Origin of the sequence: Kribbella antibiotica (assembly GCF_004349055.1) — a bacterium.
Lineage (GTDB): Bacteria > Actinomycetota > Actinomycetes > Propionibacteriales > Kribbellaceae > Kribbella > Kribbella antibiotica.
Genome location: NZ_SMKX01000015.1, coordinates 1 through 57671, shown reverse-complemented (window position 1 = coordinate 57671; position 57671 = coordinate 1). Strand labels below are relative to the sequence as shown.

Genomic DNA, 57671 nt, shown 5'->3' with positions numbered 1-57671 from the left:
CTCGGCGAACACATACCCCATTCTCTACTGAAACAAAATCTCGTGGGGCCTTGGCAACCATCCGTGTCTCCGGGGAGTCTTTACGAACACAACGCCCACTCTGCGGCCGATACTCGGGGGCCGCCGGACGAGCGGAGGGCACGGACATGCACGCACCGACCCATGACAACGTTTCGCGACTCGACGGCAACGTCTTACACCTGACCGGCATCCTGGACGTCCGCTCCGTGGGCGACGTCCGGCAGACACTCAACCAGCTGATCGACACCTCTCAGGGCGACGTCCTCGTCGACCTTGAAGCCGTGGATGCGATCGACGCGACCGGTCTGGGTCTCCTGGTGGCGACCCATCGCCGGACCCAGCTCCTGGGCCGTCAACTCGTCCTGTGGCATCCACTTCCAGGGGTGGTGCGGATCCTGGCGGTCACCCGCCTGCACCGCATCCTCCACGTCGAACGCACCCCGCTACCGATGACCGCCTGAGTGTGACGCAGCCCCCTGGTGACACGAGTCACGAGGGGGCGACTCACAAGGTCACACAGTCCTACTCTCGAGTACATGGCGACTGGTGAGCGGGACCGGCCGTGGGTCATGCGGACCTACGCGGGGCATTCCTCCGCGGCGGAGTCGAACGCATTGTTCCGGCGGAATCTGGCCAAAGGGCAGACCGGGCTGTCGGTTGCCTTCGACCTGCCGACACAGACCGGGTACGACGCTGATCACCCGCTCGCCAAGGGCGAGGTGGGCAAGGTCGGCGTACCGGTCGCGCATCTGGGCGATGTGCGGGCGCTGTTCGACCAGATCCCGCTGGCGCAGATGAACACGTCCATGACGATCAACGCGCCGGCCATGTGGTTGCTGGCGCTCTACCAGGTCGCTGCGCAGGAGCAGGGCGCGTTGCCGTCCGAGCTGACCGGCACGACGCAGAACGACATCGTCAAGGAGTACCTGTCCCGCGGCACCTACGCCTTCCCGCCGGACGCCTCGCTGCGGCTCACTACTGACCTGATCGCCTACACGGTCGCGAATGTCCCCAAGTGGAACCCGATCAACATCTGTAGCTACCACCTGCAGGAGGCCGGGGCCACTCCGGTGCAGGAGCTCGCCTTCGCGCTCAGTACGGCGATCGCCGTACTGGACCGGGTTCGAGACGGCGGTCAGGTGGATCCGGAGCGCTTCGGTGACGTGGTGCAGCGCATCTCCTTCTTCGTGAACTCCGGTGTGCGGTTCATCGAGGAGATGTGCAAGATGCGCGCGTTCGTGCGGCTCTGGGACGAGCTGACGCTGGAGCGGTACGGCGTCACTGACCCGAAGGCCAGGCGGTTGCGCTACGGCGTCCAGGTGAACTCATTGGGCCTCACTGAGGCGCAGCCCGAGAACAACGTGCAGCGGATCGTGCTGGAGATGCTCGGAGTGACGCTCTCCAAGAGCGCCCGGGCCCGTGCAGTGCAGCTCCCGGCGTGGAACGAGGCGCTCGGTCTCCCGCGACCATGGGACCAGCAGTGGTCGCTCCGCATGCAGCAGGTGCTTGCCTACGAGTCCGACCTGCTCGAGTACGACGACATCTTCGACGGCTCGCATGTCGTCGCAGCGAAGGTGGACGAGCTGGTCGCCGGGGCGCGTGACGAGATCGACCGCGTGCAGGCGATGGGCGGTGCGGTTGCGGCGGTGGAGAGTGGCTATCTGAAGAGCGCTCTGGTCGGATCGCATGCCGAGCGCTGGCAGCGGATCGAGTCCGGTGAGCAGGTCGTGGTCGGCGTCAACAAGTTCCAGAACACCGAGCCGTCGCCACTGACCGCTGACCTGGACGCTGCGATCCAGACGGTCGATCCGGCTGCCGAAAAGGCCGCTCTGAACTCACTGCGTGAGTGGCGGGCCCAGCGCGACCAGAAGGCGGCGGAGACGGCGCTGGCCAAGCTGCGCGAGACAGCGAAGGGCACTGCGAACCTGATGCCCGCAACGCTGGAGTGCGTCCGGGCCGGCGTGACCACAGGCGAGTGGTCCGGCGTACTGAGGGAGATGTTCGGCGAGTACCGCGCTCCGACTGGAGTGTCCGGCTCGGTGGGTGTGTCTGCTGGCGGCGAGGCGATCGCTGCGGTCCGGGAGAAGGTCACTGAGACGTCCGACGAGCTGGGTGGCCGGCTGCGGTTCCTGGTCGGTAAGCCTGGGCTGGACGGCCACTCCAACGGGGCTGAGCAGGTGGCGGTCCGGGCCCGCGATGTCGGCTTCGAGGTGATCTACCAGGGCATCCGCCTGACACCTGAGCAGATTGTCGCGGCCGCAGTGGCCGAGGACGTGCACTGTGTCGGTCTGTCGATCCTGTCCGGCTCCCACATGGAGCTGGTCCCGGCCGTCGTGGCCGGCCTGCGAGAGGCCGGCCTCGAGGACGTGCCCGTGATTGTCGGCGGCATCGTCCCGGACGCCGACGCCAAGGCGCTGCTGGCGTCCGGCGTGGCTGCCGTCTACACCCCGAAGGACTACGACCTGACCGGAATGATGTCCGACATGGTCGACGTCATCCGGGCCGCGAACAAGCTGTAGCCGACGCGCGAAGGATTCTGTCGGCAATCGTTGTCCAGTGGTAGGTTTCCGACTTCCGCACGTCGACATCGCCCCTCTGTCGGAGGTTCTGCCATGCCTCGATCCGCGCCCACCGTCCTGACCACGATCTTCGCCGCCATCGCAGTCCTCGGAACCAGCCCCGCATCCGCCGACGTCCAGGCCGCGGGCTGCGACGCAGCCGCCGCGGGATACACGACGGCACTGCAGCTCAACCTCCCCACATCGGCGAACTGGCTCAACACCACACCGCCGTACAGCCTGAACAACACCGCAGCGATCGGCTCCAACTTCGATCGGGTCGGCTACTGCCTCGAACTGAACGGACCGAAGGGCGTGCAGTGGGTGTGGACGGCGATGGCGCCGTTTACCAGTGACGCCAGGCGACTGGGTCTGCAGACCGCCACCGGCCAGATCTTCCGGCAGCAGGTCGGTGACCTCGAGGTCGCATCGAACGTCGCCGGGGTCACGACCGGGACAGGTCAGACCGGGTACGTCGAGATGTGGCCGAACCAGTACAGCGGTTCCGCCAGCGGTCAGGTCCCCAACGCCTCGGCGAGCGCGTACGACGCAGACGACAGCCCGACCACGGTTCTCGGCCACGGCTCTTTCCAGATCCATCAGATCGGCGCCACCAAACCCTCCACTGTGCCGGCCAAGCCGGTGCTGTCGATCAACAGGTTCACCGAATCGGCCAGTGACGTCCTGGCGCTCGGCATCGGCACCAATACCACCGGAGCGCCCGACTGGACGCTGACCGACAATGCGGCGACGTACACGCAGCGCAAGCTCACTGTGTACGCCCGCCCGTCGCTGGTGAAGCTGACCGAGATGCCCCAGGACCTGAAGCTGATTCCGCGCGACAGCGAGAACGGCGCGAACCCTGTGGTGGCCGGCGAGGTCACCGCTGCGGGGGTTGATCAGGTCGAGCTGCGCGTCACCGGTCACGGCGAGACGCAGACCTTCACAGCCCCGGCCTCCGCGCCGTTCCGGTTCACCCCACGCATCCTGGCGGGCCTGTGGGACTACACCTTCGAACTGAAGGCTGTCGGTCCAGCCATCGACCGCGTTGTGGCCAAGCGCACGGGCATCGTCTCGGGTGATGTGTACGTCGTCCAAGGACAGTCGAACGCTGAAGCGGCCAAACGCACAGGTGCCGCCAACGTCGAGGAATCGCCTTACCTGCGGAGCTTCGGCAGCTCGAATGCCGAATCGGCCATCTCCGGCGCCGACCGGGTCTGGCACTACGCGACTGGTGACGTGACGCAGCAGTCCGGCTCGGCCGGCCAGTGGGCGATCCGGATGGGCCGCCGGATCGTGGACACCTACGGGGTTCCGGTAGCGCTGTTCAACGGCTCCCACGGCGGGAAGCCGGTCAGCTTCTTCCAGCGCAACGACACCACGCCGAACGACCTCACCACGAACTATGGACGGCTGCGCAGTCGCCTGCAGGCATCAGGTGTGCTCAGCAAGGTCAAGGGCGTGCTCTGGTATCAGGGTGAGGCGGAGAGCGACAACGCATCGGTTCACATCAGCGGCTTCACCTCGCTGCTGGCCGACTGGCGGACAGAGATGAGTGCTGCCAAGTACTTCGTCTACCAGGTCCGTACGTCGCCCTGTAACAACACCACGACCGTCAACCTCCGCGAGGCGCAGCGCAAGCTTGGCGACACCCACAACGTCACTCTGCTGTCGACGACAGGGCTGTCTGGCCACGACGGCTGTCACTACGCCTACGCCGACGGCTATCGCGAGATGGGCGACCACGCGTTCGCCGTACTGGCCAGAGACCTGTACGGCGGCCCGTCGGCCGGTGTGGCTCCGCCGAACCCAGCCAGCGTGACCAAGAGCGGTACGACGCTCACGGTGAAACTGCGGTCGACCGATCCGCTGACAGTGGACTCCGGAGTGGGAGCCGACTTCCGGCTGGTCGGTTCCACTGTCACGGTCACCTCGGTCGTCTACCAAGCCGACGGCTCACTCCGCCTCACCTTGTCCGGTACGCCGACCGGTGCGACCGCACTGGTGTATCAGGGGCACCTGAAAGCGGGCCCCTGGATCACCAACGCCACCGGAGCAGGCCTGCTGGCCTTCAGCCTGCCCATCTAGGCGCCCCCTGTTCTCCTTGATCGGGTCCTCGACATCGATAGGTTGGGGAATTGTGGAATCTTTCGGATTCGGTCGCGGGACGGTCCAGGTCGACGACGACGGCGCGGTCGCGCAGGTACTGCACCCTGACGGCCGGGAGGTGCTCCAGCACGTCTGGGGCAAGGGGTTCGTCATCACAGATGGCGGCAGCCACCGTTTCGACCAGCCGGCCCTCGTGCGCTGGCGAAGCTCCGGACTGGATCTCCTGCACCAGTTGGGAGGCCTGGAGCTTCGCATCGGCCGCCGCTTCGGCGAGCACTGGACGGAGACCTACGAGCTTCGCAATCCGACCGCCGAGCCGGTGGAGGTCGGCTCACTCGCAATCAGTACGCCGTACCGCGACATGTACCGCTCTAGTCGCGAGAGCCTCACCGGTGCGGTCCATGCGCACTTCTGGACCGGTGGTGCGGACGCATGGGCCTGGGCGGTCCCGATGGATGGCAGTGGTCCCGGACTGGGGCTGGAGCTCAAGGAAGGCGCGCTCTGGGCCTACTCCGTCGAGTCCCGCGAGCCAGACAGTGGTAGCAACACCCGTGGCCACCTCTACCTGCATGTGACCGACCACGCCCGCGCGCCACACGCCATGGGCGGTCAGTCGGTCATCACGCTCGCACCCGGGGCGTCGTACCGGTGGACTTGGCAGCTCGGCTGGTACGACGACCTGTCCGCCTTCCACACGGATCGGCAGCCAAGGCTCGCGGCGGACCGTTTGGCCGCCGAGGTGGGGGAGCCGATCGAGGTGCGCGGCTATGGCCCAGTCACTGCAGACAAGCCTGGCCTGAAGTACGTAGAGGCTGACGGCGCGCGCATCGCGCTGCTGTTCCACGAGCCGCTCCGGGTGATCGCAGAGCGCCGCGTGCGCTTCATCCTCGAGCGCCAGCGTCGTCCGGAGCTTTCTGACAGCCGCCAGTTCGCCTTCGTGCCGTACGACAACGAGAGTGGGCTGACTGTCCAGGCCAACGACTGGCGAGACTGGTCCGACGGCCGGGAGCGCGTCGGTATGGCGCTCCTCCTGCAGGAGGTCCGTGACCGCGGCTGGGGTGACCAGTCGGGGCTGGCCGAGGCGCTGGCCGGGTATGAGCGGTTCGTTCGCGACTATCTGGTCGACGAGGACGGAACAGTGCACGAGGACAGCGAGCACCATGGTGAGGTCAGGCTCTACAACTTCCCCTGGTTCGCACGGTTCCTCCTCGGCCAAGGCGACCGCGACGGTGCAACCCGCATCCTCAATCGTTACTACGAGCTGGGCGGTGACCACTTCCTGGCCTTCGACCTCGGCCCACTGCTCACAGAGCTTGGCCTCCACGAGCACCTGGTCCGCCATGCGCGCACCTTCCTCCAGTACGGCGACGAGCTGCCGCCCCACGAGGTCAACTACGAGCAGTCGATGGTGGCGCCGCTCCTGGAGCTCCTGGTCTCGGCGTACCGGATTGCCCCGGACCAGATCGACAGTGCCGAGCTGAGCCGCAGACTGCCGTGGCTGACTGCGTTCGCCGCCGACCAGCCCGACGTACGGCTACGGCACGTGCCGATCCGGCACTGGGACGGCTACTGGTTCGGCCGGCTGCGGCTGTGGGGTGATGTCTTCCCGCATTACTGGTCCGCGCTCAGTGCGGTCGTGTACGCCGCTTGGCCGCGCGAGCTGGTCACCGAGCAGCAGGCGGCCTGGCTGGACACGGCAGCCGACGCCATCCTCCGAGCGAACCTGATCAGCTTCGCAACCGACGGTACGGCGACCTGTGCGTTCGTCTACCCGAGTTGCGTGAACGGCCAGCCGGCGCACGTCGCGGACCCGCTCGCCAACGATCAGGACTGGGCTTTGGTCTATGCCCTGCGTTATAACGATGGAATGTGTTAAAAGCACCACGGAGGGGCGAGAGAACACCGGCAGTTTACGAAAGTTACCTACCAAAGCAGGGGGTTCAAATGGTAACTTCACGACACTGAACGCCACCGCAGAGTGGCCGACCGTGGTGGGGGATGTCGCGTGGTTGCCAATGTCACCGCCGGCTTCAGCCGGCAACCGCAGGATCTGTCCGAACACGAGAAACTCGTCCGCGAGCTGCTGCCCGCAGATGTGGCCGAGGCCTACCTCGAACTGACGCATACCGGGGCCCGCGTCACGCATGGCGCTGACCCGATCGACCAGGAGCTGCTGAACCGGCAACTGGCTTATGTGCAACCCGATCTGGACGGACCGCTGATCCGGGCGGTCGATCCACTCATTGCAGTGACCGGGCTGCTCACCCAGGTGCACCACGAGCTGACCAAGCAGCACGGCCGCCTCCTGCAGGGGTACGTCGCGGCGGCCGAGATGCACCAGCTCCAGCTGCACGACCGCCGTACCGAGCATGTGCCGTCGGTGCTCGCGCAGGTCATCACTGAGCCGGATGAGCTCGCCGCACGCTGGACCACCTCCATCCAGACCGTCCAGTGCACCTATCGCTCGATCGTCACCGGCGAGGGCCCCGCACCGGTGCTACCGGCGCCGATCAACGCCCAGTGCAACACCATGCAGTACCGACAGCTCTGTACGCCGGAGTACCTGGCCGAGCCGGGTGTGCAGACCGCACTAGATGCGGGAGTCGAGGTGCGCACGGTGCGAGAGTTGCCGACCCGGATGGTGATCGTCGACGATCACTTCGCCCTGGTTGGCCTCGCTGCCGGCGGCAGTACGGGCGCACTGCTCGTCCGCTCCTCCGAGCTGGTCGCTGCACTGACGCAGTACTACGACCAGCTCTGGGAGAGCGCCACACCGGTCACTCAGACGCAGACCAAGGGCCTAGGTGGCACTGAGCGCGAAGTGCTGCGATTGCTCGTCCACGGCCTCAAGGACGAGGCGATCGCGCGACATCTGCAGATCAGCGTCCGGACGGTACGGCGCCACATCGCAGCGATCATGGAGTTCGTCGATGCGCCGACCCGGTTCGCCGCAGGCGCTGCCGCACACCGCCTCGGCTTGCTGGGGTGAACCAGAGCTGAACATTTGCTCCGATGAACTGGCCGGTACCGGAAGTTGTCCACTAATGCTCTGTCGAGCCGGTGCCTGAGAACCGCACTCTGAGGGCGTCCCGCCCCTCAAGTTCTCGAGGTACCCCATGTCCGCTTTCCCGAGATCTCGCCTGTTCGCCGGGTTCCCCAGCCGCCACTCGGCGCGCTGGGTGGCCGTCACCGCAGGCTTGGCGCTGATCGCGACCTCCCTGCCCCAGGACGCCGTCGCCGTGCCACCCCCGATCACCCAGACCACCGCCACCGACGACCTCCCGCTCGAGCGGCCTGACGACGCTTCCGCCGCGGTCACCGCGCGGATCACCGGCAAGCCGGTCCTGATCAGCGGCCGCACCACCGAGACCACCGAGTTCCGCGCGCTGCCCGACGGCCGGATCGAGGCCACCGTCGCCGGCGGTCCGGTCCGGATGCGCACCAGCAACAACGGTTACGGCGACGGCGACTGGATCGACGTCGACGCCACCCTGGTCCGGCAGGCCGACGGAACGGTCGCCCCGATCGCGCACCCGTACGGCCTGAGGCTGGCCGGCGCGGCCGGTCCCGGCGACCACCAGCTCGTCTCGATAGGGGCCGAGGGCAAGCGTTCTGCTCTCGGCTGGTCCGGCCAGCTGCCCGCCCCGGAGCTGGATGGCACCATCGCGACCTACCGCGACGTGAAGCCGGGAGTCGACCTCGTCGTCGAGGCAACTCGCACCGGCTACGCCCAGCGGTTGCTGGTGAAGAACCGGTCCGCCGCGGCCCAGCTGGCGCAGATCCGGATGCCGTGGGCGATGACCGGTCTGACCGCCAAGGCTGACGGCAAGGGCGGTCTCGCGGTCCGTTCCGGCAGCACGCAGTACGACGTACCGGCTCCGATGATGTGGGACGCGACGGTGGACCAGGCCTCGGGGGAACACCTGCGGCGAGCGCCGGTCGGTCTCGGACTGGCCAAGAACGCGCTGCTGCTCACACCCGACGCAGCGTTCCTCAAGGACCCCAAGACCGTCTACCCGGTGACCATCGACCCAGCGCAGTCGGCAGGAGCGAGCTTCGACGCGTTCGTCGAGTCCTCCTACACCAATGACCAGTCCGGTGCGACGGAGCTCAAGCTCGGCACCCACGACGGCGGTACGACGAAGGCGCGCTCCTACCTGCGGTTCGACAACCAGGAGTGGTTGTGGGACAAGCAGGTCCAGTCCGCCACGCTCAACCTGTGGGAGCACCACTCCTACTCCTGCACCGCCAAGGAATGGCAGGCCTTCCGCACGCCGGACGTCACCAGTGCGATCCGCTGGACGAACCAGCCGGCCTGGAACGACCGCGTCGGAACATCGAGCCAGACCAAGGGCTTCGGGACCGACTGTGGCGATGGCTGGGTCACGGTTCCGGTGACGGCAGCGTTCCAGTACACGGCAACCAACAAGCTCGCCAAGACGAGCATCGGGATCCGGGCGACGAGCGAGACCGACAGCTACGGCTGGAAGCGGTTCGCGTCGCGTGAGGCGGCAGCCAATCCGCCGTCGGTGACGATCACCTACCAGACCAAGACCTCGGTCGACGCAGTCGCCACCGCGCCCGACACCACCTGTGCCACCGGTGCGACCCGGCCGTACATCTCCAGCCTGACACCGCAGTTGCGAGCACAGGTCAGTGATGGTCTGGCTGCCAACGTCTACGCGAACTTCGAGTACAAGCAGGTCGGCGCGACTGCCACCACCACAGTGACCGAGGGGCCGGGCGCATCCGGTTCGTGGCTCGGCACCTACATCCCCGAAGGCACCTTCGCGGAAGGCGGTAGCTACGCCTGGCGCGTGAGTGGCTCCGACGGTACGTCGCCTGGTGCGTGGTCCAACTGGTGTGAGTTCACTGTGGACACCATGTCTCCGGCCGCGGCACCGACTGTCGCGTCGACGACCTATCCGGTCTCGGAGTGGTCCGGAGCAGCCGGTACCGCAGGCACCTTCTCCTTCGGCGCTTCCGGCGTGAGCGACGTAGCGGCCTACGAGTACGGCGTTGACACCAACCCACCGGACCAGGTCGTGAACGCGGCGAGTCTCGGTGCCAGTACGTCGATCTCGATCACCCCGACCACCGACGGACCGCACACGCTGTGGGTCCGCACGCGGGACCGGGCCGGCAACAGGTCGCCGCTGACGTCGTACCAGTTCGCTGTCGGCGGGGGAGCGGTGCTGAGCCCCAAGCCGGGTGACGTGAGTGCTGCCAAGACTGCGATCACCGGTGTCGGCCGGAGTACGGCGACCGGTGTCACCTACCAGTGGCGACGCGGCGACACGGACACCTGGACCACAGTCCCTGCCGGTCACGTCACGCTGGCCGCCGGTGGTGGCGCAGTGGCCTGGCCGCTGGCAACGTCAGGCGGTGGCCAGTTCCCCAAGCTGAACTGGGATCTGGAAGCCACCCTCGCCTCCGTCGACGCACTGTCGATCCCGCGCGACGGACCCCTGCAGCTCCGCGGCGCGTTCACTGGCGGTACGGCGGCCAACTCGGGCGGCGTGAAGCTCACCTTCGACCGCAATCTCGCCACTGCGGCGTCGAAGCCGGTCGGACCGGGTGAGGTCAACCTCCTCACCGGCAATGTCACGCTGTCCGACACCGATGTGACCGTCGAGGCCTACGGGAGCGACCTGACCGTCAGCCGCACGTACAACAGCCGGCAGGCGGCCAAGACCGACCCGTCCGGCATGTTCGGACCGGGCTGGATCTCGGGTGCGATCGTCGACGAGGCAGAGACGCCGTACACCTCGCTCGAGGTCTTCGGCTCGCTTCGCCAGGTCGGTACGCCCGACGGCGACACCGTCGGTTTCACTGCCCGCGACGGCGTCAACTTCGACCCCGAGGTCGGCCAGGAGACGCTGAAGCTCGTCTACGCCAGTGCCACCGACACCTACAAGCTCACCGACGACCGTGGCACCGCTGTGATGTTCGGCCGGGTGACGGGTTCGGCAGTGGGCAAGTACTTCCCGACGACGACCACGCTGCCGGGCAGCAACCAGACCACGTCGTATGCGTGGGAGAAGGTGACCGTCAACGGGGCTGAGGTGGTCAGGCCGACCAGAGTGGTCGCGCCGGTTCCGGATGGCGTCAACTGCACGACATTGTCGCGCGGGTGTCGCGCACTGAGCTTCAGCTACGCCACTGCCACCACGGCGACCGGTAGCACGCTCGGCGACTACATCGGCCGGGTGAAGCAGGTCTCCTTCACTGCTTGGGATCCTGACCTCGCCACGCCGGCGCTGCGAACTGTTCCGATGCGTCAGTACAGCTATGACTCGACCGGACGGCTTCGGGCGACTTGGGACCCGCGGATCGGCACGAGTGCTCAAGAGACCTACAGCTACCAGGCCGACGGCGTACTGGCGTCGGTGAAGCCAGCCGGGCAGGAGCCTTGGCAGCTCGCCTACGTCACCACCGCCAATGACCCCGGTGCGGGACGCCTGCAGAAGGTAACCCGGGCGGCGGCCACCGAAACCGTGGTCTACAAGGTGCCGCTGACTGCGCCGTACGACCTGTCGCCGACGCAGACCAAGCGCTGGGGACAGCCGGAGGCACCGACCGACGCAACCGCTGTCTTCCCGGCAGACCAGCAGCCCAACGGTTCCGACTACCAGCGGGCCACCGTGAGCTACCTGGATGCCAACGGACGCGCGGTGAACGAGGCCGAGCCGGGTGGCGCGATCTCTGCCAGCTGGTACGACGGCTTCGGTAACGAGGCCCGCAAGCTCACTGCGGCGAACCGGGCCCGGGCGCTCAACCAGTCGCCGAGTGACAACGAGACGGCCGAGCAGTCGCTCGCCCAGAACTACTCGACCATCAACACGTACTCGCTCGACGGAGTACGGCTGGAGACGGCGCTCGCGCCGGAGTCCGACGTACGGCTGGACGATGGCACGCTCACCAAGGGCCGTGCGCTGACGCGCAGCTCCTACGACCAGGGCGCACCGACCAGCGGTGGTCCCTACAACCTGGTCACCACCGAAGACGCCCAGGTCCGAGTCTGGGGCACCGGCGGTACGACGGTCGAGGCCGACAAGCGGTCGACGACCACCGCCTACAACTGGTCCTTGCGCCAGCCGACCGTGGTCACCGTCGACCCCGGTGGCCTCGGGCAGGCGACACGCACCACGCTGGACCCGGTGACAGGCCTGCAGACCGCCACCACGCAGCCGTCCGGCGGGACGAGCACCAACACCCCGGCGACCCGCAAGACGATCAACTACCGCGCCACCTCCGGTTCCGGGTACGCCGAATGTGACCTGCGACCCGAGTGGGCGAACCTGCCGTGCCGGGTGCAGCCGGGCGGACAGCCCGCAACGGGTGCCGAACTGGCGGCCCTTGTCACGACGTACGACATCTACAACCAGGAGCGTGTGCAGACCGAGAAGACCAGCGCTGGTGTGCTCCGGACCAACACCACCACGTACGACGCCGCGGGGCGGGTGCTGGAGACCAGTGTGGTCGCAGCAGCCGGTCTCGGCAGCACGCCGCCGGTCAAGCGCAACGTGTACGACGCTGCAACCGGTGACGTCCTCCGCACGCAGTCGGTGGTCAACGGGACGGTCGTGTCCGAGGTGGTCCGCACCTACGACACGCTCGGCCGGCCCACGTCGTACAAGGATGCCGATGGCAACTTGTCGACAACCACCTACGACCTGCTCGGCCGGAAGGCCACCAGCAGCGACGGCAAGGGCAACCGCACGTACGGCTACGACTTCCGTGGTCTGCTGACGTCCGTCACCGACAACCAGGCCGGTAACTACACCGGCGACTACAACGCCGACGGTCAACTGATCACCGAGACCTGGCCGAACGGCGTCAAGGTCGACACCACCTACGATCCCGGCGGCAAGAAGTCCGGCATCACCTACAGCAAGCCAGGGTGTGCCGCGGTGGACTGCACGCTGTTCCGGGAGGTGCTGACGAGCTCCGGTCAGGGCCAAACCGGCAAGCGGGTCTCGACGTTGTCCAGCGAGGTCTACACGCAGGACAAGGTTGGCCGCGTCACCAAGGTTGAGGAAGTGGTCGGCGAGCAGTGCGTCAGTCGTGTCTACGGCTTCAGCACGGCCACTGACCGCAATGACGTGAAGGAGTACGCACCGGCGGCGGACGGCAGGTGCCAGACCACCACGCCGGCCGGCTCCAAGTCCTGGACGTACGACGCGGCCAGCCGGGTCACCAACGCCGGCTACGTGTACGACGCTCTGGGACGTACGACGACCGTGCCTGCCGTCGACACCGGTACGCCGGCCGCGGGCAACCTCACCGCGACCTACCACGCCGATGACTTGGTCGACACGATCACCCAGGGCGGACGGACCACCGACTACACCATCGACGTGATGGGGGAGCGGATCCGGTCCTGGTTCGACAATGCGACCGGTGCGGCCGTGCAGAACGTCAACCACTACGAGGACGACGAGGACAGTCCGGTCTGGACGCAGGAAGGACCGGACCGCTGGACTCGCGTCGTACAGGGCCTCAGTGGCATGACCGCAGTGGTCGACAGCGACTCCGCGGTGGCTGAGTGGCAGGTGAGCGACCTGTCCGGCGACATCGTGGCCACCATCCACGCCGGCGAGGAAGGACTGTCCACCACCAGCCAGGTCTCCGAGTACGGCCTGCCTGGCGACTCCGAGACAGTCGGCAAGCAGCGGTACGGCTGGCTCGGTGCGCAGCAGCGGGCTGCGGACGCCCCGGCCGGCATCGTGCTGATGGGTGTGCGCCTCTACAACCCGGTCACCGGCCGCTTCCTGCAGGTGGACCCGGTGTACGGCGGCAGCTGCAACGACTACGAGTACACCTGTGCCGACCCGGTCAACGGCACCGACCTGGACGGCAAGCGGGGCAAATGGTGTTGGACGCCCTACTGCCACTACAAGACGACGAAGAAGATCCTCAAGGGCTGGGGGAAGTACTTCAACCGCTTCAAGTACGTCCGCAAGGTGACCCGCAACCGCTACGTCCGCGCCTGCTTCGGCGGAGCGTTCGGCGTCCTGACCGTCGACACCATCAAGAACGGCTGGAAGGGGCTGAAGAAGAAGGGCTGGCGCTGGGGTGTCGGTGGCTGTGTCGGTGGCGTGATCGCCTACCACGGCCGCAAGAAGAAGTGGTGGTGATCTAACAGAACAGGGTGGGCCGCTGCAACGGCCCACCCTGTTTCACTGCAGGCTCGGCAAGAGCTTTTGCAGCGAGTCCATCAGATGCGTGTGCACACTGGTGCCGTAAGAGATGCGGTGGGCGCCGGCTGCGATCAGCTCAGCAGGGGTCGGCCCGCCGGGTGATGCGTGCGCGTTGATCGGACCGCCGATCTCAGCGACCAGCTCAGGCAGTACCTCGATCGGTGCGAAGATCGGATAGATGCAGTCCGCACCGGCCCGCCGATAGACGCGCCCGCGAGCAACAGCATCGGCAGGTGTGCCGTTGAAGAGGAAGGTGTCGACGCGGGCGTTGATCACCAGGTCAGCACCCGCAGTCGCGCGCACCTCAGCCAGGTAGTCAGCAAACTCCGCAGGGTCCACCAGCTTGCTGTCCAGTGAGTCTTCGAGGTTGCAACCGACCGCACCGGTCTCCAGCAGTCGCTCTGCGAACTCCTTGGCCGGCAGACCGTACCCGGCCTCCATGTCCGCAGTCACCGGTACGTCGACCGCTCGGGCGATCCGCGCGACCGCTGTCAGCATCTCCGCAGCCGGAGTCAGCTGACCGTCGTCGTACCCGAGGACGCGAGCCATCGCGCCGCTGCTGGTCGCGATGGCCGGTGCGCCGCCGGCAGCGATGATGCGGGCGCTGACCGGGTCCCAGGCGTTCGGCAGGATCAGCGGGGGCCCGGCGTGGTGCCGGGCCCGGAAGGCTTCAGCAGTCATGGCTTGTAGTGTCCCGGCGCCATCTTGCCGGTGATGCCGACCCGGTTCCACGCGTTGATCATGATGATCAAGGCGATCAACTGGGACAGCTCCTTCTCGTCGAAGTGCTGCGCTGCCAGCTCGTAGACCGCGTCGGGAACATGATCCGTGTTGATCAAGGTGATCGCTTCGGTCAACTCCAGTGCAGCCTGCTCCTGTTCGGTGAACAGATTGCGGGACTCACGCCAGACCGGCAGCAGGTTCAGCTTCTGCTGCGGGCCCTCGCCGTGCAGGTAGTCGAGGCTGTGCATGTCGGTGCAGTAGGCGCAGCCGTTCAGCTGCGAGGCGTGGACCCGGATCAGGTTCGCGAAGTTGTCGTCGAAGCCGACGCCGGCGGTCTCGTCCAGCGCGATCAGGGCCTGGTAGAACTCGGGGGCCACGGAGGCCAGCTTCACTCGTCGGGTGGTCGTTGTGCTCATGTCTTCAATCTAGGCGGGGATCGGCCCAGGTGTATGGTCCACTTCCATGGAAGATCCAGGGGCCAATTCGGCAGCGATCTCGGGTGCTGACCTGCATCTCGACCTTGCGGCCTCACGCGGCCGCAACGACCTCGTGCTGGCGCTGCACGCCTCGATCCGGAGCGGCCGGCTGCCCGCGGGCACCCGCTTGCCGTCGTCCCGCTCACTCGCCAAGGACCTCGGTATCGCCCGCAACACGGTCGCTGACGCCTACGGTCAGCTGGTCGCTGAGGGCTGGCTGACGGCCCGCCAGGGCTCGGGCACAGTCGTCGCCAGCCGCGCCAACACCTCGCCGCCGCCGGGCACGACCATCGCACCGGTCCGCACCTTCCGCTACGACCTGACCCCCGGCTCACCCGATGTCTCCACGTTCCCGCGCGGTGAGTGGCTGGCCGCCGCCCGGAAGGCTTGGCCGGCCGCACCGAACGAGGCGTTCGGCCTCGGCGACCCCCGCGGCCGGATCGAGCTCCGCCGCACCCTCGCCGACTACCTGGCCCGCGCCCGCGGAGTCCGCGCCGACCCCGAACGCATCCTGATCTGCTCCGGCTACGTCCAGGCCCTCAGCCTGCTCTGCGAAGCAATCCGCAACCTCGGTGGGACGACGGTCTCGACGGAGGAGTTCGGCTACCACCTCCACCGCGACGTCATCCGCGCCCGCGGTCTGGAACCAGTCCCGCTCCCACTCGACGAGTACGGCGCTGACGTGTCGCATCTGACCGGCCAAGCCGCACTGCTCACTCCGGCACACCAGATGCCGACAGGTGTCCCTCTCTCCCCAGAGCGCCGTACGGCGGCTGTGGAGTGGGCGGCGAAGTCGGGCGGGGTACTGATCGAGGACGACTACGACGGGGAGTTCCGCTACGACCGCCAGTCCGTTGGAGCGCTCCAGGCGCTGGACCCGGAGCGAGTCGTTTACACCGGCACCGCCAGCAAGAGCCTCGCCCCGGGTGTCCGCCTCGCGTGGATGGTCCTCCCGCAGCACCTGCTCGAGCCGATGATCGAGGTCAAGCGAGTCGCCGACTACCAGACCGCCACTCTCGAACAGCTGGTCCTGGCCGAGTTCATCGCTTCCGGCCACTACGACCGCCACGTACGGCGCTCACGCCTGCACTACCGCCGTCGCCGCGACCGCCTGGTCGAACTGCTCGCCGAACGCGCACCGAACGTCCAGGTGGCCGGTATCGCCGCCGGCATGCACGTCCTACTCGACGTACCGGGTGATGCCGAGGACATCGTCGAACGCGCCGCCCGTCAGGGCTTGGGCCTGGCCAGCATGAGCACCTACCACTTCGCCCCGACCCCAGCCACCCGCCAAGCCGTCATCGTCGGCTACGGCACCCCACCCGACCACGCCTACCCAGGAGCGCTCGATCTGCTCTGCCAAGTCCTAGACGTCTGAGAGCGCGGAGGCCAAGACCCGGATGTCGTCCGGACCGACCCGGCAGCAGCCGCCGATGTAGGCAGCCCCGGCAGCGGCCCAGGCCGGGGCGAGGTTGGTGAGAGTTGCCGATGAGCCGGTCCAACTGCGGGTGCCGGCATCCCAGGTCTCACCGCTGTTCGGGTAGACGACAGCTGGTTTGGTTGCGAGCGCGATGGCCGGAGCCACCTCCTCTGGTGCACAACAGTTGAGGCCCACGGCAACCACCTGGTCGATCGTGGCGAGCGCAAAGGCAGCGGACAGTGGCTGACCAGCACGGGTCTGACCGTCAGCGGCGCTGTACGAGAGCCAGGCCGGGAAGTCGAGCTCCTGCAGCAGTTGGACCAGCACCTCGGCCTCGTCGACATCGGGAATTGTCTCGATGGCGAGCAGGTCGGGTCCGGCGCCGATCAGCAACTCCAGCCGCGGTCCGTGGAAATCGCGCAGTGCGGCGGCGCTGACGCCGTACCGGCCGCGGTACTCGGAGCCGTCGGCAAGGATCGCGCCGTACGGTCCGACCGACGCAGCGACCAGCCGGTCGCCGCCGAACTCGTCCCGGACCTCCCGGGCGATGCGCACGCTGGACGTGATCAGCCGCTCGGCCTCCGCGACCCCTACGCCGGCCTGTGCGAAGCCGGCGACGCTCGCCTGGTAGCTGGCGGTCGTCGCAACCATCGCACCGGCCTTGAAGTACGCCCGGTGGACGGCGGCGATCTCCTCCGGGGCGTCCTTCAGCAACCGGGCCGACCACAAGGCATCGGACAGGTCATGGCCGCGGTCCTCGAGCGCGTTCGACAGTCCGCCGTCGAGGACGATCCCCTTCTCGGAGTGCACTGACTCAGAGGCCATTGGTCAACGCCAGAACCTCGTCGGCGCAGCCCCAGGACAAGGTGACGCCCGAGCCGCCGTGGCCGTAGCAATGGATGACCTTGTCTACCAGCTCGCAACGGATCTGTGGCCGGCTCGGCCGCAGACCAACGCGCGCCCGCAGAACTGTTGCCTTGCGCAATTGTGGGACCAGTTCGGAGGCCCGGTCGAGGATCGCCTTACTGGTCGCCGGGTCAGCAGCCAGGTTCCAGTCACCCGGCTCGCTCGTGCCGCCGACGATCACGTCCTGAGACCGCGGGATGACAAAGGTCGTGGAGTCCGGCTGGTCCGCGATGAGCCACTCGGACAGCCCGCACTGCGCCACACTCAGCACCTGGCCGCGCACTGGCGTCACGGTCGGATCGGCCGCGGTCAACCGAGCCCCGAGACCAGTGCAGTTCACGACTAGGTCCGCCGTACTGGGCAGGCCGGACAGGGCTGCGCGGGTCAGCGTGCCGCCGGCGTTCTCGAGTCGTTTCACCAACGCCGGCAGGTACTTCGGCATCTCCACTACCGGCGCCGTGAACGCCCATCCGTCCGCGAATCCCACTGGCGGCGATGCAACCCGGGTCAGATCAGGCAGTGCGTCGGCCCAAGCCGGATTCGGTGTCTGTTCCACCAGCAACGAGCGCCCGTGCCGCAACTGCACCGACGGCTCACTCTCGGCCAGCTTGGTGAACTCGTCGTACGACGTCCTGGCCCACTGAGCCACGCGGTCCGCCGGCTCAGCCAGGTACGGACCCCAGATGGCTCCTGCCACCGAAGACGTCGTCTCCAGTGGCAGGTCCCGGGCAAGCACTGCTACTTCATAGCCACTCTCGGCCAGCCTGACGGCACACGTCAGCCCGATGACACCGGCACCCACCACAATCACGCGCATACGCACAGTGTTGCTTAGTGCAGGTCAACGGCCAACGAGTAGAACCGCGTGATCTGCAGCTTGCCGTTGTTGTCGTCCGACAGCAGGTACAGCTGCCGCCGCCCACCCGGCAGGTAGCCGCCCAGCGCCAGCGCCTCGACGTTGTCCAGCAACGGGTTCGGCTGCGGCTGCAGAGCCGTCGCACCGGACGGTGGGCAGTTCACCAGGTCGAACAGGAGCTTCTTCTTCACGTACACCTGCTCCGGTGCGTCAGCCAGCGACGCCCGCTTGCTGACATCGCTTGCGTGCCGCAACGACACAGTGAAGACGCGGATCGTGTTCCCGACCCCCGCAACGAAGGTCCGCTCCATCGAGACCAGCTGGGTCGGGCTCACCCACGCCAGCTCGACCAGCGACAGACCAGGGTCGGTCTTGTACGCGTACTGCGCGGCCACGCGGTAGTCATGCCCGGAGCGGCCCGTGTAGTGCAGAATCCGGTTCCGCCCGCGGTCGTCAGTATCCCGGCCGTCCGGCGCCAGTGGCTCCTCCATGCCCGCAAACACCGACCGCCCGTCGCGACTGGCCACCAGCGACTCGAACGTCCCGTTCGACACCGCCTCACCGGCCGGCGCCACCTGGAACCGTGCTGGCACCGGCAGAGATCCGATCTGCAGCCCATCGGACAACCGGAACCGCCGAATCGACGGCTCCCGCTCCGACGTCGCCAGAATCGTCCGGTTGCCTCGCTCGACGACGAGTCCCTCACCATCGAAGTCCTGCGCGTTGAACGGCGTCCCGTCCGGACGCTTGAGGATCGTCATCCCGTCAACACTCACGGTCGGCTTGCCGCTGACCTTCAACGTGAACACCCGTGCCGGCGACGTCAGCACGTTGTCGACCAACGCGACCGCACTATGCGGCCCAGTCACGTTCAGTGCGGACAACCCAGAGACCAGTTGCCCGTCGTACGACGTCTTGTTCAGCGCATCGCTGAACCCGAGGAACCGGGCGTCAGGCGAGCATGGTCCACCCGGTGCAGCGCCGGGCATGGCCGATGCGGTCAGTGTGGTGGTGAGTGCAGTGAGAACAACAGCAGCGGCGAGCGGCTTCTGCCAACGCATTCAAGGCTCCTCGGTCAACGACAGATGAACATCAGCGCACCAGACAGGGCCGCTTCGGATCGAAGGCCCAGTCCTTGATCACATACTGCATGGCGACCGCATCGTCGCGCGCACCGAGTCCATGCTTGAGATACAACTCGTGGGCCGCTTGCAGGGCGTCGCGGTCCAGATTGACCCCGAGCCCAGGGGTAGCCGGTACGGCGATCTGTCCGTCGACGATCTGTAGCGGGTTGGTGGTGAGGGCCTGGCCGTCCTGCCAGATCCAATGCGTGTCGAGCGCGGTGATGTCACCCGGAGCCGCGGCTCCGACGTGGGTGAACATGGCCAGCGAGATGTCGAAGTGGTTGTTGGAGTGTGAACCCCAGGTCAGCCCGAAGTCGTTGCAGAGCTGGGCGACCCGGACCGAGCCCGCCATCGTCCAGAAGTGCGGATCCGCGAGCGGGATGTCGACCGCATCGGTACGCACCGCGTGCGCCAGCTGACGCCAGTCGGTCGCGATCATGTTGGTGGCCGTGCGAAGCCCCGTCGTACGGCGGAATTCGGCCATCGTCTCGCGGCCGGAGAATCCGGATTCGGCGCCGCACGGATCCTCGACGTAGGCCAGGACGTCGTCCAGACCGTTGCACAAGGCAATGGCTTCGCGAACCGGCCAGGCGCCGTTCGGGTCGATCGTGATCCGCGCCTGCGGGAACCTCGCGGCCAGCGCACGAACGGCGGCGATCTCGGTCGCGCCCTCGAACACCCCGCCCTTCAGCTTGAAGTCGGCGAACCCGTAGCGCTCCTGCGCCGCCTCGGCCAGCGCCACCACGGCCTCGGGAGTCAGCGCAGCCCGCCGCCGCAGCTGCGACCAGCGATCGTCGGCCGCGTCGTTCGGATATGGCAGGTCGGTGCGCCCCGAATCGCCGACATAGAAGAGATATCCGAGCACCGGAACGTGAGTGCGCTGCTGCCCGTCGCCCAGCAACTCCGCGACCGGTACGCCGAGGTGCTGGCCGAAGAGGTCGAGAAGCGCCGACTCGAGTCCGGTCACTGCGTGAACCGTGGTCCTGAGGTCGAACGTCTGCAGCCCACGGCCGCCTGCATCGCGATCGGCAAAGGCATCCGCCACCGACCGCAGCAACTGGCGATACCGCGCGATCTCCTGCCCCACCAGCAGTTCGGCAGCCTCGGTGATCGTGGCTGCGATCTTCGCACCGCCCGGGACCTCGCCGAGTCCGGTGTTTCCGGAACTGTCGGTGGCGATCACTACATTGCGGGTGAAGAACGGGCCGTGTGCGCCGCTGAGATTGAGCAGCATGCTGTCGCACCCGGCCACCGGCACAACCTCGACGGAGGTGATGGTTGGTGTCATTTCACCCGCCCGATCAGTTCGGTCAATTGGGTGAGTTCATCAGCCGTAAGGTCCTGCAGTGGTGGGCGCACCGGCCCGGCCGATCGGCCGATCGCATTCACGCCGGCCTTGACGATCGAGACGGCGTAGCCCTTGGTGCGGTCACGGATGTCGAGGTACGGGATGACGAATTCGTTCAGCTTGCGGTAGACGGCGTCGCGGTCCTGCGCACGCACGTCGGCATAGAAGCCGAGGGCGAACTCGGGGACGAAGTTGAAGATCGCCGACGAGTAGGTGCTGACTCCGAGCTGCAGCAACGGCAGCGCGAACGTCTCTGCGGTCGGGAGCCCGCCGATGTAGGTCAGCCGATTGCCGACCCGGGCGTACGTCCGCGTCATCATCTCGATGTTGCCGACGCCGTCCTTCAGGCAGACGAAATTTTCGTTGCGGTCGGCAAGCTCCGCGACGGAGACGTCGGTCAGGATCGCGTTCGCCCGGCTGTAGACGGTGACGCCGAGGTTCGTGCTGCGGCAGACGGCCGACACATGTTCGACGAGCCCGCGCTGACCGGCCTCGGTCAGGTAGGGCGGCAGCAGCAACAATCCGTCGGCGCCCGCAGCCTCGGCGGCCTGTGCCTGAGCGATCGCGGACATGGTGCCGCCGGTGGCCGGCGCGATCACCGGCACCCGTCCGGCGACCTCGGAGACGGCTGCGCGGACGACGGTATCGATCTCGGCCGGGGTCAGCGAGAATCCTTCGCCGGTCCCACCCGCGGCGAAGAGCCCGGCGACGTCGTACTGGCTGAGCCAGGACAGGTGTTCGCGGTAGGCCTGCTCGTCGAAGCTCAGGTCGGGTCGAAAGTGTGTAACCGGGAACGAGAGCAGTCCGGTCTTCAGATGGGCAGCAAGTTCGTCGGGGGTCACGCTGGTCAGCCTAGGAAGACGGGTGGATACCTGTCTAAGACTGTTTTTGGATCTATTGATGCTCTGAGAGCATCGCTCGCACCCGATGCAACACCGGATTGGCCGAATCCCGGTGCCAGATCGCGTGCAGTTCGACCGGCTCACCGGCCAGGCCGATCTCCTGGAAGGCAACCCCCGGTACGCCGAGATCGCGCGCCGACTCGGGGACGAGCGCGACCCCGCGACCCGCCGCGACCAGCAGGACGACGGTGAGCACCTGCTGCACCCGCTGCGTGATCCGGTGTTGGGAGCCGGCCAGAAAGCGGACGGTCAGCTCATGGAAGTAGCCCGCGCGGTCGGGGTCGTAGCTGATCAGCTCTTCCGCGGCGAAGTCGGCCGCGCTGAGCGGCCGGTCGAGTGCGGCCAGGCGATGGCCGACCGGCAAGACCGCACAGAGCGGCTCCCGTGCCACGACCAGCGAGTCGAGGAGTTGAGCGTCGTACGGCGGCCGTGCCAGCGCGAGGTCGAGTTCGCCGTGCAGCAGGCCGTCGATCTGCGCCGAGGTGACCCGCTCGTGCAGGATGACGTCGACCTCAGGCAGTTCGTCGGACACCCGACGTAGGAACGGTCCGAGCGTCCGGATCGCCGATACCGCGGTGAAGCCGAGTCGCAGTGTCCCGGCCGCGCCCTGGTCGACCCGGCGCGCGAGGTCGCCCGCGGTCTCGACCAACGACAGCAACCGCCTCGCCTCGCCCAGGAACGCCCGCCCGGCCTCGGTCAGGACGACTCGGCGATTGTCCCGCTCGAACAGCTGGACCCCGACCGCGCGCTCCAGCTTCTGCACCTGCCGGCTCAGCGGTGGCTGAGTCATGTTGAGCCGCTCGGCCGCCCGGCCGAAGTGCAACTCCTCGGCGACAGCCACGAACGCGGTCAGCTGGTCCAGCGAGAACATGATTCCCGAAAGGTATCACTCGATGCATAAACAACCTTGGACAGGCATCGACGGCTCTCCCTACGCTCACGCCAACGGGGCCGAACCAGAGGAGGATCTTTGATGAGGCTCATCCAAGCCGCAGCAGTCACGGCAGCCGTCGGGCTCCTGACCGGCTGCGGCGGAGTGAAGACGACGGCGACCGGCGGCGAGGGTGACTTCCCGACCGGCAACATCCAGATGACTGTCGGCGCGGCGCCTGGTGGCAGCACCGATCTGATCACCCGCGCGATCGCCGAAGGCGTCAGCAAGGAACTGGGCGTCTCGGTGCCGGTGGTGAACAAGCCAGGCGCGAACGGTGCTCTGAACGCGAAGGAACTGCAGTCGGCCAAACCCGACGGCTACAAGATCGCGGTCCAGAACGCGTCGCTGTTCACGATCACGCCGCTCGCGGTCTCCGCGAACGAGGCCGTGAAACTCGACGACTTCGACCTCATCGGCGGGATCTCCCAGGACGACTACGTCCTGCTCGCCCCGGCCGCGTCGGCCGTGAAGTCGATCGCCGACCTGAAGAAGTCCGGCAAGAACATCAAGTACGGCACCACCGGCGTCGGGACCGGAGCGCAGCTCGCGTCCGCGCTGGCCTTCAAACAGGCCGCGATCCCGGCGACCGACGTACCGTTCGATGGTGGTGCGCCGGCGCTGACCGCCTTGCTCGGCAGCCAGATCGACGTCGCCACCATCCAGGTCGGCGACAGCATCGCGCAGATCAAGGCGAAGAAGGTTGTCCCGCTCGCCGTCTTCTCGGCCGAGCGGATCAAGTTCCTGCCCGAGGTCCCGACGGCGAAGGAACAGGGGTACGACGTGGTCGTGTCGCAGTACCGGTTCCTGACCGCGCCGAAGGGGACGCCGGACGCGGTCAAGACCAAGCTGCTGGATGCGGCCAAGAAGACCTTCGCGACCGAGGCGTACAAGAAGTTCAACGACGACCACTGCCTGACCCCGATCGAGGGCACGCCGGACGAGGTCCGCAAGATCCTCGACGAGTACGCCACCAAGTACAAGGCGCAGCTCGACCAGTACCAGATCTCGCTGGGTCAGAAGTGACCGAGCGACCCCTCGCTCAGCTTGGCGCCGCGGGCGTTGCGGGCGCGATCGGGGTGTTCGGGCTCGTCGGCTCGTTGGCCCTCGGTCTCGGCCGGCTGACCGCGCCCGGCCCGGGATTGTGGCCGTTCACGGTCAGTGTCGTGATCACCGTGCTCGCGGTGGTGCTGGCGCTGACCGGGCGGCATGGGACCGACACCGAGGGTTTCACCAGGGCGAGCGTGCAGACGGCGGTCGCCGTACTGAGTCTCGTGGTGTTCGCGGCGCTGCTGCCGCTGATCGGGTTCGAGATTCCGTCGCTGCTGCTGGTGTTCGTCTGGATGCGTTTCCTGGCAAGGAGCGCTGGGTGTCATCGGTGGCCGTCAGCGTTGGCACGGTGGTTGCGTTCTACCTGCTGTTCGTGATGGTCCTTGAGATCCCGTTGCCGCGGTTGATCTGATGGACTTCTTTAATCCGGTGATCGACGGCTTCGGAGTCGTCCTTCAGCCCACCAACCTGTTGTACTGCCTGATCGGTGTCGTGATCGGGATGCTGATCGGCGTCCTGCCCGGGCTCGGGCCCGCGGCGACGATCGCGATCCTGCTGCCGGTCACCTACGGCGTCGAACCGGTCTCGGCGATCATCCTGCTGGCCGGCATCTTCTACGGCGCCCAGTACGGCGGCACGATCACGTCCGTCCTGCTGAAGCTCCCGGGCGAGGCGTCGTCGGTGGTCACCGTCTTCGACGGCTACGCGCTGGCTAAACAGGGAAAGGCCGGTACGGCGCTCGGTATCGCCGCGATCGGTTCCTTCATCGGCGGCACGGTCTCGATCATCGGACTCACCCTGCTGGCCCCGGTGGTGGCCGATGTCGCGCTCGACTTCGGCCCGCCGGAGTACGCCGCGCTGTCGCTGTTCGGCGTGCTCCTGGTGGCGACCGTGGGCAACGGCGGCCGGACCAAGTCGGTGATCGCGGCCGGAGTCGGGTTGCTGCTGGCAACGGTCGGACGGGACACCTTCACCGGTGCGAGCCGGTTCACCTTCGACACCCTGAACCTTGCTGACGGCATCGACTTCGTGCCGATCGCGATGGGCCTGTTCGGGCTCGGCGAGATCCTGCACAACCTGGAGGAACGGCACCGCACGGTGCCGGCGCCCGCCAAGGTCACCAACGTTTGGCCGTCGCGCGCCGACCTCCGGCAGTCCAGCGGTGCGATCGGCCGTGGCTCGGTGATCGGGTTCGTCCTCGGCGTGCTGCCGGGCGGCGGCGCGACGCTCTCGTCCTTGGTCGCCTACGCGGTCGAGAAGCGCCGCGCCAAGCATCCGGAGCGCTTCGGCCAAGGAGCGATCGAAGGTGTCGCGGCGCCGGAGACGGCGAACAACGCGGCCGCGACCTCGTCGTTCATCCCGTTGCTCACCCTGGGCATCCCGGCCAACGCGACGATGGCGCTGATGTTCGGCGCCCTGCTGATCCAGGGCATCCCGCCCGGTCCGCAACTGGTGTCCGAGCACCCGGATCTGTTCTGGGGCGTGGTGAACTCGATGTACATCGGCAACATCCTGCTGCTGATTATGAGCATCCCGATGGTCGGCCTGTTCGTGAAGATCCTTCGGGTCCGCCCGGCGATCCTCGCGCCGATCACGGTCCTGATCACGCTGCTCGGCGTCTACACCGTGAACAACCAGGTCTTCGACATCTTCCTGGTGATCGTCTTCGGCGTGCTCGGCTACCTGATGAAGAAGTTCGGGTTCGAGCCCGGCCCGCTGGTGCTGGCGTTTGTGCTCGGCAGTGTGCTGGAGACCGCGATCCGGCAGTCGCTGCTGATCTTCGGCGGTAACCCGGCCGGCTTCTTCACACGACCGATCTCGGGCACGGTGCTCGCCGTACTGATCGTTGTGCTCGCGCTGCCGGCCATCCGGTTGCTGGCGCGGCGTCCGAAGACTGCGTCTTCCAAAGATGAGGAGCTGGTGTGAGCAGGATTTCCGGGATCGAGCTGACCCCGGTCGCCTTCGCGGATCCGCCGCTGCTGAACGTCTCCGGCGTGCATCAGCCGTTCGCGCTGCGGACGATCGTGCAGGTCTGGACCGACGACGGCAACCACGGACTCGGCGAGACCTACTGCGACGAGACGGTGCTGGCCCGGCTCACTGCAGTCGCGGCGGCACTGCCCGGTCTGGACACGTTCGATCTGCACGGCCTGCGGAGCCGGGTGGCCGACGTACTGCGGGCTGAGCGGGGCGCCCAGGTCGGCGGGATGCTCAACCTGCAGGATCCGATCGACGTCGTACTGTCTCCGTTCGAGGTTGCCCTGCTGGATCTGCAGGGCAAGGAGGTCGGCCGTCCGGTCACTGCCCTGCTCGGTGGGGCGGTGCGTGATTCGGTCCCGTTCAGTGCCTACCTGTTCTACAAGTGGGCTGGGCATCCCGGTGCGGCGGAGGACTCGTGGGGCGAGGCCCTCGATCCAGCGGGGATCGTCGCGCAGGCCCGGTCGATGATCGATCAGTACGGATTCACCGCGATCAAGCTCAAGGGTGGAGTGTTCCCGCCCGAACAGGAGATCGAGGCGGTGCGGGCGTTGGCCGAAGCCTTTCCCGAGCACAAGCTGCGGATCGACCCGAACTGCGCCTGGACGGTCGACACGTCGGTGGCCGTCGCCAAGGCGCTGACCGGCGTCATCGAGTATCTCGAAGATCCGACGCCGGGGATCGACGGGATGGCCGCGGTCGCGGCGCAGACCGACATTCCGCTGGCTACCAACATGTGCGTGATCGCGTTCGCGCACTTGAAGCCGTCGGTGCTGGCCGATGCTGTTCAGGTCGTGCTCTCCGACCATCACTACTGGGGTGGACTGCGACGCTCACAGTTGCTCGCGGGGATCTGTGACACCTTCGGGATGGGGTTGTCGATGCACTCCAACTCGCATCTCGGGATCAGCCTGGCTGCGATGACGCAGCTGGCGGCGGCGACGCCGAATCTGACCTACGCCTGCGATACGCACTACCCGTGGAAGACCGAGGACCTGATCAAGCCCGGTGCGCTGGCCTTCGCGGACGGGAGTGTGCGAGTGCCGACCGGGCCTGGGCTCGGGATCGAACTGGACACCGACGCCCTCGGCCGGCTCCACGAGCAGTACTTGGCGTGCGGGATCCGGCGCCGCGACGATACGGCGTACCGGCGGACGATCGAGCCGGGCTTCAGCCCGAACGGGAGTCGCTGGTGAGTCGGTGCCGGGTGCTGGTGAGGTGCACGCGCATCGCAGCGCGAGCCGCGTCGGCGTCGCCGTGGACGATCGCGGTGTGAATGTTCTCGTGCTCGTGGATCACCCGGGTGAGGTGTTCCGGGTCGGACATTTCGTACGCCGGATCGAGCCGGGTCCGCGGTAGCAGGATCATCATCGGGCCGAGCTCCCGGATCGCCTCGCCGTAGAAACGGTTGCCGGAGGCAAGGGCCACGGCGAGGTGGAAGGCGAAGTCTGCTGCGACCGAGCGCCCGGGATCGTCGCCGACCCGGCGGAAGTCGTCGAGTGCGCGTTCGATCCCTTTGAGTTGAATACCGGTACGCCGAGCGGCGGCGAGCGCGGCTGCCTCGCTCTCGACGCCGGTCCGGAAGTCCATCAGCTCGAGCACGTCCTGATGTGTGCGGACCTCCTTGAGCTCGACCGGTCCTGGTACCTCCAGCACGAAGGACCCGCGGCCTTGGAACGTCTCGACCAGACCGGCCGCCTGGAGTCGTGAGACTGCCTCGCGAATGACCGTCCGGCTGACTCCGAACTCCTCGACCAGGCCGTTCTCACCCGGCAGTTTCGCGCCCGGCGCCAGTTCACCGGCCAGGATCCGGCGCTTCAGTTCCGCGACGACGTCGTACGCGAGACCACGTCGTACAGTCATCTGCTGCCGATCTCGCACGCGTCGACGGTCCACGCGGCGCACTGCTCGCTCGTGGTGAAGCCGAGTCCCGGCCGGTCCGGGACCAGCATCCGGCCGCCGACAGTCTCCAGACGCTCGTTGAACAAGGGATTCAGCCACTCGAAGTGCTCGACCCACGGCTCGCGCGGATACGTGGCTGCGAGATGCAGGTGGATCTCCATCGCGAAGTGCGGTGCGAGCTGCAGCCCGGCATGGTCGGCTAGCGTCGCCAGCTTGAGGAACGGCGTGATGCCGCCGATCCGCGGTGCGTCGGGCTGGATGATGTCGGCCGCCCGGGCTTCGATCAGCCGCACGTGTTCACCGACACTCGACAGCATCTCGCCGGTCGCGATCGGGGTGTCGAGGGCAGCCGCCAGTTGCGCGTGCCCCTCGGCGTCGTACGCGTCGAGTGGCTCTTCGATCCAGACCAGGCCGAACTGCTCCAGATTCCGCCCGATCCGCAGCGCCGTCGGCCGATCCCACTGCTGGTTTGCGTCCACCATCAGCGGTACGGCGTCGCCAAGGTGCTCACGCACCGATCGAACCCGGTCGAGGTCGATGCGACTGTCGGGCTGGCCGACCTTGATCTTGATCCCGCCGATCCCCGCGGCCAGTGACTGGGTCGCGCGCTCCCGCACCTCCTCGATCGGTGCGTGCAGGAACCCGCCGGAGGTGTTGTACGCCCGGACCGAGTCGCGATGCGCGCCGAGCAGCTTGGCCAGCGGCAGCCCGGCCCGCTTCGCCTTCAGGTCCCACAACGCGATGTCGATCGCGGCGATCGCCTGGGTCGCCACACCGGAGCGCCCGACCGAGGCGCCCGCCCAGAGCAACTTGTCGTACACCTTGGCGATATCCGACGGGTCCTCGCCGATCAGCTCCCCGGCGACCTCCCGGGCATGCGCGTACTGCGCCGGTCCACCGGCCCGCTTGGAGTACGAGAACCCGATCCCGTGCTGCTCCTGCGCGGTACTGATCTCCGCGAATAACAGCACGATCTCAGTCATCGGCCGCTGCCGCCCGGTCAGCACCTTCGCATCACTGATCGGCTGCTCCAACGGCAGCACCACCGACGACAACCGGACATGACGAATCTGATCGGCCATGGAACTCATCGTACAAGTGTCATACTTGTATGACGAATTCCATGGCCTCGCGGTCCGGGACTACTCGACCGTGACGGACTTCGCCAGGTTCCGGGGCTTGTCGACGTCGTGGCCGAGGGCGACGGCGGCGTAGTAGGCCAGGATCTGCAGCGGGATCGTGAGCAGGATCGGGTCGAGCTCAGGCTCGTTCTTCGGGACCACGATCTTCGCGGCGACCCCGTCCGGGATGTCGACGCCCGGGTGGGTGACGACGTACAGGGGGCCGGAGCGCGCGGCGATCTCGTGCAGGGCGCCGATATTGCGGTCGAGCAGCTCGTCCTGCGGGACGATCGCGACGCTCGGGACGTCCGGCGAGATCAGCGCGAGCGGGCCGTGCTTGAGCTCGGAGGTCTGGTACGCCTCGGCGTGCCGGTAGGAGATCTCCTTGAGCTTCTGCGCGCCTTCGCGGGCGACCGGGTAGCCACGGGTGCGGCCGACGAAGAACAGGCTCTCGTGCTTGGCGAGCTGCCCGGCGATCTTGGCCAGCTCCTCCTCCTGGTCGACGATCGACTGGATGTGCTCGGGGAGCTTCTTCAGGCCCTCGATCAGACGGCGGCCGTCGGCGGGGGAGACGTCGCGGATCCGGCCGAGGTGGATGCCGAGCATCGCGAACGCGACGGCCATGTTGGTCAGTGCCTTGGTCGAGGCGACCGAGACCTCCGGGCCGGCGTGCAGGTAGACGCCACCGTCGACAGCGCGGGCGATGCTGGAACCGACCGCGTTCACGAGGCCGATCACCCGGCCACCCTTGCGCTTGAGCTCCTGTACGGCGACCAGCGTGTCCAGCGTCTCGCCGGACTGGCTGACGGCGATGTACAGCGTGTCGCGCTCGACCACCGGGTTGCGGTAGCGGAACTCCGACGCCGGCTCTGCGTCGGCAGGAATCCGGGCGACCTCCTCGATGAACTGGGCGCCCATCTGACCGGCGTAGTACGCCGAGCCACAGCCGAGGATCTTGACCCGCTTGATCTCGCGAGCCTCGCGGGCGTCCATGTTCAGGCCACCGAGATGGACGGTGTGGAAGCGCTCGTCCAGGCGACCCCGCAGCGCGCGGCCGACCGCGTCCGGCTGCTCGTGGATCTCCTTCATCATGAAGTGCTCGTGCAGGCCGCGCTCGTACTCGTCGGCCTCCCAGTCGACCGTCTTCGCGGTCTTGGTGGTCGGCGAGGCGTCCTGGGTGAAGGTGCGGTAGCCGTCGGCCTTGACGGTCGCCATCTCGCCGTCGTCCAAGTAGACGACCTGACGGGTGTAGCGGATCAGCGCGGCGGCGTCGGAGGCGATGTGCATCTCGCCGTCGCCGATGCCGAGGATCAGCGGGCTGCCGTTGCGGGCGACCACGATCCGGTCGGGGAAGTCGAGGTCGATGACGGCGATGCCGTAGGTGCCCTCGATCCGGCGCAGCGCGGCCATCACCTTCTCTTCGAGGGTGGCGCCGTCGGACTGCTCGATCAGGTGCGCGAGGACCTCGGTGTCGGTCTCGGAGCGCAGCTTGACGCCGGCGTCCTCGAGCTGGCGGCGCAGCGCGCCCGCGTTGTCGAAGATGCCGTTGTGGACGACGGCGATCCGCTCGTTGCCACTGGCGTGCGGGTGGGCGTTGTCCTTGCTCGGACCGCCGTGGGTCGCCCAGCGGGTGTGGCCGATGCCGAGCTTGCCGCCGAACCGCTTGGGCAGCGACGCCTCCAGCTCACGGACGCGCCCGGCGTCCTTGTGCACCTTGAGCTCACTGGTGCCGAGTACGGCGACACCGGCCGAGTCGTACCCGCGGTACTCCAGCCGGGCCAGGCCGTCCACCAGGATGGGTGTGGCCGGCTTGGTGCCGACGTACCCGACGATTCCGCACATGTGTTGGTGCCTTTCGTAGGTCTTTGGTTGCAGCTGTCAGCCGTAGACGATCCGTCGTAGCTGACGAGCGGAGAGTTCCGGCGAGCGCACGGGCCAATGCCGCAGCTCGGTGCCGACGCGGGCGAAGATCTCGTCGTTGCGGGCACCGTAGGTCTGCAGTTCGCGGTGCCGGCGCCGGACGTAGTCCTCGGCCGTCTCGGTGAAGTACGCCAGTACGTCGGCGACCACGCGCCGCGCATCGTCCGCGGAGAGCCCGGTCGTCCGGCTGACCTGCTCGGCCAGTTCGTCCACCGGCCCTGCCGCCGCCTCACTGATCACGCCGACAACTCTGCAGCGTTTCAGGCTCCAACACAAAAGATCTGCCCGAAATCGGGCAAGAATCTTGATTCGCCAGGCTCAGGGCTGGTGCGGCGGCTGGTTCTGGGCCTGGTCCTGGGGCGGGTGCTGCTGGTACGGCGGCTGCCCCTGCGGTGGGTACTGCTGGTACGGCTGCTGGTACGGCGAGGGCGGCAGCGCGCGCTTTCGCTGCGACCGCATCACCACGATCACGATCACCACGACCCCAGCCACGAGTCCGACCGGCAGCGCCAGCCAGATGGCGAAGTTGAGAATCGTCTCGATCGGGTTGGCCGGTTCCGGGGGCATAGGGCTCCTGGGTCAGAAGAGGCGCAGGACGTCGGATTCCATACCGCGGAGCAGATCGTAGTCGACGGTGACGCACTCGAGACCGCGGTCGGTCGCCAGGAACTGGGCCTGCGGTTTGATCAGTTGAGCGGCGAAGATACCGCGCACCGGGGCCAGCAGCGGGTCCCGGTTCAGGAGCTCGACGTAGCGGGTCAGCTGCTCGACACCATCGATCTCGCCGCGCCGCTTGATCTCCACGGCGACGTGCTTCCCGTCGGCGTCCCGGCACAGCAGGTCGACCGGCCCGATCGCGGTCGGGTATTCGCGCCGTACCAGCGTGAAGCCCTCGCCGAACGTCTGCACGTGCTCGGCCAGCAACTCCTGCAGGTGCGCCTCGACACCGTCCTTGATCAGACCGGGGTCGGTCCCGAGCTCGTAGGCCGTGTCGCTGTGGATCTCCTTGAGAGTGATCCGCAGCTCCTCGCCGGCCTTGTTCGTGACGCTCCAGATGTCGTCGTCCACGACCAGCTTGCAGGGCGGCGACATCCAGTTGAGCGGTTTGTACGAACCACCGTCGGCGTGGATCAGCACGGAGCCGTCCGCCTTCACCATCAGCAACCGCGGCGCCATCGGCAGATGGGCGGTCAGACGGCCGGAGTAGTCCACGGAACACGTTGCAATCACCAAGCGCACGAGAGGTGACGCTACAGCACATCGACCGCTGCCGACGGCCCATGCGAAGGTGGTTCGCATAAAGGAGGCTGGCATGAACCTGATGTGCCCAGCGCGGATCTTGCTGCTGCCAGGGGATGTGGAGGACGCGGCCGTCGGTGAGCGGATCGCCCAGGTCTACGCGGCGACCTTCGACGCGTCCGCCGGTTCGCGCTTGGCGGAGCAGCTCGGGGTACGGCTGACCGTCGTACCCGATCTCGTACGGCGGCCTGACGCCGAACTGCAGGCGATTGCGGACCTGCATCGCGGGGAGACCGTCGTCGTCCTCGGTGTCGATCTGGGCCTGAAGCTGCCGGCCGTCGTCGAGCACACCGGTGACGGCTGGACGCGCGTGCCGACCGACAACGAGCGCACGTTGGCGACGTACGAACAGGCGGCGGAGGCTTTCCGCGAGTCGATCCCGGCCGAAGCCAATCATCAGCTCATCGACCTGCTCGCCGGAGCCGTCCCCTCGGGTGCTCGCGTGCTGGAGCTGGGCAGCGGCACCGGCCGCGACGCGGGCGAGCTCGAACGCCGCGGCTTCATGGTCCGACGGACGGATGCGACCGAGGCTTTTCTGGAGATGATGCGCGCCGACGGCCACACCGCCGACCGGCTCGACGCACTCACCGACGACTTCGACGGACAGTACGACGCTGTCTTCGCTGACGCGGTCTTCCTGCATTTCGGGCGCTCCCAGTTGGCTGGTGTCCTGCGCAAGGCGGTGCGGGCGGCTCCGGTCCTCGCGTTCAGTACGAAAGAGGGCACGGGGGAGGAGTGGTCGAACCGTCACCTCGACCTCCCGCGGTACTTCGTCCTGTGGTCGGAGGATGCGCTGCGTGAACTGCTGACCGCTGCCGGCTGGACGGTCCGCGAGCTGATTCGCAACGAGCCACCTGGCGGCAGCGCGACCCGTCTCCCGGATCTCGCGGTCGGCTGGCTGCAGGTGCTGGCGGTTCGCTCGTGATGCGTAGTGGCGTCCTGCTGTTCTCGGCCGAGGGCATTGCGGTGATCGAACGCATCCGCGCCGGCGCGACGTACTACACGCTCCCCGGCGGCCAGCTGGAACCCGGGGAGACCGTGGCGGAGGCGGCGCGACGGGAGACCGTCGAGGAGCTCGGGGTGCAGGTGAAGATCCACGGCCTGGTGGCGGTCGTGAACTTCAACCACCAGACGCAGCACTACTTTCTCGCCGAGTCGATCGGTGGCGAGTTCGGCACCGGCGACGGCCCAGAGATGGACAGCCCGGTCGATTCCGAATCCGGGAGCTACCGCGCGATGTGGTTGCCGCCGACTCGCTACGGCGAGTTGAAGCCAAAACCGATCGGTGCCGCGCTGGCCGCCGTACCGGACCCGGAGGCGTTGGTTGCGGAGTGGCTGCAGGCTCCTGAGGCGTTCGACGAGGTGTGAGGCGCGGTGTGAGGCGCGGTGTGAGGTTGGCCTCGCGTGACTCAGCTCATGGGCTGACCAGTCGCGGACTGGCATAGTGCCAACATGGCTCGGGAGCTGCAGGTAATCGGTGTTGTCGGACTCGGCACGATGGGCGCCGGTATCGCGGAGGTGTTCGCGCGCCATGGCCTGACCGTGGTCGGCGTGGAGCGTGACGAGGCGGCGGTCGAGCGCGGCCGCGGTCACATCCAGCACTCGACGGACCGGGCGGTGAAGCGCGGCAAGCTGTCGGTCGAGGACCAGCAGGCGCTGTTCGACCGGGTCACCTTCGCGACCTCACTGGAAGCACTCGCGGACTGCGACTTGGTGATCGAAGCTGTCATCGAACGGCTTGAGCTGAAGCGCGAGATCTTCTCCGCGCTCGACAAGGTCGTCCGCGAGGACGCGATCCTCGCCACCAACACCTCGTCGTTGTCGGTCACCGAGATCTCGGTCGCGACCCAGCGACCGCGGCGTGTTGTCGGCATGCACTTCTTCAACCCGGCGCCCGTGCAGGAGTTCGTCGAGGTCATCAAGACCGTCGTCACCGAGCCGGACGTCGTCGAGGACGTGCAGGCACTGGCCCGCCGTCTCGACAAGGTCCCGGTGGTTGCAGCCGACCGGGCGGGCTTCATCGCCAACGCGCTGCTGTTCGGCTACCTGAACCACGCTGTCTCCATGGTCGAGTCGCACTACGCGACCCGCGAAGACGTCGACGCCGCCATGCGGCTGGGCTGCGGCTACCCGATGGGTCCGCTGGCACTGCTCGACCTGATCGGTCTCGACACGGCCTACGAGATTCTCGACACGATGTACAAGCAGGGCCGCAACCGGCTGCACGCCCCGGCCCCGATCCTCAAGCAGATGGTCACCGCCGGCCTGCTCGGCCGTAAGACCGGCCGTGGCTTCTACACCTACGAGGCCCCGGACTCGCCGGTCGTCGTCGACGATGACCAGACCCCGCAGCCGAACGGCGTCGAGACGGCAATTCGCCCGATCCAGCAGGTCGGCGTGGTCGGCTCCGGCACGATGGCCGTCGGCATCATCGAGGTCTGCGCCAAGGCCGGCTACGACGTCCTGTACGTAGCTCGCGGCACGGAGAAGGTCGACAAGGTCCGCGCCGGCCTCGAGCGCTCGCTGGAGAAGGGCGTCCAGCGCGGCAAGCTCTCCTCCGAAGATCGAGATGCCGCCCTGCGCCGGATCACCGGCACGGCGCGCCTCGACGACCTGGCCGCTGCCGATCTGGTGATCGAGGCCGTGGTCGAGGAGCTGAGCGTCAAGCAGGCCCTGTTCGAGACCTTCGACGAGATCTGCAAGCCGACCGCGATCCTGGCCACCACCACCTCGTCCCTGCCGGTCATCGACCTGGCGATGGCGACCAAGCGACCGGCCGCCGTCGTCGGCCTGCACTTCTTCAACCCTGCCCCGGTGATGAAGCTGGTCGAGGTCGTCAGCACGGTCAGCACCGCACCCGATGTCGCCGACACCGTCGCCGCCCTGGCCGTTGCCGCAGGCAAGCACCCGGTCCGCTGCGGCGACCGCGCGGGCTTCATCGTGAACGCACTGCTCTTCCCGTACCTGAACGATGCCGTCCGGATGCTCGAGGCGCACTACGCCGGGGTCGACGAGATCGACGCCGCGATGAAGCTCGGCTGCCGCCTCCCGATGGGCCCGTTCGCACTGCTCGACGTGGTCGGCCTCGACGTCTCGCTGGCCATCCAGCGCACGCTCTACCTGGAGTTCCGCGAACCCGGCTTCGCCCCCGCACCGCTGCTCGAACACTTGGTCACAGCCGGCTACCTCGGCCGCAAGACCTCCCGCGGCTTCCGGGACTACTCGAGCTAGCCACTCCGCACCCAGTTCGGCCAGCGGATTCTCGACCGGCACCGAGGCCGGCAAGCTGGCACCCGCACCCTGGCAGACTCTCCCGGATGCGGATGATCTTCGAACCGAGTGCGCCTGCAGGCAGATGCACGGGCCAGGTGTCCTTGGTTGGGACATCTGGCCCGTGCACTTGATCGATACCGTGGCCGCGAGGTGTCTAAGCGGAGGATGGAGTGTGAGCCTCCGAGACGGCTGCCTCGGCGACTGCAATTCCATCCTTATCCACCTGGGCTCCTAGAATTTCCCGAAGTGTCGGATAATCGGCTTCTGCTGGCACATTAACTGCCCATAGTCGACCTGAAGACTCCATCTCCCAATCGCATCCGAAGTCCTTCAGTGCAGTTTCGATTAAAGACTCGAAAGTATCGTTCTTGATGAGAATTCGGATGGTCGAGTTTCCGGACGCAGCCAATCGCTCCTCGAAAATGATCTCGCGTCGCTCGTCGTCAGGTGTGACGCGGATGATGTCGCCGAATGCAATGCCATTTACATAGAATGGCGTGTTCCTGACCTCGAGTTCCAGTTTCCGACCAGTCTTGGCTGCCCAGAGAGTTTCAACTGCCACGGGAGGCCAGTCGATGCTTTCCGGTGGCAGGTCGAATGAGACTTTGAAGAGCTTCTCGGGTCGATCCGGCATAGCAGGGCTCCTGTCTAGATTAATCGACGCGTGAAGCTTCAGTCGTCATTGAATAGATCATCCCTCTGGGCCACCCAATCATCGTACGGCGTATCGGACTTATCCCTATTGCATTCCCGGCAAGATACCCTGGCGTTGTGAATTCCGCCATGCCCGCCACGCGACTTCGGATCCTGGTGGTCAATTTGCGCGTCATCGGCTTTCCCGGTGACACCTTTTTGGGACTGCCGGCGAACGACCTCTTTTCCGCAGTATTCACAGGTGAGTACGCCGTCGAATTTGATGAAGTTCGTTGCATAGACGAGTTCCCTGTCGCGCGAAGTGAAGTTCATACCTGCGCGACCGCAGTTATGCGTCAGGCTCGAGGCGCCGTCAGTCGCAACGTAGTAGGTATGAATGTTCGCGACGGTTAGGTTATGAACTCGGGCGAGAGCGGTGTAATGCCTGGTGCTCGAGACGACTACGGATTGCTTGGAGTTTAGAGCCTGTAGTTGGGAGCCGGTGATCAGGTCGCCGGCGTCGATCCATTTGCCTAGGGCCGGCAGGTAGAACGGGTGACCCTCGGTGGCGGTGACCTTGGCGGTTGAGGTTGAGCCGTCAGGGGATGTCGTTTTGAGTGACAGATCGACGAGTTGTTTCTTGCCGCTGCCGATGATCGTGGCAACTACCGGTTCGGCGGAGGACTGGCCGGAGGCTGGGTCGGTGGCGACGACCTTGTCGCCGAGTACTACCTTTTCGATGGGTTTGCTGGTGCCGTCGGCCAGGAGGACCAGCGTGCCTGGGACGAAGGAGTTGATCGCACAGGCAGCGGCCTGCATCTCGTTTTCGGCTTTGCGTAGGCCCTTGACGCCGTCTATCGCTTCGTCTATCAGGCCGCCGATCTTGCCGATGAGGGCGGCGGCCTTCTTCCACTTCCACGGGGCGCCGTATTTGGCGGCGATCTTGCCGGCGAGCCCTCCGGCAAGGGAGGTGAGGATGGTGATGCCAGTGGCGAAGCAGGAGCTCACATCGCCATTCATGGCGCAGTTCAGTGCATCGGTGATGCCGAGCTCGTCGGCGATGAGCTTGACCAGATCTTGAACGGCCCGCTTGATCTTCGCCTTCGCCTTCTCCTTCTGCTCTTTATGGTGGCTGACGGCTTTCTCGAACTGCTCCTTGACCGAGGGCGGGCGGCTGCGGATTTCCTTGGCGCGCTTCTTGGACTCGACGTGGTGTTTGTAGGTGGCGTCGGGGTTGCCGCTGGCCATGGAGTCGCCGTTGGGCAGGTCTACCTGGGCGGCGAGACCGTCGGCGTCGCTGAAGGTCAGCGGGTTGTTCTTGCCGTAGGCGTAGCTGTTCAGGGTTTGCGGATCGCCGTTGTCCATCAGTGGGTCGACGGAGATGAAGCGGCCCAAGGCGGGGTCGTACTCGCGAGCGCCCAGATGAGTCAGGCCGATGGACGTATCCATTTTGCCGTCGACGAAGCCGTGGGCGTTCTTTTCCCAGGTTGGGTTTTGGAAGCGGGTGTTGCCGAAGGGGTCTTGCCAGCGGCGGGAGAGCGTCTGCGAGTAGGCGTCGATGCTTACCGTTGCTGTGTTGTGGTGGTCGGCGAGCAGGAACTCGACTGCCACGTCGCTGGTGCGCATGGCGATCGTCTGGCCGTCGAACTGGTAGTACCGCGTACCAGCAGCCTTGTCCGTCGCCTTGTCGAGACGGACTTCGCCTGAAGGCAGGTAAAGCGTCGAGCCAGTCGGGTCGCGCTTGATCAGACGCGAGCCCTCCGCGTCGTACACGAAGCTGGTCGTGTCGGCTGCGCCAGTGGGACCGGATACCGAGGCCAGGTGACCTTCCGGGTCCCACGCGAAGGTGTCGGTGTCGCCGCCTTCAGTGCGGGACGCCAGGTTGCCGGCGCCGTCATAGCTGTAGGTGTTGGCAGCCGTTCCCGAAGGCCCGCTGGTCGACGTACCGGTGACGCCGTGCGGACGAGCTGCGGTGGCGCCGGGATATGTGTAGTTGGTAGTAGTCGCGGCCTTGTGGTCAACGACCTTGGTGCGGTTACCCGAAGGCGAGTAGGAGTACGTCTTCCAGTACGGCAGAGGGCCGCCGAGTGGCTGGGCTGCAGGACCAGTGGTGCACGTACCACCCGACGGTGTCCAGGACTCCGTCATGCGTCGCAGGTGATCCAGCTGGACGCACTGGCGGTCGATACCGGCCACTGAGGTGTGCGCGACCGCCTTCAGGTTGCCAGCCGGGTCGTAGTTGTAGCCGAAGGTGTCGTCCGGGTTCGCCTGCCCCGCACGCTGGACCTTCATCTCGGTACCGCGACGGGTGCCCTCCTCGTAGGTGAAGGACTGCCAGACGAACTTGTCCACCTCGGAGGCGAGGGCATAGCGCAGGGGTTCGCCGTACGACGAACGGACGACGTCGGCCATGTAGTTCGACCAGCCGCTGAGGTTCTGCGGGTTGCCGGCGTTGTCGTAACCGAGCCGGAGCGTCTCAGGCGGTAGACCCGGGAGATTCGGCAGGGTGGCTTGTTTGATGCTGCCATCCACGTTGTATTCCGTGGATGTCGTGTACGTCCCGGCAAGTTTGCCCTCGGTCGCCGGGATGGTGGTTGTGGTGCTGGTCGGACGGTCGATCGCGTCGTACCCGTTGATCGCCGAGACATAACTCGCGCCGCCCGAGTAGCGGGTGGACGACGTCAGCAGGCCCTTGCCCAAGGTGTCGTACGCCCACGAGGCGAGCAGGGCACCGGTGGAAGTGTCCTTCCGTACGGCGGTCTTTCGGCCCAGGTCGTCGTACGAGAAGAAGATCGACTGGTTCCGGCCGTCCTTCGTCGAGACGACCTGGTCCAGAGCGTCGTACGTCGAAGTGGAGGTGCCCTTGTCCGGGTCGACCGCGGAGGTCTGGCGGCCGCGGATGTCGTAGCCGTAACGCCAGACGCTGCCGGCCTCGTTCGTGACCGTGGCGAGTTCGTCCCGGTGGGTGTAGGTATACGTCGTGCTGTCGTAGGTTCCCGACGTCGTGCCGTTGTGGTACTGGCGAAGCTCGGTCGTCTTGCCCCGGGCATCGGTCAGCGTCGTGGTCGCGGTGCCACCCGACGGCGGGTCAACGCTGACCGAGTCACCGTTGAACGTCATGTTGGTCCGCCAGCGTTCGGCGTTCTGGACCTTGTAGACGTTGATGATCTCGCGGTTGACGTCGTCGTAGTGATGAACCGTCTGCGAGGGCAGGTTCTGTTCGGGGACGTCGAACAGCTCGTTCACCGGTCCGCTCGCCGCGTTGTAGAACGGGCCGGCGTCGGTCTTGACGTTGCCCCGCGGGTCGTACCTGGTGTCGACGACCAGCCGCCCCACGCCGTTCGCGCCGGGCGTCTGGATCTGCCGCTTGCGCAGCATTCCGTCCAGCAGCGTGCGGCTGGTCTTATAGCTGGCGTCGGGCAGCAGTTCGGACGAGACGACGACGTTCGGCTCGCTCTTCGAGAGCTTGTAGCTGAAGGCCATCGACGCGTTGTGCCCGGCTGCCTTGGAGCGATCGGGCAGCCAGACCCAGAGCAGACGCCCGGACGCGTCGTACGACATCTCGGTTCGTTTGTTGTTGGCGTCGACCTCGGTGAGCGTCGATCCCCAGGCCGGGTCCATCGTGGTCTGGTTGGTGAAGCCCTTGGCATCGGTGGTCTTGACACCCGTCACCGGGCCCGCCGCGGCCGGCGTGTAGTCGACCAGACTGGTACGGCGATCCAGCGCGTCGAACGTCTCCTTGGTCCGGCCATAGGAGTCGTATGTCGTCCGCGAGCGCTGCTCGTAGACCGGGCCGGTCGTCCAGCCGGACATGGTCTGGACCTCGGTGACCAAGCCCTTGGCCGGGGGAGTGGTCCGGCCGGGATTCCCGTCGTAGAAGGTCAGAGTGTCGGACACGACGTCGGCCGGCCGGCTGGTCGCGGCATCGCATGCGGCCGACACGGTTTCGGTACGGGAGATGGTCGTCGTGATGTTGAGCTCAGGGTTGCGGTTGTAGGTGTGCCGGGTGCAGCGGTCGTCGGCGCTCTTGGTCACGTCACCCGAGTCACTGACCGCAATCGGCATACCGAGGGTGTCGAACTCGGTGTCGACACCGGTGACCCGGTAGGTGCCGTTGGCCAAGCGGGTGCGCGAACGGACGGACTTGGTCCCGAGGAGTTGCGAGACATGGCCGCCGCCTGAACCGGATGTGAAGATCCAGGGGGTGCTGATCGATCCCTCGACCTCTACCTCGACGTCCTGGGCGTTGCGGTTGTAGCTGATCTGCTCTCGCTGTACGCCGTTAAGACGCGGGTAGTCGTAGTGCGAGCCGCCCTGTGAGTCTTCTACTACTACGGTCTTGGTGGCAGTACCGGCCAGGTTGGCCCGGTCGCTGTGCATGCCGCGGAAGTAGAGGTACTTACTCTTCGACTGCGCACCGGCTAGGCCGCTACGCATCACGACGGTGCCGTATCCGCGCCAGTCTCCCCAGGTCCGGTACTTCGGCAGAGTCAGCTCGTTGTCGTCGTAGTGCCAGGCCGGCTTACCGGCGTACTCGTACGTCGTCTGGGTGTCCGGCGAGTCGGTCGACAGGTCAGCCTCGATGTAACTGCTGACCGGGTACTTGTGGAACCAGTGCAGCGTGGGGTTCTCGCCGCCATCTCTGGTGAAGTACACCGGCATGCAGCGCATGTTGTTGGTGGCGGCCGCAGCAGCGTCACCAGCCCCAGGTAGTGAGCTCGGTGTGCACTCGGCAGGTAGGTAGTTCACCGTGATCTGAGTGCCCGACTCAGTGGTGATGCTCTTCATCCGCAGCTTGTTCATCGCGAACGCGGTGCCGTCCGGAACGTTCACCCGGTTCGGCAGGCTTTCGTAGGTGAAGTCGACACTCGGGTCGGTCACCACGGTCGGTCCGGCCAGGCCCTTGTGCGTGAGGTTCTTGAGCCAGAGGATCTTGCCGGTGCCGTCGCCGGGCTCCTCGAAGGTCTGCGTCAAGGTCCAGCTGTCGACATTGCGTACGCCGCCCTGCCAGATCCGCGTGTTCACCGTGGCGAGCCGTTTGGTGGTGAAGAACGACGGGGAGGTCTTGCCGACACAGGTCGTCGACGAGGTACAGATCTGGTCGATCGGGGTGTCGGGCCAATGCGACGCGTTGGCTTGTGTGCGCTGTGCCTCCGCGCACGTGATCGCACCACTCGGGATGCACCGCTCGGCGACGGTGAAGTCGACCCAGGCCGGCGGGCTGCCGGCCTGATCGGTCCCCGCGCGTTCGGCGTACTCGATCCGCGTGAGGTAGCTCGCGCGCTGGTACTCCGAGACACCGGTGTTGTTGTTCCGGCCGTAGTAGTTGTCCTCGACCAGGTAGCGGTAGGTCATCACGTTGCCGTGCGGATCCACTACGCGGTCAAGGTTCCAGCGCCAGGCCTGCTGGCAGTACGACGCGGCGAACGTTGCCGCGTTGCACGGCTCGCCGTCGTGGTTTCCGTACACCGGGACCGTGAGGACGGAATTCGTCCGGGCGGGGTCGCCGGCGATCGGGTTCAGCCCGAAGTAATACTCCGTGCCGTCGTTCGTCGTCAGAATCCAGTACTCACCGTTGCGGGCGCCGTTCGTCGCACCGGTCTTGCGCACGATCTTCGAGCCGTCGTCGTTGCGCAGCTTCCAGCCGTCGGTCGCGTCCCAGAGCAACTCGCTGGAGTGCCCGGCCAGCGACACCGTGGCGTTGTCGCTCTTCCAGCACAGGTCTCCGGTCTTGGCCGAGTTGTTGCCACCGGCCATGTCGTCCGTGCAACCGGCGTACTTCCGCTCGATGAAGCCATGCTCGAGCGAATGGCCCTGGCCGATCCACGACGACTGGCTGTTCGACGACGCGGTCTGACCGTCGACGGAACCTGACGAGTAGTTGATCGCCAACTGCGGGCGCGGACCAGCCGTGCCCGGCGGAACCCGCATCGGGTAGTTCCAGCTGAAGTCCCCGGTCTGCGGGCTGACCTGCCAGGTGGACGCCGGCGAGAGCGATGACGCGGAGAAGGATCCGTTCGGCCCGTCCGCCGCAGCCATCACCGCGAACGTCGACGCAGCGGAGGCGGCCTTCCCGATCGGCGCCGCGGGCAGATCGACGTCGGCCGAGACCACGCCTGCCTTGCCGTCATTCACGCCGCCCGGGACGACCCGGGTCGTCGTACAGGAGGTTGCTGTTTTGCAGGCCAGTTCGACGATGCGCAGGCGGCTCGACCAGTCACCACCGTAGGCGTGGCGGAACTTCGAGTAGTCCACCTGTAGTCGCGTGCGACCGGCGGCAGCCTGGCCGTCGGCCCGGCTGAGGCGCAGTGCCAGGCCCGCGACGCCGAGCGCCGTACTGCCGGCTTGATCGAGTACGTCGACCTTGACCGAGGTTGGCGTACCGGCGACCGCCTTGGCCGTCGTACCGGCAGCCGTCGTGGTGATCGGGCCGACCTTCACCGGCGACGAGGCGACGGCCCGAACTGCGCCCTTTTGCAGGCCTTGGAGCGGGACCACCGCACCCGAGGCCGTCGGCCAGACCGGCACCTGGACGGGTGTCTGGGTACCGGCTTTGCCGGGCGCGGGTTTGGCCCGCGCCTTGAAATCCTTTCCAGGGATGGACTTGTCCGGCTGAGTGGCGGGCGGTGGGCCGGCCACGGCCTTGGCGGTGGCGTCTGGGACGTAGGCGGTGAGGCCGGTGATCAGGCTCAGGCCAAGGACGGTGACCAGCGCGGTTCGGGCAGGTCTGGTGAGCCGCTTCGGCGGGCGGGTCACTTCGGCTCTCCCTGCAAGGTGTTCACGACGGAGTGGTCGATCGCGCCGGCGTAGATGCGGACGTCTTCGATGTCCCCGGTGAAGTAGCGGGCATAAGCGTTGTTGAGCATGCCGTGGCCGATCCGGAACGCCGCGTTGCCGTCGATGGTCGGCAGCGTGCCGGGGACCGGGACCGTCGCGACCAAGATGTCGTCGACGTAGAGCCTCATCGTGCGGGAGCCGGCGTCGTAGATCCCGCTGAGATGGACCCATTCGCCCGGATCGACGCTCATCGGCGTGGACTTGGCCTGGATTTCACCTGAGCCATCCGGATCAGGGACCGTGAAGCCCCAGATCGCTTGTTCGGCGACCGCGTCGTACGACAGGATTCCGAGCGTGAAGGCACTCTGCCCCGGGGAGTCCTCGCTGACGACCACTTGCCGGGCGGTCTGAGTACCCGGGCGAACCCGCGCGGTGACGCTGTAGTTCTGGCGGGTGTTGACGATGTTGCCCGCACCCGTTTGGGCGGTCGTGCTGTTGCCGCTGAACTTCAGCGCGAAATCGTTGGGACCCGTCGGTGCCGGCAGCCACTTGTTGCCGTTGGACCAGGTGACACCGGTGGCGATGACCAGCGGATGGTTCTTCCCGCTCAGGTCGGCGGTGGTGTTACCGCTGCCCTCATCCATCGCCCAGCGGCCGATCTCGGTCGCGTTCTCGATGTTGATCGAGAGACTGCCCGGATACGAACTGGCGTTGCCGGCGTTGTCGACACTCCAGGCGCGCAGCGTGTAGCCGGGCCCGAAGACATCGGGAACGAAGGTGAAGGTGGGCGAGGCGCCAGAGGCGTTGTGGCCGGGAGCGTCGTCGTTCAGCGCGTACTTCGACGACACGACATCGGACGCATGCGGAACGATCTTCGCGGTGAGCGTCTGGCCGACCCGGTACGGCCCGGGCGTCACCATCTCGATCGTCGGCGAGGCCGGCTTCGAGGAGTCCATCATGAAGTAGCAGTACGACGTCCAGGCCGAGTAGTCGATACCGTCCCAGGCTCTCGCCCGCCAGGCGTAGACCTTGTTGTTGAGCAGGGGAACGTTCTCCCCTCGATTCCAGAGCACCAGCTGTGGCGTGAACCTGCTGCCGGGCACCTTCTTGACGCTGTTGCTGCCCCAAACGGGCTCAGTCGTCCCGGTCAGATAGACCTCGAAGTCCACCGCGACCGACTGGTTCGCCTGGTCGTTGTCGTTGATGACGACCTCAGGGATCGGGTAGCGGGTGGGGACGATCGGGTAGTCGGCGATGTTCGAGGCACAAGGTGCTTCGGGCTCAGTGAACTTCCGGTTCGAGATCGAGGGCAAGTGGTTGTAGTCGATCGAGAGACGGGCGTCGTTGCGCCAGCGCTTCCACGCCAGCTCGTCGGTCTCGTCCGCGGCCCGCAGGCCGAAGTAGACGTACCGTGCGCCCGCGCCGACCTGGTCCCCGACCGCGGAGCCGACGGGGAACGTCACCCACGAGCCGCCCGGCTCACAGCCGTCGCGTCCGTGCGCGACCGTCGCCGACGACAGGTGCTTCTGCCAGACCGCGCTGCCCGAGCCGTTGTTCCAAGTGATGCCGTCGCTGAATTTGATCGTCTTCCAGACCTGCACGGTCTTCGGCGTACAACTTGCCGCGAAGGTCTCGAAGACGGACATCGTGGCGGCCTTGATCTTGGCGCCGTAGATGTTCGTGGGCAGCAGGAACTGGTAGAAGAGGCGCTTGCGGCTCCAGGGCTCGAAGCTCTGGTAGCCCATGCCCTCCGGGTTGGTCCAGTTCCACGTCGATGTGCCCGCGTAACGCTCGTTGATCATCGCCCGGCCGGACGCGGCGCCCTGAGCCGGCGGATCGATGTAGATCGGGTAGACCGTCTTCGGGTCGTCGGCGAGCGAGGCCGACGGGGTGATGCTGATCGACTTGCCCGCCACGTCGAGCGGCATCGGCCGGACCTCGTCACCTTCCAGCGGCGCCTCGGCCCGATCGCTGCCGGCCGGCTCGGAGCGGCCGCTGCCGCGCGAGTCCCACATCGTCGGCTGGGGGCCGGAGAAGATCGCACGGCCGAACCGGTCGAGCGCTTCGAAGCCTCCGGATCTGGTCTTGCGCATCGCGACACCGTTCGCGTGCATGCCGAAGGTGATCTTCCGCAGTGCTGGCAGGTCCGCCGCCTCGGGCGTGTGCACGACGAGCACCTCGGTGAAGGAACTGGTCGAGACGGTGATCTTCAGATCGACGTCGGGCAGCACGGAGCGATAGGTCAGGGTGTCCGCCTTGACGTCCGGCTTTGGCAGTTCGCCGGGCCAGCTGAACTTGAGCTCGCCGCCGTCCGCATCCTTCATCGCCACCAGCGGTCCGGAGCCGCCGGCGGAGAAAGCCATCTGCACCGATGCCGCGCGGGGACGGATCATGCCGTCCGCACTGCGCTCGAGGGTGGCGTCCAGGCCGATCCATTTGCCGTCGCGTTTGGTGCGGACCGGCATGATCGACTGCTCGTAGGTGAAGGTGCCGTTCGGGTTGACGAACGTCTGGCTCAGCTCGGTGGTGCGGTCCGGCAGTTCGACCCGCTGTCCGGTCTTCGCGGCCCGTGCCGAAGGTGTCTCTACCTTCGGTACCGGGTCCTTGGCGGTCTCCTTCGCCGCTGCCGGGCCGATCCCGGCACCGGCCAGACTGGCCAGTACCGCAATGGCGAGAACGCCGCTCGCCGTACGCGTCTGCCGCGATCTGGTCGCGTTTGTAGTCATACCCCACCCCACTTGTCGTCTCACCCAGGACGGGGATCAGCCTGGGGCGAGTAGCGCTGAGTGAACAGGTACAACTCATACAGTTAGACCACAGAATCGCGCCGGTGATCAGCCGGACACTTCTCAAGGAGGTCTCCTGGGTCCCAGCAAGTCCGCGGATCCTCGACCAGCACCGAGGCCGGCAAGCTGACACCCGCCACCTGGCAAACTTCCGCAGGTGGGCAAGATCTTCGGGATGAAAGAGGTGGCGACGGTCGCCTATCCGCTCGGCCTGGTGTACACCTTCGGCGGGTTGCTGACGATGCCGAGCTTCGTGGGTGCCGACTGGCCGGAGTGGGGCTCGATGATGGTCATGATCGGTCTCACGGTCCTGCCCGTCGCGTGGTTCATGGTCTCGGCAGGCACCGGTGCTGCGTCGGTAGGTCGCTGGATCGCCCTGGCAGCGGTGCTGGTGGCCATCCTCAGACTGCTCTGGGTCGTGTACGACTCCGGGCCTGTCCCGACACTGGCCGTTGTGCCCCTGCTGGCGGTGCTGTTCGGTGTAGCGGTGTTCCTCGTCTACACCTGGCCGAAGTCCGCATCGCGCGAACTCAAGGAGCTCGCCGCGCGTCACGGCTGGCAGGTGGTCCGGGCCAAGAACCTTCGGCTGCCGATGCTTCCGCTGCCGGTCGGCGTGGCCTGGAGCGCGAAGGACGCCGTACAGACTCCGACGGGTGTCGCCTTCGAGGTCCGCTGGGTCAAATGGCACTGGCTGGTGGCCCACCGGTACCGGTTGAGCGCGTTCGTCCGTCTCCTCGACGTCCGGCTGCCGACTCTGGAGGTACGGCCGGGTGGGTTGAGCCGCTCCGATGTGACGCTGGAAAGCGGTGAGTTCAACCGAAGCTTCGACGTCCTCGGTGACGACCCGCGGTACCTGACGGCCACGCTGCACCCGCGAAACCTGCAGGCTCTTCTCGACGCCCGGCCGATGGCCCTCGCTATCGATGGCACGGTCTTGGCTCTCTACGACGACAGCCCGCTGGCCGACTCGTTGACCCGCGGCATGCAGGCCCTGGACCGGCTGACGATCCCGCGGCACGTCGCCGCGGACTGGGGCCAGTACGCCAGCTCCAATCAGCCCAGGCCAGGCCTGGCTTTTCGCAACGTCCGCGAAGACCTGTCGTACGGCGGCATGCTGCTCCGGTTGTTCGGTTTCGCCACGGGTCTGCTCGGGCTGACCTGGCTCGGCTGTTTCGCCGCCGTGTCGATCTACGGTTCCTGATCGCCGTAGTTGCCGCATGGTCCACCGCCGATCGCCTCGGGCAGGGTCGTCGAGTGATGATCCGGGCGGATCAACGGGTTGTAGAAGGACGCGATCTCGGTGCTCGCCTCCGGCACGTAGTGGAAGATCAGCGACCGGCGGAACCGATCGGTACTGCTGTTCGGACGCGAGCCATGCACGACGCTGCCATGGAAGAACAGCACGTCCCCGGCCTTCATCCGGGTCTGCACCTTGTGCAGCCCGTCGGGGATCGGCACCTCGGCATTCGTGAACGACTCGCTGAGATCCGCTGTCTCGGGACAGACCAGCTCCGTCCGATGTGAACCAGGGACAACGGCGAGCCCACCGTTCTCCGCATCGACATCGTCGATTGCGATCCAGACCGCCAGACACGTCTCCGGATCGGCCCGCAGGAACATGTTGTCCTGATGCAGCGCCTGCCCGCGCGCACCGGGCGGCTTGAAGTAGAACATCGACTGCGCCCCCAGCGGCGGCCCGATCAGCGCCATCACCACATCGAGGATTCGACTGTCGAGCATCAGGTCCAGCGCAATCCGTCCCGCCTCGGCGTCGGTCCTGCGATGAGGGTGCACGAACCGCGGGTACCGAGCCAGCGGATCGCCGTCGGGGAGGCCGTCGTCGAAGTCCATCGATCGATCGGTTTCGACCTGTTTCATAAAGGCTTTCCGGATCTCCTCGACCTGATGGGAATCCAGGAGCTGCGGGACCTGAACGATCCCCTCGGCGGCGTAGATCTCGGTGACTGTCATGAATCAAGGATGCGTCGCCAGGAGTCCGCAGACGATAGTCTATCGAGCTATGAATATTCGAGATCCTGCTGAGTCGCCGACACCCGAGGTGCGGCGTCTCGTGGCCGGTGAGTTCGACGAAGGACCGGAGTACTCGACCTACCGCAGCCGCGGGACCACCGACTGGCTGCTTGTCCTGACCCTGCACGGCTCTGGGCACTTCAGCGAGATCATCACCGAGCGCGGCACCGTCGTACTGGTTCGCCCTGGCACGCCGCACGACTACGGGACGGTAGGGGAGCGGTGGCACTTCAGGTATGCCCACCTGCACCCCAAGCCGGAGTGGTTGCCCTTCATGGACTGGCCAGAGGTTGCCCCTGGCATCTTGCGCCTGCAGCTCACAGCGGTGGAGAAAATCGCCGACAATCTCCTCGACGCCGCCAGATATCAGCTCTTTCCGATTCCACAGGGTGAACAGCTCAGCGTGAATTCCCTTGAAGCCGCTCTGCTGTGGTGCGACACCCACAACCCCAAGGCCGCCCGCATCGACGATCGCCTGCTGCGCGTGATCGAGCTCGTCGACCAGGATCTGACGGCTCCACTCGACCTCCCAGATCTGGCTCGTATCGCCAACCTCTCGGTCTCCCGCTTCGCGCACCTCTTCCGTGACCAACTGGGCGTCAGCCCGCAGCAGTTCGTGGAGCGGCGTCGCATCGAAGCCGCCTGCCGCCTGCTCGAACTCACGACCAGACCGATCGCGTCAGTCGCCGCCGAGGTCGGTTTCCCCGATCCGCTCTACTTCTCCACCCGATTCCGGCTGTCCATGGGGACCAGTCCGACGGCGTACCGGAGTCGTTGACGCGTACGCTTCTGCGCATGACTTCGCGTGCAATGGTGATGGCGGCGGCTGTGCTGATGGTCGGGCTCGCTGCCTGCGCCCCGGAGAACGAGACGACAGGTTCACCGGCGCCGACCGGGGCCGATGCCTGTGGCAAGGACAAGCTGGCGCTCAGGACCGCCGGGACACTGGCCGTCGGGACCGACAAGCCGGCGTACGAGCCGTGGTTCAGCAAGGACGACCCGGCCAACGGCCAGGGCTACGAGTCGGCTGTCACCTACGCGGTGGCCGAAAAGCTCGGGTTCGACAAGACCCAGGTGCAGTGGCAGACCGTGCAGTTCAACGCCGCGTTCGCACCGGGCCCGAAGAAGTTCGACTTCGACGTGAACCAGGTCTCGATCTCGGAGGCACGCCGCAAGGCAGTCGACTTCTCCTCTGGGTACTACGACGTTCGGCAGACCGTGATCACCACCGCGGGCAGCAAGATCGCGGATATCACGTCGGTCGCGGCGCTTGCCGATGCCAAGCTCGGTGCGCAGGTGGGCACGACCAGCTATACGGTCGCCAAGGACCAGATCAAGCCGAAGCAGCAGGTCGCCGCGTTCGACACCAACGACCTGGCCGTGCAGGCGCTGAAGAACAAGCAGCTCGACGGCATCGTGGTCGACCTGCCGACCGCGTTCTACATGACCTCGGCGCAGCTCGACAACGGCAAGATCGTCGGTCAGTTGCCCGCGTCCGGGACCGCTGAGCAGTTCGGGTTCGTGCTGGAGAAGGGCTCGAAGTTGACCGGCTGTTTGTCGCAGGCAGTTGACGCACTCAAGTCCGACGGCACGCTGACGAGGCTGCAGAAGCAGTACCTGACTGCGGAAGGCGCTCCCGAACTCTCATGAGTCAGTGGCAACCGTCCGCTCTGCAACAAGAGCGGATCGCTTTCCGCCGTCGGCAGGCGCGGCGGTCCACGCTGATCGCGGCGGGCAGCTCGATCGTTCTGCTGGTGCTGATTGCCGCCGGCGTCGGTTCGACGCCGGGCTGGCCGCGGGTCCGGGAGACGTTCTTCAACGTCGACCGGGCCTGGGAAGCGTTGCCGACCGTCGCCCAGGGCCTGTGGCTGAACGTTCGGGTGATGCTGATCTGCGCTGTCCTGATCGTCGTTTTCGGGATGACGCTGGCGATCATGCGGACCCTGCGCGGCCCGATCTTCTTCCCGCTCCGCGTGTTCGCCGCCGCGTACACCGACGTGTTCCGCGGCCTCCCGCTGCTGCTCGTGATCTTCCTGCTCGGCTTCGGCGTCCCGGCTCTGCAACTCCGCGGTCTGCCGAACGACGCTGTGATCTGGGGTGGTGCCGCTCTCGTCCTCACCTACTCCTCGTACGTCGCTGAGGTCTTCCGAGCCGGTATCGAATCGGTGCACCCGTCCCAACGGGCCGCAGCACGCTCGCTCGGGCTGTCCTACCGCCAGACGCTGCGCTTCGTCGTATTGCCGCAAGCCGTCCGCCGAGTGATGCCACCACTGCTGAACGACTTCGTCAGCCTGCAGAAGGACTCCGGTCTGATCGCCGTCCTCGGTGTGATCGACGCGATCCGCGCTGCCCAGCTGGAGACAGCGATCGACTTCAACTTCACCCCGTACGTCGTCGCGGGGCTGCTGTTCGTCGCGCTGACCATCCCCTTGACTCGGCTGACCGACTACATCGCTCGCAGACAAGGCTGGTACGGCGGGGGAGGTGGACCGGTATGAGTCTGTTGTCGCTGCGTGGAGTCCGCAAGTCGTACGGCGCGAACGTGGTCATCGACTCGTTCGACCTGGAAGTCGACGAGGGCGAGTGTGTCGTCCTGATCGGTGCTTCCGGCTCCGGCAAGTCCACGCTGCTGCGCTGTGTGAATCTGCTCGAGGTCGTCGACGACGGCGTGATCGAGCTGGCCGGAACCGACATCACTGATCCGCGTGCGAATGCGGACAAGGTGCGCTCAAAGATCGGGTTCGTCTTCCAGTCCTACAACCTGTTCCCGCATTTGACGGTGCTCGACAACATCACCCTGGCCCCGATCCGGGTCCATGGAGTTGCCAGGGATGTTGCGCGAACCCGCGGCCTGGAGATGCTCGATCGGGTCGGTCTGCTAGAGAAGGCTTCCGCCAAACCCGATGAGCTCTCCGGCGGTCAGCAGCAGCGCGCCGCCATCGCCCGCGCCATGGTCAACTCACCCCAGCTGTTGCTGCTGGACGAGGTCACCTCTGCCCTCGACCCCGAGCTGGTCGGAGAGGTCCTCGACCTGCTCCGCGAGCTGAAGGACGAGGGCATGACCATGCTGGTCTGTACCCACGAAATGGGCTTCGCCCGCGACGTCGCCGACCGCGTCTGTTTCCTGCACCAAGGCCGTCCCCTGGAGGTCGGTCCGCCGGCCCAGGTCCTCGACGATCCGCGCGAGCCGCGGACCCGGGAGTTCCTGAGCCGGATCCGCAGCTGATTCAGTGCGCCGAGAGGTACTGCAGGACTGCCATCACCCGGCGGTTGTCGTCCTCCGACGGCGGGAGGTCGAGCTTCGAGAAGATGTTGTTGGTGTGCTTCGAGACGGCCTTCTCGGTGACGAACAAGGCAGCGGCGATGGCGGCGTTCGAACGGCCTTCCGCCATCAGGCCGAGGACTTCGGACTCGCGCGGGGTGAGCCGGCCGATCGGCTCATCACGGGTGTTGCGCGCCAGTAGCTGACCGATCACGTCCGGGTCCATCGCCGTACCGCCACCTGCAACGCGCCGTACCGAATCGAGGAAGTCGGCGACGTTGGAGACGCGGTCCTTGAGCAGGTACCCGACGGCGCCGCCGCCGGTGAGCAGCTCGCGCGCGTACAGCTGCTCGACGTACTGGGACAGGACGAGGATCGGCAGGCCGGGGACCTGCTTGCGGGCCTCGACCGCGGCCCGCAGTCCCTCGTCGGTGAAAGTCGGTGGCAGCCGGACATCGACGACGGCCACGTCCGGCCGGTGCTCCACCAAGGCGGGCACCAGCCGGGGACCGTTGTCGACTGCCTCGACGACCTCGAAGTCGTGCGCCTCCAGGAGACGGATCAGGCCGTCCCGGAGGAGGGCATGGTCTTCAGCGATGAGGACTCGCAAGGCAGCTCCATGATCACAGTGGTCGGCCCGGCGCTCGGGCTCACCACGGTCAACGTACCGTCGAAGGCGGCCAGCCGCCGCTCGATACCGTACAGACCGCCACCGGGGCTGACCACCGCGCCTCCCACACCGTCGTCACCGACGATCATGTGCAGCTTCTCGTGCTCGTGGGTGATCTGGATCCAGGCGGTCGTCGCGGCCGAGTACTTCACCGCGTTCGCCAGGCACTCGGCGACCGCGAAGTACGCCGCGGACTCGACCGGCGCCGGCGGCCGGCCCGGGACGTCGTAGGTGACGTCGACCTTGAACGGGCAGGACATCGCGAGGGCCTTGACCGCGCCGTCCAGCCCGCGATCGGCGAGCACGGGCGGGTGGATCCCACGAACCAGGTCGCGCAGCTCGGACAGCGCCGTACTGGCCGATTGACGGGCCTCGGTCAGCAGCGCCGCGGCCTGAGCCGGGTCGCGAGCCACCATCTCCTCGGCCATGCCGAGGTTCATGCTCAGGGCGGCCAGGCGGGCCTGGGCGCCGTCGTGCAGGTCACGCTCGATCCGGCGCAGCTCGGCCGCCTGGGTATCGACGGTCTCGGCGCGCGAGGTGGCCAGCTCCTGGACCCGCAGCGCCAGCTTGGCGCTCTCGGTCGGGCCGAGCAGCGAGCGGGCGACGTAGGCGTTCGCCTTCAGTAGCCGCTCACCGGCAGCCTGCCAGATCATGAACCCGATCAGCGCAATCGGCATCACCAGGAAGCTGGTCCAGAAGTTGACCTTGAACAGCCCGCCGAACGGCTCGGTGAAGACGCCCTCCGGGGTGACGCCGACCAGCAGCGGGTAGATCCCGTAGAACAGGGTGCTCAGGAACAGCACGGCACTGACCAGTGACAGCGTGAAGCCGACGACCGCGTTCACCAGCAGCCAGATGATGTCGCGCCAGGTGGCGGGGTCGGACAGCGTCGTCCGCAGCCACATCAGGATGCCCGGCATCGGTGGCTTCTTGTACGGCCGCGGGATCTGCTCGCCGATGAAGCCGGCCAGCATCGTCCGGTGGCAGTTCGCGAACCAGCGGGTCGCCGGGACGAACGCGAGCAGCAGCGGGATGCCGACCCAGACAGCGATCAGCGGCACGGCCACTACATTGAGCACGAAGAACGCGATCCCGATCTCCGCCAGGATGGCCAGGGCCAGCGCGATCCACGGCTGGGCCAGTTTGGGATAGCGCATCGGCGGCGCCACGGGTGCAAGAGTGCTCATGGCTCCATCATGACCGAGCGTGAGGCCGGAACCAGTGGTGCTAACCCCCCAAAGGAGAAGGGGGTTGACCCCCACTCGATTCGGGGGATAGCCACAGTGTGTCACCGGCCCGCGGCGGCGAAGCTTGCTGCATGACGACCACAGCGACGACTTCTGGCACGACACCAGACACCCGCGGGAGCGGTTTCGCGCCGTTGCTGCGCGAGATCAAGGCCGCGGGACTCCTCGAGCGCCGGACCGCGGCGTACGCGATCTCCATCGGCGTCAACGTGGCGCTGATGGCCCTCACCTGGGTCGCGATCGCCGCGATCGGCAGTTCGTGGTGGGTGCTGCTGCTCGCGCTCCCGCTCGGCATCCTGACCACCCGGGCCGCGTTCTTCGGCCACGACGCCGGCCATCAGCAGATCGGCAGCTCCCGCAAGCTGCACGACTGGATCGGGATGCTGCATGCCGACCTGCTGCTCGGCATGAGCTACGGCTGGTGGAACGACAAACACAACCGCCACCATGCCAACCCGAACCACACCGACAAGGACCCTGACGTCGGCGAGGGCATCCTCGTCTGGACCCGCGAGCAGGCCGAGGGCCGCAAGGGCCTGGAGGGCTGGCTGAGCCGCAACCAGGCCCGGATCTTCTTCCCGTTGCTCACCCTCGAGGGCTTCAACCTCAAGTACTCCGGAATCCGGTACCTGCTCGCACGCCGCCGTACCGAGAAGGTCGAACTTGGTCTGATGGCCTCGCACCTGGTCGCGTACTTCACGGCGCTGTTCGTGCTGCTGTCGCCGGCGCAGGCGCTGGTGTTCGCGCTGCTGCATCACATGATCTTCGGCCTGCACCTGGGCAGTGTGTTCGCACCGGGTCACAAAGGGATGGAGATGCCTGGCGACGACAGCGACTGGGGTCACCTGGAGAAGCAGGTCCTGACGTCCCGCAACATCAAGGGCGGGGTCGCGACGGACTGGATGATGGGCGGGCTGAACTACCAGATCGAGCACCATCTCTTCCCGAGCATGCCGCGCGCCAACCTGCGGTTCGCCCAGCCGATCGTCCAGCAGTACTGCGAGAAAGTCGGTTTGCCGTACCTGACGACCGGGCTAATAGATTCGTACCGAATGGGATTACGGCACATGCATGAGGTCGGTCACGACCTCAGAGCTGAAAAGTCCTTCTCTTAAAGAGATCCCTCGATTACCTTCACTTCTCTCGGGTGCCGCCCACCTTTGTGAGGAGATCTGCATGACCGATACGTCCGGTTTGAGCCGCCGCGGCCTGCTGGGCGCGGTCGCCGGCGTCACCGCCGCGACCGCGATCCCCGCTGCCCCCGCCTGGGCTGCGGACGACCAGCGGCCCGGTGCACTCAACCACCCCAGGCTCGACAAGTACGACCGACAGATCGTCTCTGGGCTGTCTTCGGAGCGGGCTCTGCGGCACCTCCAGGTGCTGTCTGAGCACATCGGCCCGCGGATCGGAGGGACCAGCAGCGAGAAGCGGGCCGCCGACTACATCGCCGACCAGCTCGACCGGTTCGGGTACCGGACCAAGCTGGAGCCGTTCCCGGTCGCGGACAAGTTCCTCGCCCAGATCGAGGACGTCCGCAACATCCTGCCGAACGATCTGTGCTGGCAGGCCGGGGCTGCCCCCGGCGGCAAGCTCGACGTGAGCGTGGAAGGGCCGGTCCGGGACGTCGGCCCGGCCACTGCGCCCGTCTGGCCCGCCGATGTGGCCGGCTCGATCGTGATCGCGGATGACACTGCAGCCGCCCGTCCGGCTTTAGTCGCGGAGGCCGCGGCGCGGGGTGCTGTCGGAGTCATCCTGTTGCCGGCCGACCTGGTGTTCCCGCGCCGGGCGTCCGCGTTCTCACCAGCCGGTCTGACCGATGCGCCGATCCCGGTGATCGGTGTCGCGCAGGTGCAGAAGCGGCTGATCCGCGAGGCCCTCGCGGTGGTGACCTCGCTGCCGCTGAAGATCAGCGCCAAGGCCCACCGTGGGCTGACCTCCAACAACGTCATCGGCGAGCGTCGTGGACGCAGCGGCGCCAACGGCCCGATCGTCATGGTGAGCGGTCACTACGACTCGGTCATCGGCGCTCCGGGTGCGAACGACGACGGCTCCGGGACCGTGCTCACCATGGAGATCGCCCGGGTGATGAGCAAGCTCAACACCAACGCCACCCTGCGATTTGCGCTGTGGGGCTCGGAGGAGCAGGGCCTGATCGGGTCGCGGTACCACGTCGCACAGCTGGCCCAGGACCAGCGCGACCGGTACAAGGCGGTCTTCCAGAACGACATGGTCGCCACCAGCTGGGACCCGGCGGTCACCTACTGGATCCTGTCGTTCACCGGCCTCGCCAACACGGCGACCGACGCGGTCCGCGCCTCCGGCGAGCGGCTCGGATACGCCCCGCAGATGGTCGGCCCGGTACTGCGTGGTGCGTCCGACCACCAGTCGTTCCAGGAGGTCGGCATCGCGTCGGCGAACTTCTCCTGGCGCGGTGAGATCTCACCGGCTCACCTCGAGCCGCCGTACCACTCGCCGGAGGACACCATCGCGAAGAACGTCAGCCTGGAACGCCTCCAGGTCTCGATGGAGCTGATCGGCACCGCGGCGTACGCCACCGCACGCCAGTAGGGGAGTGCCTGCACCGGGGTGACATGGCTCATACGGCTAGCCTTGAAGGGCTATGTCGCCCCGGAGCAGGAAACCGTCGAAGTGGCAGCGGCCCGTCAGCGACCGGCCGCTACTGGGTGGTTCCCAGGCACGGGAGGCGCGCACGGACGGTGAGTGGAACGTCCGGCGAGTGTCGGGCTCAGCGTCCGGCAAGTCCTACCGCTGCCCGGGCTGCGACCAACTGATCCCGCCGGCCACGCCCCATGTGGTGGTCTGGCCGGACAATCCCAGCCTGCTCGGTGCGCTCGGTGGCGCCCAGTCCCTCGACGAACGACGCCACTGGCACACCGCGTGCTGGGGCCGTCGACGCTGAAAGGCCAGACTTATGAAGGGCAAGGCATGAAGCTCCCGGTCACGTCGTACGGCGAAACTGGTACGGCGGTCGTGGTCATGCACGGCCTGTTCGGCTCTGGCCGGAACTGGATGACGGCGGCCCGCCGGCTCGCTGGCCAGCACCGCGTTTTCGCCCTCGACCTGCGCAACCACGGCACGTCGCCGCATGTGGACACCATGAGCTATCCCGAGATGGCCGACGACGTCCGCGAGACGATCGAGAGCCTCGGCGCCGGCCCGGTCACCCTCGTCGGACACTCGATGGGCGGCAAGGCCGCCATGCTGACTGCGCTGCTCTATCCGGCCGTCGTCGAGCGCCTGGTCGTCGTCGACGCGGCCCCGGTGACCTACCCGCCCGCCTTCGTCGAATACGCCCAGGCGATGCGGAACGCCGACCTGTCAGCCGTGCAGCGCCGGTCCGACGTCGACGCTCAGCTGGCGGACGCCGTACCGGCTCCTGGCACGCGGGCGTTCCTGCTGCAGAACCTGGTCCTCGACGAGGCCGGTGCGCGCTGGCGGCCGAACCTGCCGGTGATCGAGGCCGCGCTACCGCAGATCTCCGGCTGGCCGTCCGGTCTTGAGGGCCGCCACTACGACGGCCCGACGCTCTTCATCTACGGCGGTAAGTCGGACTACGTGCAGCAGGATCACCGGGCGACGATCGCGTCGTACTTCCCGCGCGTCCAGTACGCCGAGGTCCCGGAAGCCGGCCATTGGGTCCACGCCGAACGCCTGGACGACTTCCTCGCGGCGCTCAGCCCTTTCGTGAGTTGAGCCGATCAACCGTAAGACGTTGACTGGATCGCGGTTGCAGCAGTAAATTTTCAACACAGCTCGCTTGTCGGGGGTGTTGATGATCCGTTCGTTCGCGGTGGGAGACGGCCCCGAGCTGGCCGCTGCCTGGACTGCTGCGGCGCCCGCCGACCCGATCGGGTACGCGCGATTCCGCGACCTCTTCCTGCTCGACCGGAACTTCGACCCAGCCGGCCTGAAGGTTGCCAAAAGCAATGGTCGCATCGATGGTGCGGCGTACGCGGTCCGTCGGCTGACCGCGGATGATCCCGGCATCGGCTGGATCCCGTTCTTCTTCGTCCATCCCGACGCCCGCGGACACGGCCTGGGCCGCGAGTTGCTGACCGCCGCGCTGGAATGGCTGGAGCGTTCAGAGGTCTACTTCTCGTCGTACACGCCGAACTACTTCCTGCCTGGTCTCGATCGTGCGCGGTACCCGGCCGCTGATCGCCTGCTGACGGGGTTGGGATTCAAACCCCAGTACGACGCGGTCGCGATGGACCGGAGCCTGGTCGGCTACGCCATCCCGGCCGAGGTAGCCAAGCGGCTCGACGAGCTGGTGGGGGAGGACTACAGCTTCGGTACGCCGACCGGTGACGAACTGACCGCGTTGATCCACCTGGCCGGTACGGCGTTCAGTCCGGACTGGGCCCGGGCAATTCGCGAGGCCGTGGTGGCCGGGATGCCGCTGGAGCGAATTGTCGTCGCGCGAGACGCCGACCGGCGGATCGTCGGGTGGGCCCAGCATGCGACGTACGAGGGCGTTATTGAGCGCTTCGGACCCTTCGGCGTACTGCCGGAATGTCGTGGCACCGGCCTCGGCAAGCTCCTGCTGCACCTCACGCTGACGCGGATGGCTGCGGCGGGCGCTCACGGCGCGTGGTTCCTGTGGGCTGACGCGGAGTCCGCCGCCGGCCGCCTCTACCTGGGCACCGGCTTCACCATCACCCGCACCTTCACCATCCTCCGACGGGAGTCGTCATGACCAGAACTGTGCTCGCCATCGGCGCCCACATCGGCGACATGGACCTGACCGCCGGTCCTACCCTGGCCAAGCTCATCCTTGACGGCGCGAACGTCACCATCGTCGCGCTCACTCCCGGCGAGCGCAGCCACCCGCGGCTCGCGCCGGCCGAGTACAAGAAGCAGAAGATCGCCGAAGGCGAAGCCTTCGCCACCGCCATCGGTGCCGACTTCATGGTCCTCAATCACAGCGACGGCTTCCTCCCTGACACTGACGAGGCCGCCGCCGAACTGGCCATCATCATCCGTGACCAGCAACCCGACACCCTCATCACCCACTGGCACCAAAGCCACCACCAAGACCACGAACGCGCCGCCCGCCTCACGATGCGCGCCCGGCACCTAGCTGACATCCCCCTGGGTCCCGCCGACCCATCCCACCTCCAACCCC

Annotated in this window: 46 protein-coding genes (1 of these 46 running past the window's edge); 25 read left to right on the top strand and 21 right to left on the bottom strand. The window is 66.7% G+C overall.

All coding sequences use genetic code 11. The annotated features are described in order from the left end of the window. Positions 1-12, bottom strand: the start of a protein-coding gene (locus E1263_RS07685) for a hypothetical protein (protein ID WP_420323377.1). It extends 312 nt beyond the left edge of the window; 12 of the gene's 324 nt are visible here — the first part of the coding sequence; it begins with the start codon at positions 10-12; the stop codon falls past the left edge of the window. A 134-nt stretch (positions 13-146) separates the two neighbouring features. On the opposite strand from E1263_RS07685, the gene E1263_RS07680 reads away from it, so the two are divergent. The 6 genes from E1263_RS07680 to E1263_RS07655 all read left to right on the top strand — a co-directional run bounded on the left by E1263_RS07680 (position 147) and on the right by E1263_RS07655 (position 13828). Continuing rightward, the gene (locus tag E1263_RS07680; RefSeq protein ID WP_132166475.1) at positions 147-482 is read left to right on the top strand and encodes an STAS domain-containing protein; all 336 of its coding nucleotides are present in this window, start codon (positions 147-149) and stop codon (positions 480-482) included. A 75-nt stretch (positions 483-557) separates the two neighbouring features. Continuing rightward, positions 558-2540 (top strand): protein meaA, encoded by a 1983-nt coding sequence (locus tag E1263_RS07675; RefSeq protein ID WP_132166474.1) that lies wholly within the window; start codon positions 558-560, stop codon positions 2538-2540. A gap of 93 nt (positions 2541-2633) precedes the next feature. Beyond that, positions 2634-4667: a sialate O-acetylesterase gene (locus E1263_RS07670; protein ID WP_132166473.1), complete on the top strand. Its 2034-nt coding sequence runs from the start codon at positions 2634-2636 to the stop codon at positions 4665-4667. A 52-nt stretch (positions 4668-4719) separates the two neighbouring features. Continuing rightward, positions 4720-6564 carry a hypothetical protein gene (locus E1263_RS07665; RefSeq protein WP_238161118.1) on the top strand — a complete coding sequence of 615 codons (1845 nt, stop codon included), beginning with the start codon at positions 4720-4722 and terminating at the stop codon, positions 6562-6564. Between the two features lie 129 nt (positions 6565-6693). Further along, on the top strand, positions 6694-7677 hold the full coding sequence (locus E1263_RS07660) for a helix-turn-helix transcriptional regulator (protein WP_132166472.1): 984 nt from the start codon (positions 6694-6696) through the stop codon (positions 7675-7677). A gap of 127 nt (positions 7678-7804) precedes the next feature. Continuing rightward, complete coding sequence (locus tag E1263_RS07655) at positions 7805-13828, top strand: DNRLRE domain-containing protein (RefSeq protein WP_132166471.1); 6024 nt, start codon at positions 7805-7807, stop codon at positions 13826-13828. 42 nt (positions 13829-13870) lie between these two features. On the opposite strand, the gene E1263_RS07650 is transcribed toward E1263_RS07655, so the two are convergent. Then, positions 13871-14572: an isocitrate lyase/PEP mutase family protein gene (locus tag E1263_RS07650; protein WP_132166470.1), complete on the bottom strand. Its 702-nt coding sequence runs from the start codon at positions 14570-14572 to the stop codon at positions 13871-13873. Beyond that, complete coding sequence (locus E1263_RS07645) at positions 14569-15030, bottom strand: carboxymuconolactone decarboxylase family protein (RefSeq protein ID WP_132166469.1); 462 nt, start codon at positions 15028-15030, stop codon at positions 14569-14571. The genes E1263_RS07650 and E1263_RS07645 overlap by 4 nt, the downstream gene beginning before the upstream one ends. Before the next feature lie 46 nt (positions 15031-15076). Here E1263_RS07645 and pdxR point away from each other — a divergent pair, with 46 nt between their 5' ends. After that, positions 15077-16468 carry a MocR-like pyridoxine biosynthesis transcription factor PdxR gene (pdxR, locus tag E1263_RS07640; protein ID WP_132166468.1) on the top strand — a complete coding sequence of 464 codons (1392 nt, stop codon included), beginning with the start codon at positions 15077-15079 and terminating at the stop codon, positions 16466-16468. Here pdxR and mmuM read toward each other — a convergent pair. The 6 genes from mmuM to E1263_RS07610 are packed head-to-tail and all read right to left on the bottom strand — an operon-like array spanning position 16457 to position 22517. Further along, on the bottom strand, positions 16457-17335 hold the full coding sequence (mmuM, locus tag E1263_RS07635; protein ID WP_132166467.1) for a homocysteine S-methyltransferase: 879 nt from the start codon (positions 17333-17335) through the stop codon (positions 16457-16459). The genes pdxR and mmuM overlap by 12 nt on opposite strands. Beyond that, complete coding sequence (locus E1263_RS07630; protein WP_132166466.1) at positions 17325-18233, bottom strand: FAD-dependent oxidoreductase; 909 nt, start codon at positions 18231-18233, stop codon at positions 17325-17327. Before E1263_RS07630 ends, mmuM begins: the two co-directional genes overlap by 11 nt. A gap of 14 nt (positions 18234-18247) precedes the next feature. Next, positions 18248-19333: an esterase-like activity of phytase family protein gene (locus tag E1263_RS07625; protein ID WP_132166465.1), complete on the bottom strand. Its 1086-nt coding sequence runs from the start codon at positions 19331-19333 to the stop codon at positions 18248-18250. Between the two features lie 31 nt (positions 19334-19364). After that, positions 19365-20684 carry an enolase C-terminal domain-like protein gene (locus E1263_RS07620; RefSeq protein ID WP_132166464.1) on the bottom strand — a complete coding sequence of 440 codons (1320 nt, stop codon included), beginning with the start codon at positions 20682-20684 and terminating at the stop codon, positions 19365-19367. Further along, positions 20681-21586 carry a 5-dehydro-4-deoxyglucarate dehydratase gene (kdgD, locus tag E1263_RS07615; protein ID WP_238161117.1) on the bottom strand — a complete coding sequence of 302 codons (906 nt, stop codon included), beginning with the start codon at positions 21584-21586 and terminating at the stop codon, positions 20681-20683. The genes E1263_RS07620 and kdgD overlap by 4 nt, the downstream gene beginning before the upstream one ends. Before the next feature lie 52 nt (positions 21587-21638). Continuing rightward, positions 21639-22517, bottom strand: a complete 879-nt coding sequence (locus tag E1263_RS07610; RefSeq protein WP_132166463.1) for a LysR family transcriptional regulator — start codon at positions 22515-22517, stop codon at positions 21639-21641. A 102-nt stretch (positions 22518-22619) separates the two neighbouring features. On the opposite strand from E1263_RS07610, the gene E1263_RS07605 reads away from it, so the two are divergent. From E1263_RS07605 to E1263_RS07590, 4 genes are read left to right on the top strand one after another with little or no spacing between them, the layout of a single operon-like run. After that, complete coding sequence (locus E1263_RS07605) at positions 22620-23603, top strand: tripartite tricarboxylate transporter substrate binding protein (RefSeq protein ID WP_132166462.1); 984 nt, start codon at positions 22620-22622, stop codon at positions 23601-23603. Beyond that, entirely contained in the window at positions 23600-24004 is a 405-nt protein-coding gene (locus E1263_RS07600; protein ID WP_165956542.1) for a tripartite tricarboxylate transporter TctB family protein, read from the top strand. The genes E1263_RS07605 and E1263_RS07600 overlap by 4 nt, the downstream gene beginning before the upstream one ends. A 34-nt stretch (positions 24005-24038) precedes the next feature. Next, the gene (locus E1263_RS07595) at positions 24039-25553 is read left to right on the top strand and encodes a tripartite tricarboxylate transporter permease (protein WP_132166460.1); all 1515 of its coding nucleotides are present in this window, start codon (positions 24039-24041) and stop codon (positions 25551-25553) included. Further along, positions 25550-26800: a glucarate dehydratase family protein gene (locus tag E1263_RS07590; protein ID WP_132166459.1), complete on the top strand. Its 1251-nt coding sequence runs from the start codon at positions 25550-25552 to the stop codon at positions 26798-26800. Before E1263_RS07595 ends, E1263_RS07590 begins: the two co-directional genes overlap by 4 nt. On the opposite strand, the gene E1263_RS07585 is transcribed toward E1263_RS07590, so the two are convergent. From E1263_RS07585 to nucS, 6 genes are all read right to left on the bottom strand, one after another. Then, complete coding sequence (locus tag E1263_RS07585) at positions 26775-27467, bottom strand: FadR/GntR family transcriptional regulator (RefSeq protein WP_132166458.1); 693 nt, start codon at positions 27465-27467, stop codon at positions 26775-26777. The genes E1263_RS07590 and E1263_RS07585 overlap by 26 nt on opposite strands. Beyond that, positions 27464-28588 carry an L-talarate/galactarate dehydratase gene (locus E1263_RS07580; protein WP_132166457.1) on the bottom strand — a complete coding sequence of 375 codons (1125 nt, stop codon included), beginning with the start codon at positions 28586-28588 and terminating at the stop codon, positions 27464-27466. Before E1263_RS07580 ends, E1263_RS07585 begins: the two co-directional genes overlap by 4 nt. A gap of 60 nt (positions 28589-28648) precedes the next feature. Continuing rightward, a complete protein-coding gene (gene glmS / locus E1263_RS07575) occupies positions 28649-30469 on the bottom strand; it encodes a glutamine--fructose-6-phosphate transaminase (isomerizing) (protein ID WP_132166456.1) in 1821 nt (606 codons plus the stop codon). A 36-nt stretch (positions 30470-30505) separates the two neighbouring features. Continuing rightward, positions 30506-30787, bottom strand: a complete 282-nt coding sequence (locus tag E1263_RS07570; protein WP_238161116.1) for a hypothetical protein — start codon at positions 30785-30787, stop codon at positions 30506-30508. A gap of 78 nt (positions 30788-30865) precedes the next feature. Then, complete coding sequence (locus E1263_RS07565) at positions 30866-31114, bottom strand: hypothetical protein (RefSeq protein WP_132166455.1); 249 nt, start codon at positions 31112-31114, stop codon at positions 30866-30868. A gap of 12 nt (positions 31115-31126) precedes the next feature. Then, positions 31127-31786, bottom strand: coding sequence for an endonuclease NucS (gene nucS, locus E1263_RS07560; protein WP_132166454.1), 660 nt, complete (start codon positions 31784-31786; stop codon positions 31127-31129). A 73-nt stretch (positions 31787-31859) separates the two neighbouring features. Between nucS and E1263_RS07555 the strand changes: the two genes are divergently transcribed. From E1263_RS07555 to E1263_RS07545, 3 genes are all read left to right on the top strand, one after another. Beyond that, on the top strand, positions 31860-32771 hold the full coding sequence (locus tag E1263_RS07555; protein ID WP_132166453.1) for a class I SAM-dependent methyltransferase: 912 nt from the start codon (positions 31860-31862) through the stop codon (positions 32769-32771). Then, positions 32771-33214 (top strand): NUDIX domain-containing protein, encoded by a 444-nt coding sequence (locus E1263_RS07550; RefSeq protein WP_132166452.1) that lies wholly within the window; start codon positions 32771-32773, stop codon positions 33212-33214. The genes E1263_RS07555 and E1263_RS07550 overlap by 1 nt, the downstream gene beginning before the upstream one ends. 84 nt (positions 33215-33298) lie before the next feature. After that, the gene (locus E1263_RS07545; protein ID WP_132166451.1) at positions 33299-35077 is read left to right on the top strand and encodes a 3-hydroxyacyl-CoA dehydrogenase family protein; all 1779 of its coding nucleotides are present in this window, start codon (positions 33299-33301) and stop codon (positions 35075-35077) included. A 196-nt stretch (positions 35078-35273) separates the two neighbouring features. Here E1263_RS07545 and E1263_RS07540 read toward each other — a convergent pair whose 3' ends face one another. Genes E1263_RS07540 through E1263_RS07530 form a run of 3 tightly spaced genes read right to left on the bottom strand, consistent with a single transcriptional unit; the run spans position 35274 to position 45255 of the window. Then, positions 35274-35753, bottom strand: a complete 480-nt coding sequence (locus E1263_RS07540; protein WP_132166450.1) for a DUF4265 domain-containing protein — start codon at positions 35751-35753, stop codon at positions 35274-35276. A gap of 38 nt (positions 35754-35791) precedes the next feature. Then, positions 35792-42508, bottom strand: coding sequence for an RHS repeat-associated core domain-containing protein (locus E1263_RS07535; RefSeq protein ID WP_132166449.1), 6717 nt, complete (start codon positions 42506-42508; stop codon positions 35792-35794). After that, positions 42505-45255 (bottom strand): LamG-like jellyroll fold domain-containing protein, encoded by a 2751-nt coding sequence (locus E1263_RS07530; protein ID WP_132166448.1) that lies wholly within the window; start codon positions 45253-45255, stop codon positions 42505-42507. Before E1263_RS07530 ends, E1263_RS07535 begins: the two co-directional genes overlap by 4 nt. Before the next feature lie 217 nt (positions 45256-45472). Here E1263_RS07530 and E1263_RS07525 point away from each other — a divergent pair, with 217 nt between their 5' ends. Then, entirely contained in the window at positions 45473-46516 is a 1044-nt protein-coding gene (locus E1263_RS07525) for a hypothetical protein (RefSeq protein WP_132166447.1), read from the top strand. Here the strand turns inward: E1263_RS07525 and E1263_RS07520 are convergent. Then, positions 46504-47286 carry a phytanoyl-CoA dioxygenase family protein gene (locus tag E1263_RS07520; RefSeq protein ID WP_132166446.1) on the bottom strand — a complete coding sequence of 261 codons (783 nt, stop codon included), beginning with the start codon at positions 47284-47286 and terminating at the stop codon, positions 46504-46506. The two genes, E1263_RS07525 and E1263_RS07520, sit on opposite strands and share 13 nt — an antisense overlap. A gap of 49 nt (positions 47287-47335) precedes the next feature. On the opposite strand from E1263_RS07520, the gene E1263_RS07515 reads away from it, so the two are divergent. From E1263_RS07515 to E1263_RS07500, 4 genes are read left to right on the top strand one after another with little or no spacing between them, the layout of a single operon-like run. Then, positions 47336-48124, top strand: a complete 789-nt coding sequence (locus E1263_RS07515; protein ID WP_132166445.1) for a helix-turn-helix domain-containing protein — start codon at positions 47336-47338, stop codon at positions 48122-48124. 17 nt (positions 48125-48141) lie between these two features. Then, positions 48142-48996, top strand: coding sequence for an ABC transporter substrate-binding protein (locus tag E1263_RS07510; RefSeq protein WP_132166444.1), 855 nt, complete (start codon positions 48142-48144; stop codon positions 48994-48996). After that, positions 48993-49844 carry an amino acid ABC transporter permease gene (locus E1263_RS07505; RefSeq protein WP_132166443.1) on the top strand — a complete coding sequence of 284 codons (852 nt, stop codon included), beginning with the start codon at positions 48993-48995 and terminating at the stop codon, positions 49842-49844. The genes E1263_RS07510 and E1263_RS07505 overlap by 4 nt, the downstream gene beginning before the upstream one ends. Beyond that, a complete protein-coding gene (locus E1263_RS07500) occupies positions 49841-50572 on the top strand; it encodes an amino acid ABC transporter ATP-binding protein (RefSeq protein WP_132166442.1) in 732 nt (243 codons plus the stop codon). Before E1263_RS07505 ends, E1263_RS07500 begins: the two co-directional genes overlap by 4 nt. Position 50573: 1 nt before the next feature. On the opposite strand, the gene E1263_RS07495 is transcribed toward E1263_RS07500, so the two are convergent. Further along, positions 50574-51218, bottom strand: coding sequence for a response regulator (locus tag E1263_RS07495; protein WP_132166441.1), 645 nt, complete (start codon positions 51216-51218; stop codon positions 50574-50576). Then, positions 51170-52465 carry a sensor histidine kinase gene (locus tag E1263_RS07490; protein WP_132166440.1) on the bottom strand — a complete coding sequence of 432 codons (1296 nt, stop codon included), beginning with the start codon at positions 52463-52465 and terminating at the stop codon, positions 51170-51172. The genes E1263_RS07495 and E1263_RS07490 overlap by 49 nt, the downstream gene beginning before the upstream one ends. 131 nt (positions 52466-52596) lie before the next feature. On the opposite strand from E1263_RS07490, the gene E1263_RS07485 reads away from it, so the two are divergent. The 6 genes from E1263_RS07485 to E1263_RS07460 form a co-directional block, all read left to right on the top strand. Then, positions 52597-53640 (top strand): fatty acid desaturase family protein, encoded by a 1044-nt coding sequence (locus E1263_RS07485; protein ID WP_132166439.1) that lies wholly within the window; start codon positions 52597-52599, stop codon positions 53638-53640. Positions 53641-53701: 61 nt separating this feature from the next. Continuing rightward, complete coding sequence (locus E1263_RS07480; protein WP_132166438.1) at positions 53702-55093, top strand: M28 family metallopeptidase; 1392 nt, start codon at positions 53702-53704, stop codon at positions 55091-55093. A gap of 52 nt (positions 55094-55145) precedes the next feature. Further along, positions 55146-55445, top strand: coding sequence for a hypothetical protein (locus E1263_RS07475; protein ID WP_132166437.1), 300 nt, complete (start codon positions 55146-55148; stop codon positions 55443-55445). A 26-nt stretch (positions 55446-55471) separates the two neighbouring features. Then, positions 55472-56239, top strand: coding sequence for an alpha/beta fold hydrolase (locus E1263_RS07470; protein WP_132166436.1), 768 nt, complete (start codon positions 55472-55474; stop codon positions 56237-56239). Between the two features lie 79 nt (positions 56240-56318). Next, positions 56319-57242 (top strand): GNAT family N-acetyltransferase, encoded by a 924-nt coding sequence (locus E1263_RS07465; RefSeq protein ID WP_202868772.1) that lies wholly within the window; start codon positions 56319-56321, stop codon positions 57240-57242. Beyond that, positions 57239-57671: PIG-L deacetylase family protein (locus tag E1263_RS07460; RefSeq protein ID WP_202868771.1), on the top strand; the 433-nt coding region annotated here is incomplete at its 3' end. The genes E1263_RS07465 and E1263_RS07460, both read left to right, overlap by 4 nt.

Coding starts and splice junctions, on each gene's coding strand:
- E1263_RS07470 (WP_132166436.1), top strand. CDS start 55,472: ATGAAGCTCCCGGTCACGTCGTACGGCGAAACTGGTACGGCGGTCGTG.
- E1263_RS07670 (WP_132166473.1), top strand. CDS start 2,634: ATGCCTCGATCCGCGCCCACCGTCCTGACCACGATCTTCGCCGCCATC.
- E1263_RS07500 (WP_132166442.1), top strand. CDS start 49,841: ATGAGTCTGTTGTCGCTGCGTGGAGTCCGCAAGTCGTACGGCGCGAAC.
- E1263_RS07675 (WP_132166474.1), top strand. CDS start 558: ATGGCGACTGGTGAGCGGGACCGGCCGTGGGTCATGCGGACCTACGCG.
- E1263_RS07595 (WP_132166460.1), top strand. CDS start 24,039: ATGGACTTCTTTAATCCGGTGATCGACGGCTTCGGAGTCGTCCTTCAG.
- E1263_RS07610 (WP_132166463.1), bottom strand. CDS start 22,517: ATGTTCTCGCTGGACCAGCTGACCGCGTTCGTGGCTGTCGCCGAGGAG.
- E1263_RS07605 (WP_132166462.1), top strand. CDS start 22,620: ATGAGGCTCATCCAAGCCGCAGCAGTCACGGCAGCCGTCGGGCTCCTG.
- E1263_RS07630 (WP_132166466.1), bottom strand. CDS start 18,233: ATGCGCGTGATTGTGGTGGGTGCCGGTGTCATCGGGCTGACGTGTGCC.
- E1263_RS07650 (WP_132166470.1), bottom strand. CDS start 14,572: ATGACTGCTGAAGCCTTCCGGGCCCGGCACCACGCCGGGCCCCCGCTG.
- E1263_RS07485 (WP_132166439.1), top strand. CDS start 52,597: ATGACGACCACAGCGACGACTTCTGGCACGACACCAGACACCCGCGGG.
- E1263_RS07530 (WP_132166448.1), bottom strand. CDS start 45,255: ATGACTACAAACGCGACCAGATCGCGGCAGACGCGTACGGCGAGCGGC.
- E1263_RS07620 (WP_132166464.1), bottom strand. CDS start 20,684: ATGACACCAACCATCACCTCCGTCGAGGTTGTGCCGGTGGCCGGGTGC.
- E1263_RS07555 (WP_132166453.1), top strand. CDS start 31,860: ATGAACCTGATGTGCCCAGCGCGGATCTTGCTGCTGCCAGGGGATGTG.
- E1263_RS07510 (WP_132166444.1), top strand. CDS start 48,142: ATGACTTCGCGTGCAATGGTGATGGCGGCGGCTGTGCTGATGGTCGGG.
- E1263_RS07585 (WP_132166458.1), bottom strand. CDS start 27,467: ATGACTGTACGACGTGGTCTCGCGTACGACGTCGTCGCGGAACTGAAG.
- pdxR (WP_132166468.1), top strand. CDS start 15,077: ATGGAAGATCCAGGGGCCAATTCGGCAGCGATCTCGGGTGCTGACCTG.
- E1263_RS07565 (WP_132166455.1), bottom strand. CDS start 31,114: ATGCCCCCGGAACCGGCCAACCCGATCGAGACGATTCTCAACTTCGCC.
- E1263_RS07655 (WP_132166471.1), top strand. CDS start 7,805: ATGTCCGCTTTCCCGAGATCTCGCCTGTTCGCCGGGTTCCCCAGCCGC.
- E1263_RS07540 (WP_132166450.1), bottom strand. CDS start 35,753: ATGCCGGATCGACCCGAGAAGCTCTTCAAAGTCTCATTCGACCTGCCA.
- E1263_RS07680 (WP_132166475.1), top strand. CDS start 147: ATGCACGCACCGACCCATGACAACGTTTCGCGACTCGACGGCAACGTC.
- E1263_RS07475 (WP_132166437.1), top strand. CDS start 55,146: ATGTCGCCCCGGAGCAGGAAACCGTCGAAGTGGCAGCGGCCCGTCAGC.
- E1263_RS07515 (WP_132166445.1), top strand. CDS start 47,336: ATGAATATTCGAGATCCTGCTGAGTCGCCGACACCCGAGGTGCGGCGT.
- glmS (WP_132166456.1), bottom strand. CDS start 30,469: ATGTGCGGAATCGTCGGGTACGTCGGCACCAAGCCGGCCACACCCATC.
- E1263_RS07520 (WP_132166446.1), bottom strand. CDS start 47,286: ATGACAGTCACCGAGATCTACGCCGCCGAGGGGATCGTTCAGGTCCCG.
- E1263_RS07645 (WP_132166469.1), bottom strand. CDS start 15,030: ATGAGCACAACGACCACCCGACGAGTGAAGCTGGCCTCCGTGGCCCCC.
- E1263_RS07550 (WP_132166452.1), top strand. CDS start 32,771: ATGCGTAGTGGCGTCCTGCTGTTCTCGGCCGAGGGCATTGCGGTGATC.
- E1263_RS07580 (WP_132166457.1), bottom strand. CDS start 28,588: ATGGCCGATCAGATTCGTCATGTCCGGTTGTCGTCGGTGGTGCTGCCG.
- E1263_RS07625 (WP_132166465.1), bottom strand. CDS start 19,333: ATGCGTTGGCAGAAGCCGCTCGCCGCTGCTGTTGTTCTCACTGCACTC.
- E1263_RS07505 (WP_132166443.1), top strand. CDS start 48,993: ATGAGTCAGTGGCAACCGTCCGCTCTGCAACAAGAGCGGATCGCTTTC.
- E1263_RS07465 (WP_202868772.1), top strand. CDS start 56,319: ATGATCCGTTCGTTCGCGGTGGGAGACGGCCCCGAGCTGGCCGCTGCC.
- mmuM (WP_132166467.1), bottom strand. CDS start 17,335: ATGGCCTCTGAGTCAGTGCACTCCGAGAAGGGGATCGTCCTCGACGGC.
- E1263_RS07490 (WP_132166440.1), bottom strand. CDS start 52,465: ATGAGCACTCTTGCACCCGTGGCGCCGCCGATGCGCTATCCCAAACTG.
- E1263_RS07545 (WP_132166451.1), top strand. CDS start 33,299: ATGGCTCGGGAGCTGCAGGTAATCGGTGTTGTCGGACTCGGCACGATG.
- E1263_RS07480 (WP_132166438.1), top strand. CDS start 53,702: ATGACCGATACGTCCGGTTTGAGCCGCCGCGGCCTGCTGGGCGCGGTC.